This window comes from Caulobacter sp. GW822-FHT07D08, from assembly GCF_058798735.1.
In genome coordinates, this window is sequence record NZ_JBXAKU010000001.1 from 453831 (window position 1) to 508678 (window position 54848).

At 68.0% G+C, this 54848-nt stretch carries 58 protein-coding genes and 2 tRNA genes (2 of these 60 cut by a window edge); 28 read left to right on the forward strand and 32 right to left on the reverse strand.

Features of this window, described 5'->3' with window-relative positions:
* Positions 1-600, reverse strand: partial view of a translation elongation factor 4 gene (gene lepA, locus AC1RJ9_RS01975; protein ID WP_492835185.1) — the start only. 1209 nt of this gene lie to the left of the window's left edge; only the first 600 of its 1809 coding nucleotides appear in the window; the start codon lies at positions 598-600; the stop codon falls past the left edge of the window.
* 162 nt (positions 601-762) lie between these two features.
* On the opposite strand from lepA, the gene AC1RJ9_RS01980 reads away from it, so the two are divergent.
* Positions 763-1503 carry a DUF1134 domain-containing protein gene (locus AC1RJ9_RS01980; RefSeq protein WP_492835183.1) on the forward strand — a complete coding sequence of 247 codons (741 nt, stop codon included), beginning with the start codon at positions 763-765 and terminating at the stop codon, positions 1501-1503.
* Here the strand turns inward: AC1RJ9_RS01980 and AC1RJ9_RS01985 are convergent.
* The 13 genes from AC1RJ9_RS01985 to infC all read right to left on the reverse strand — a co-directional run bounded on the left by AC1RJ9_RS01985 (position 1500) and on the right by infC (position 14699).
* Positions 1500-3077: a DUF4139 domain-containing protein gene (locus AC1RJ9_RS01985; protein WP_492836075.1), complete on the reverse strand. Its 1578-nt coding sequence runs from the start codon at positions 3075-3077 to the stop codon at positions 1500-1502. The genes AC1RJ9_RS01980 and AC1RJ9_RS01985 overlap by 4 nt on opposite strands.
* Positions 3078-3079: 2 nt before the next feature.
* A complete protein-coding gene (locus AC1RJ9_RS01990; RefSeq protein ID WP_492835181.1) occupies positions 3080-4474 on the reverse strand; it encodes a DUF4139 domain-containing protein in 1395 nt (464 codons plus the stop codon).
* Between the two features lie 76 nt (positions 4475-4550).
* Positions 4551-5141 carry a peptide-methionine (S)-S-oxide reductase MsrA gene (gene msrA, locus AC1RJ9_RS01995; RefSeq protein ID WP_492835179.1) on the reverse strand — a complete coding sequence of 197 codons (591 nt, stop codon included), beginning with the start codon at positions 5139-5141 and terminating at the stop codon, positions 4551-4553.
* Between the two features lie 55 nt (positions 5142-5196).
* Positions 5197-5484 carry a hypothetical protein gene (locus AC1RJ9_RS02000; protein WP_492835177.1) on the reverse strand — a complete coding sequence of 96 codons (288 nt, stop codon included), beginning with the start codon at positions 5482-5484 and terminating at the stop codon, positions 5197-5199.
* On the reverse strand, positions 5469-5765 hold the full coding sequence (locus AC1RJ9_RS02005; RefSeq protein ID WP_125156234.1) for a hypothetical protein: 297 nt from the start codon (positions 5763-5765) through the stop codon (positions 5469-5471). Before AC1RJ9_RS02005 ends, AC1RJ9_RS02000 begins: the two co-directional genes overlap by 16 nt.
* A 123-nt stretch (positions 5766-5888) precedes the next feature.
* Positions 5889-6035 (reverse strand): hypothetical protein, encoded by a 147-nt coding sequence (locus AC1RJ9_RS02010; RefSeq protein ID WP_492836073.1) that lies wholly within the window; start codon positions 6033-6035, stop codon positions 5889-5891.
* A gap of 287 nt (positions 6036-6322) precedes the next feature.
* Entirely contained in the window at positions 6323-8761 is a 2439-nt protein-coding gene (gene pheT, locus AC1RJ9_RS02015; RefSeq protein WP_492835175.1) for a phenylalanine--tRNA ligase subunit beta, read from the reverse strand.
* Between the two features lie 123 nt (positions 8762-8884).
* Positions 8885-9958 (reverse strand): phenylalanine--tRNA ligase subunit alpha, encoded by a 1074-nt coding sequence (pheS, locus tag AC1RJ9_RS02020; RefSeq protein WP_492835173.1) that lies wholly within the window; start codon positions 9956-9958, stop codon positions 8885-8887.
* Positions 9959-10172: 214 nt separating this feature from the next.
* On the reverse strand, positions 10173-10532 hold the full coding sequence (rplT, locus tag AC1RJ9_RS02025; protein WP_099580311.1) for a 50S ribosomal protein L20: 360 nt from the start codon (positions 10530-10532) through the stop codon (positions 10173-10175).
* Between the two features lie 15 nt (positions 10533-10547).
* Entirely contained in the window at positions 10548-10748 is a 201-nt protein-coding gene (gene rpmI / locus AC1RJ9_RS02030; protein WP_018061454.1) for a 50S ribosomal protein L35, read from the reverse strand.
* Between the two features lie 130 nt (positions 10749-10878).
* The gene (locus tag AC1RJ9_RS02035) at positions 10879-12111 is read right to left on the reverse strand and encodes an MFS transporter (RefSeq protein ID WP_492836071.1); all 1233 of its coding nucleotides are present in this window, start codon (positions 12109-12111) and stop codon (positions 10879-10881) included.
* Positions 12108-14039 (reverse strand): alpha/beta hydrolase family protein, encoded by a 1932-nt coding sequence (locus tag AC1RJ9_RS02040; RefSeq protein ID WP_492835170.1) that lies wholly within the window; start codon positions 14037-14039, stop codon positions 12108-12110. Before AC1RJ9_RS02040 ends, AC1RJ9_RS02035 begins: the two co-directional genes overlap by 4 nt.
* 138 nt (positions 14040-14177) lie before the next feature.
* Positions 14178-14699: a translation initiation factor IF-3 gene (infC, locus tag AC1RJ9_RS02045; RefSeq protein ID WP_099580303.1), complete on the reverse strand. Its 522-nt coding sequence runs from the start codon at positions 14697-14699 to the stop codon at positions 14178-14180.
* Positions 14700-14952: 253 nt separating this feature from the next.
* Between infC and AC1RJ9_RS02050 the strand changes: the two genes are divergently transcribed.
* The gene (locus tag AC1RJ9_RS02050; protein ID WP_492835167.1) at positions 14953-15552 is read left to right on the forward strand and encodes a YitT family protein; all 600 of its coding nucleotides are present in this window, start codon (positions 14953-14955) and stop codon (positions 15550-15552) included.
* A gap of 8 nt (positions 15553-15560) precedes the next feature.
* On the opposite strand, the gene AC1RJ9_RS02055 is transcribed toward AC1RJ9_RS02050, so the two are convergent.
* Positions 15561-16532, reverse strand: coding sequence for a glycosyltransferase family 9 protein (locus AC1RJ9_RS02055; RefSeq protein ID WP_492835165.1), 972 nt, complete (start codon positions 16530-16532; stop codon positions 15561-15563).
* A complete protein-coding gene (locus AC1RJ9_RS02060) occupies positions 16529-17701 on the reverse strand; it encodes a glycosyltransferase family 4 protein (protein ID WP_492835163.1) in 1173 nt (390 codons plus the stop codon). The genes AC1RJ9_RS02055 and AC1RJ9_RS02060 overlap by 4 nt, the downstream gene beginning before the upstream one ends.
* A 55-nt stretch (positions 17702-17756) precedes the next feature.
* On the opposite strand from AC1RJ9_RS02060, the gene AC1RJ9_RS02065 reads away from it, so the two are divergent.
* From AC1RJ9_RS02065 to AC1RJ9_RS02075, 3 genes are read left to right on the forward strand one after another with little or no spacing between them, the layout of a single operon-like run.
* Positions 17757-18629 carry an alpha/beta fold hydrolase gene (locus AC1RJ9_RS02065; protein WP_492835161.1) on the forward strand — a complete coding sequence of 291 codons (873 nt, stop codon included), beginning with the start codon at positions 17757-17759 and terminating at the stop codon, positions 18627-18629.
* Positions 18630-18685: 56 nt separating this feature from the next.
* The gene (locus AC1RJ9_RS02070; RefSeq protein ID WP_492835159.1) at positions 18686-18988 is read left to right on the forward strand and encodes a CopG family ribbon-helix-helix protein; all 303 of its coding nucleotides are present in this window, start codon (positions 18686-18688) and stop codon (positions 18986-18988) included.
* Positions 18958-19242 (forward strand): type II toxin-antitoxin system RelE/ParE family toxin, encoded by a 285-nt coding sequence (locus AC1RJ9_RS02075; RefSeq protein ID WP_492835157.1) that lies wholly within the window; start codon positions 18958-18960, stop codon positions 19240-19242. Before AC1RJ9_RS02070 ends, AC1RJ9_RS02075 begins: the two co-directional genes overlap by 31 nt.
* Here the strand turns inward: AC1RJ9_RS02075 and AC1RJ9_RS02080 are convergent.
* Complete coding sequence (locus AC1RJ9_RS02080) at positions 19239-20099, reverse strand: SDR family oxidoreductase (RefSeq protein WP_492835155.1); 861 nt, start codon at positions 20097-20099, stop codon at positions 19239-19241. The genes AC1RJ9_RS02075 and AC1RJ9_RS02080 overlap by 4 nt on opposite strands.
* Before the next feature lie 161 nt (positions 20100-20260).
* Between AC1RJ9_RS02080 and AC1RJ9_RS02085 the strand changes: the two genes are divergently transcribed.
* The 7 genes from AC1RJ9_RS02085 to AC1RJ9_RS02115 all read left to right on the forward strand — a co-directional run bounded on the left by AC1RJ9_RS02085 (position 20261) and on the right by AC1RJ9_RS02115 (position 25465).
* A tRNA-Gly gene (locus tag AC1RJ9_RS02085) sits at positions 20261-20335 on the forward strand.
* Between the two features lie 50 nt (positions 20336-20385).
* Positions 20386-20460: transfer RNA gene (locus tag AC1RJ9_RS02090), tRNA-Gly, on the forward strand.
* Positions 20461-20571: 111 nt separating this feature from the next.
* Positions 20572-22356 (forward strand): DUF885 domain-containing protein, encoded by a 1785-nt coding sequence (locus tag AC1RJ9_RS02095; protein ID WP_492835153.1) that lies wholly within the window; start codon positions 20572-20574, stop codon positions 22354-22356.
* A gap of 2 nt (positions 22357-22358) precedes the next feature.
* A complete protein-coding gene (locus AC1RJ9_RS02100) occupies positions 22359-23291 on the forward strand; it encodes a sugar kinase (RefSeq protein WP_492835151.1) in 933 nt (310 codons plus the stop codon).
* A gap of 15 nt (positions 23292-23306) precedes the next feature.
* Complete coding sequence (locus AC1RJ9_RS02105) at positions 23307-24242, forward strand: hypothetical protein (protein ID WP_492835149.1); 936 nt, start codon at positions 23307-23309, stop codon at positions 24240-24242.
* 120 nt (positions 24243-24362) lie between these two features.
* Complete coding sequence (locus tag AC1RJ9_RS02110; RefSeq protein WP_395442938.1) at positions 24363-24734, forward strand: helix-turn-helix domain-containing protein; 372 nt, start codon at positions 24363-24365, stop codon at positions 24732-24734.
* A 62-nt stretch (positions 24735-24796) separates the two neighbouring features.
* A complete protein-coding gene (locus tag AC1RJ9_RS02115) occupies positions 24797-25465 on the forward strand; it encodes a DUF6456 domain-containing protein (RefSeq protein WP_492836069.1) in 669 nt (222 codons plus the stop codon).
* Between the two features lie 13 nt (positions 25466-25478).
* Here the strand turns inward: AC1RJ9_RS02115 and AC1RJ9_RS02120 are convergent, their stop codons facing one another.
* Positions 25479-26228: a glucose 1-dehydrogenase gene (locus tag AC1RJ9_RS02120; protein ID WP_492835146.1), complete on the reverse strand. Its 750-nt coding sequence runs from the start codon at positions 26226-26228 to the stop codon at positions 25479-25481.
* A gap of 270 nt (positions 26229-26498) precedes the next feature.
* On the opposite strand from AC1RJ9_RS02120, the gene AC1RJ9_RS02125 reads away from it, so the two are divergent.
* A complete protein-coding gene (locus AC1RJ9_RS02125) occupies positions 26499-26972 on the forward strand; it encodes a GatB/YqeY domain-containing protein (protein WP_492835144.1) in 474 nt (157 codons plus the stop codon).
* A 98-nt stretch (positions 26973-27070) separates the two neighbouring features.
* Here the strand turns inward: AC1RJ9_RS02125 and AC1RJ9_RS02130 are convergent, their stop codons facing one another.
* The 5 genes from AC1RJ9_RS02130 to AC1RJ9_RS02150 all read right to left on the reverse strand — a co-directional run bounded on the left by AC1RJ9_RS02130 (position 27071) and on the right by AC1RJ9_RS02150 (position 30185).
* Positions 27071-27364 (reverse strand): ArsR/SmtB family transcription factor, encoded by a 294-nt coding sequence (locus AC1RJ9_RS02130; protein ID WP_492835142.1) that lies wholly within the window; start codon positions 27362-27364, stop codon positions 27071-27073.
* A 94-nt stretch (positions 27365-27458) separates the two neighbouring features.
* A complete protein-coding gene (locus AC1RJ9_RS02135; protein ID WP_492835140.1) occupies positions 27459-27908 on the reverse strand; it encodes a PA2169 family four-helix-bundle protein in 450 nt (149 codons plus the stop codon).
* Positions 27909-27963: 55 nt separating this feature from the next.
* Positions 27964-28914, reverse strand: a complete 951-nt coding sequence (gene trhO / locus AC1RJ9_RS02140) for an oxygen-dependent tRNA uridine(34) hydroxylase TrhO (RefSeq protein WP_492835138.1) — start codon at positions 28912-28914, stop codon at positions 27964-27966.
* Positions 28907-29347: a SufE family protein gene (locus AC1RJ9_RS02145; RefSeq protein WP_492835136.1), complete on the reverse strand. Its 441-nt coding sequence runs from the start codon at positions 29345-29347 to the stop codon at positions 28907-28909. Before AC1RJ9_RS02145 ends, trhO begins: the two co-directional genes overlap by 8 nt.
* Before the next feature lie 43 nt (positions 29348-29390).
* Positions 29391-30185: a sensor histidine kinase gene (locus tag AC1RJ9_RS02150; RefSeq protein WP_492835134.1), complete on the reverse strand. Its 795-nt coding sequence runs from the start codon at positions 30183-30185 to the stop codon at positions 29391-29393.
* Between the two features lie 197 nt (positions 30186-30382).
* On the opposite strand from AC1RJ9_RS02150, the gene divJ reads away from it, so the two are divergent.
* Complete coding sequence (gene divJ / locus AC1RJ9_RS02155) at positions 30383-32134, forward strand: cell cycle sensor histidine kinase DivJ (protein WP_492835131.1); 1752 nt, start codon at positions 30383-30385, stop codon at positions 32132-32134.
* On the opposite strand, the gene AC1RJ9_RS02160 is transcribed toward divJ, so the two are convergent.
* Positions 32135-33058 carry a hypothetical protein gene (locus AC1RJ9_RS02160; RefSeq protein ID WP_492835129.1) on the reverse strand — a complete coding sequence of 308 codons (924 nt, stop codon included), beginning with the start codon at positions 33056-33058 and terminating at the stop codon, positions 32135-32137. It lies immediately after the preceding gene.
* Positions 33059-33181: 123 nt separating this feature from the next.
* On the opposite strand from AC1RJ9_RS02160, the gene AC1RJ9_RS02165 reads away from it, so the two are divergent.
* On the forward strand, positions 33182-33511 hold the full coding sequence (locus tag AC1RJ9_RS02165; protein ID WP_492101367.1) for a DUF1491 family protein: 330 nt from the start codon (positions 33182-33184) through the stop codon (positions 33509-33511).
* 147 nt (positions 33512-33658) lie between these two features.
* Positions 33659-34039: a hypothetical protein gene (locus AC1RJ9_RS02170; RefSeq protein WP_492836067.1), complete on the forward strand. Its 381-nt coding sequence runs from the start codon at positions 33659-33661 to the stop codon at positions 34037-34039.
* A gap of 4 nt (positions 34040-34043) precedes the next feature.
* Here the strand turns inward: AC1RJ9_RS02170 and AC1RJ9_RS02175 are convergent, their stop codons facing one another.
* Complete coding sequence (locus AC1RJ9_RS02175; protein WP_492835127.1) at positions 34044-34181, reverse strand: hypothetical protein; 138 nt, start codon at positions 34179-34181, stop codon at positions 34044-34046.
* Positions 34182-34420: 239 nt separating this feature from the next.
* On the opposite strand from AC1RJ9_RS02175, the gene AC1RJ9_RS02180 reads away from it, so the two are divergent.
* Together AC1RJ9_RS02180 and AC1RJ9_RS02185 are read left to right on the forward strand one after the other, a co-directional pair.
* Complete coding sequence (locus AC1RJ9_RS02180; protein ID WP_492835125.1) at positions 34421-36802, forward strand: TonB-dependent receptor; 2382 nt, start codon at positions 34421-34423, stop codon at positions 36800-36802.
* Between the two features lie 61 nt (positions 36803-36863).
* Positions 36864-38462 (forward strand): peptide chain release factor 3, encoded by a 1599-nt coding sequence (locus tag AC1RJ9_RS02185; protein ID WP_492835122.1) that lies wholly within the window; start codon positions 36864-36866, stop codon positions 38460-38462.
* A gap of 13 nt (positions 38463-38475) precedes the next feature.
* Here the strand turns inward: AC1RJ9_RS02185 and AC1RJ9_RS02190 are convergent, their stop codons facing one another.
* The gene (locus tag AC1RJ9_RS02190) at positions 38476-39708 is read right to left on the reverse strand and encodes a pyridoxal phosphate-dependent aminotransferase (RefSeq protein WP_492835120.1); all 1233 of its coding nucleotides are present in this window, start codon (positions 39706-39708) and stop codon (positions 38476-38478) included.
* A gap of 168 nt (positions 39709-39876) precedes the next feature.
* Here AC1RJ9_RS02190 and AC1RJ9_RS02195 point away from each other — a divergent pair, with 168 nt between their 5' ends.
* Positions 39877-40248 carry a methylglyoxal synthase gene (locus AC1RJ9_RS02195; protein WP_492835118.1) on the forward strand — a complete coding sequence of 124 codons (372 nt, stop codon included), beginning with the start codon at positions 39877-39879 and terminating at the stop codon, positions 40246-40248.
* Here AC1RJ9_RS02195 and AC1RJ9_RS02200 read toward each other — a convergent pair.
* Positions 40245-40724, reverse strand: coding sequence for a ribonuclease H family protein (locus AC1RJ9_RS02200; protein WP_492835116.1), 480 nt, complete (start codon positions 40722-40724; stop codon positions 40245-40247). The two genes, AC1RJ9_RS02195 and AC1RJ9_RS02200, sit on opposite strands and share 4 nt — an antisense overlap.
* Positions 40725-41105: 381 nt before the next feature.
* On the opposite strand from AC1RJ9_RS02200, the gene AC1RJ9_RS02205 reads away from it, so the two are divergent.
* The 7 genes from AC1RJ9_RS02205 (at position 41106) to cckA (ending at position 48701) form a co-directional block, all read left to right on the forward strand.
* A complete protein-coding gene (locus AC1RJ9_RS02205; protein WP_492835114.1) occupies positions 41106-42479 on the forward strand; it encodes a hypothetical protein in 1374 nt (457 codons plus the stop codon).
* A gap of 77 nt (positions 42480-42556) precedes the next feature.
* Positions 42557-42859 carry a hypothetical protein gene (locus tag AC1RJ9_RS02210; RefSeq protein WP_492835112.1) on the forward strand — a complete coding sequence of 101 codons (303 nt, stop codon included), beginning with the start codon at positions 42557-42559 and terminating at the stop codon, positions 42857-42859.
* A 105-nt stretch (positions 42860-42964) separates the two neighbouring features.
* Positions 42965-44221: a DUF418 domain-containing protein gene (locus tag AC1RJ9_RS02215; protein ID WP_492835110.1), complete on the forward strand. Its 1257-nt coding sequence runs from the start codon at positions 42965-42967 to the stop codon at positions 44219-44221.
* 142 nt (positions 44222-44363) lie between these two features.
* On the forward strand, positions 44364-44627 hold the full coding sequence (fliQ, locus tag AC1RJ9_RS02220) for a flagellar biosynthesis protein FliQ (protein WP_099580251.1): 264 nt from the start codon (positions 44364-44366) through the stop codon (positions 44625-44627).
* 21 nt (positions 44628-44648) lie between these two features.
* Positions 44649-45404 carry a flagellar biosynthetic protein FliR gene (gene fliR / locus AC1RJ9_RS02225; RefSeq protein WP_492835108.1) on the forward strand — a complete coding sequence of 252 codons (756 nt, stop codon included), beginning with the start codon at positions 44649-44651 and terminating at the stop codon, positions 45402-45404.
* A 9-nt stretch (positions 45405-45413) separates the two neighbouring features.
* Positions 45414-46523, forward strand: a complete 1110-nt coding sequence (gene flhB, locus AC1RJ9_RS02230) for a flagellar biosynthesis protein FlhB (protein ID WP_492835106.1) — start codon at positions 45414-45416, stop codon at positions 46521-46523.
* A 102-nt stretch (positions 46524-46625) separates the two neighbouring features.
* Positions 46626-48701 carry a cell cycle histidine kinase CckA gene (gene cckA, locus AC1RJ9_RS02235; RefSeq protein WP_492835104.1) on the forward strand — a complete coding sequence of 692 codons (2076 nt, stop codon included), beginning with the start codon at positions 46626-46628 and terminating at the stop codon, positions 48699-48701.
* 18 nt (positions 48702-48719) lie between these two features.
* Here the strand turns inward: cckA and AC1RJ9_RS02240 are convergent, their stop codons facing one another.
* From AC1RJ9_RS02240 to AC1RJ9_RS02260, 5 genes are all read right to left on the reverse strand, one after another.
* Positions 48720-49265 carry a DUF4199 domain-containing protein gene (locus AC1RJ9_RS02240; RefSeq protein WP_492835102.1) on the reverse strand — a complete coding sequence of 182 codons (546 nt, stop codon included), beginning with the start codon at positions 49263-49265 and terminating at the stop codon, positions 48720-48722.
* A 118-nt stretch (positions 49266-49383) separates the two neighbouring features.
* A complete protein-coding gene (locus tag AC1RJ9_RS02245; RefSeq protein WP_492835100.1) occupies positions 49384-49797 on the reverse strand; it encodes a response regulator transcription factor in 414 nt (137 codons plus the stop codon).
* 20 nt (positions 49798-49817) lie between these two features.
* On the reverse strand, positions 49818-50129 hold the full coding sequence (locus AC1RJ9_RS02250) for a hypothetical protein (protein WP_492835098.1): 312 nt from the start codon (positions 50127-50129) through the stop codon (positions 49818-49820).
* Positions 50130-50359: 230 nt separating this feature from the next.
* Positions 50360-51979 carry an autotransporter domain-containing protein gene (locus AC1RJ9_RS02255; protein ID WP_492835096.1) on the reverse strand — a complete coding sequence of 540 codons (1620 nt, stop codon included), beginning with the start codon at positions 51977-51979 and terminating at the stop codon, positions 50360-50362.
* 101 nt (positions 51980-52080) lie between these two features.
* The gene (locus AC1RJ9_RS02260) at positions 52081-52602 is read right to left on the reverse strand and encodes a GNAT family N-acetyltransferase (RefSeq protein WP_492835094.1); all 522 of its coding nucleotides are present in this window, start codon (positions 52600-52602) and stop codon (positions 52081-52083) included.
* Between the two features lie 63 nt (positions 52603-52665).
* Between AC1RJ9_RS02260 and AC1RJ9_RS02265 the strand changes: the two genes are divergently transcribed.
* Both AC1RJ9_RS02265 and AC1RJ9_RS02270 read left to right on the forward strand, forming a co-directional pair.
* Positions 52666-53043 carry a nuclear transport factor 2 family protein gene (locus AC1RJ9_RS02265; RefSeq protein ID WP_492835092.1) on the forward strand — a complete coding sequence of 126 codons (378 nt, stop codon included), beginning with the start codon at positions 52666-52668 and terminating at the stop codon, positions 53041-53043.
* Between the two features lie 103 nt (positions 53044-53146).
* Positions 53147-54848, forward strand: partial view of a DUF885 domain-containing protein gene (locus AC1RJ9_RS02270; protein WP_492835090.1) — the 5' portion only. 122 nt of this gene lie beyond the right edge of the window; only the first 1702 of its 1824 coding nucleotides appear in the window; its start codon is at positions 53147-53149; the stop codon falls past the right edge of the window.

Here is a 54848-nt window from a genome sequence, read left to right on the forward strand (position 1 = left end):
CAGCAGGGCCTTCAGCGGGGCGTCGCGCTCGCCCTTGGGAGGCGGCAGGCGCTTGACGATGGCTTCCAGCACGTCGTGGATGCCCAGGCCCGACTTGGCGCTGGCCAGCACGGCGTCGCTGGCGTCCAGGCCGATCAGGTCCTCGATCTGGGCGCGCACGCGCTCGGGCTCGGCGGCCGGCAGGTCGATCTTGTTGAGGACCGGGACGATCTCGTGATTGTTGTCGATGGCCGAATAGACGTTGGCCAGGGTCTGGGCTTCCACGCCCTGCGAGGCGTCGACGACCAGGATCGAGCCTTCGCAGGCGGCCAGGCTGCGGCTGACTTCATAGGCGAAGTCGACGTGGCCGGGGGTGTCCATCAGGTTGAGGATGTAGTCCTCGCCGTCGTCGGCGTGGTACTTCAGGCGCACGGTCTGCGCCTTGATGGTGATGCCGCGCTCCTTCTCGATGTCCATGTTGTCGAGAACCTGGGCGCTCATCTCGCGCGCGGTCAGGCCCCCGGTCTCCTGGATCAGACGGTCGGAGAGGGTGCTCTTCCCATGGTCGATGTGGGCGACGATTGAAAAGTTGCGGATCTTGTCGAGAGGCGTCGAAGTCATGGCCGTGCGCATATCACATTTGGCCCGCTTCGCGAGGGCCTGAACATGTCCCGTCCGCGGCGACGCTTTGGGCATGCTTAACCGCTCGTTAAGTTTGGAGCCGCAAACCGGTCTCAATGGCTTGCAACAGTGTTGCAATGAAACTGATCCAGAGGGCCTGACATGGACCGTCGCAAGCTGATCCTCTCGGGCGCCGCCGTCGGTCTGAGCACCGTGGCGACCGAGGCCCTGGCCCGCCAAAGCCGCTACAGCGAACAACTGCCGCCGCCGCAGCCGATCGGTCCGGCGAGCCCCGCTCCAGCCGACCCGTACGCGTCCTCGTCGTCGCGGCCCGTCGCGGGGGACGCCTATGCCTCCCCGCCGCCGTCTCCGGCGCCGGCCTCGAACGGCAATACGCCGGCCTACGACACCGGCCGCGCCCAGACCTATTCTGCCGACGAGATGATCCGCGCCACGTCCGACTTCCTCGGCGTGACGGCCGAGAGCGCCGGCGCGGCGATCGAGAAGGTCTTCAAGGAAAAGGGCCAGCCCACTGCCTATATCGCCGGCGAGGAGGGTTCGGGCGCCTTCGTGGCCGGTCTGCGCTACGGCCGCGGCCTGCTCTACATGAAGGGGCGTCCGACCCTTGAGACCTTCTGGCAGGGGCCGACGATCGGCTGGGACTGGGGCGGCAACGCCAGCCGGGTCTTCACCCTCTGCTATAATCTGCAGTACCCCGACGCCATCTTCCGCCGTTTCCCTGGCGTGGAGGGCAGCGCCTATCTGATCGGCGGCCTGGGCGTGAACTACCAGAAGGCCGACGACATCACCCTGGCCCCGATCCGCGCCGGCGTCGGCCTGCGCCTGGGGGCCAATGTCGGCTACCTCGGCTACAGCCGCAAACGCCGCTGGATGCCGCTCTAGGCGTCGTACTCGATCGCATAGCGGAAGCCGCGGGACTGGTTGGGGGCCAGCGTCACGCGCCAGGCGACCATGCCCTGGCGGATGTCGTGCTTCTGCGGCTCGGCGACGACCCTGAAGCTGGTCAGGTTCGGGTTCTGCCGCACCTCGATGGTCACCGGGATGGTCTTGGCGTTCGAGAGATCGACCTCGTAGGTCCGGCGCAGGCGACCCTTCCTCAGCGTCTCTTCGGCGACCAGGCGCGGGCGGGCCAGGATATCGACGGCTTGGCCGATGACCAGATCCAGCGGCTCGCCGACGGCGACGTCGCGCACGGCCTGCTCGCCGGCGAAGGTCGGGCGGCCATCAATCGTCTCCATGGCCGAGAGCGCGCCGGAGGGCAGGGGCTTGCCCAGGCCGCTTCGCACCGTGTTGTCCAGGCGCAGGGTCACGGCCGGCGCGCGGAAGCCTTCATCCTCACGACCGCTGTCCCACGGATTGATCGTCACGACATAGAGCCGCTGGAAGGCGACGTCCTTCTGGTCGAGGAAGGCCACCTGCTTGGTCTGGCGTGGGTTCAGGGTGACCGGCGCGGGCAGGGTATAGAGCTTGTAGTCGCCCAGGTTCGACTGCTCGGCCAGCTTGGCGCGCGCGCCGGTGACGGTCGGAACCGGCGGCGCGGCGGAGATGACCGGCGGAATGGGCAGGGGCGGCGGCCCAAAGTCCGCGCGCGCCTGGACCTGGGCGCCCGCGTCACTCTCGATCCGGTGCGTGGTGTCCATCGGCCAGCAGTTGCGGCTGATCGGCAGGGGCCGGCCCCTGTCGACGCGCACATACTGCCGCGACAACCGCCCGGCCACGGCCTGCGTTCTGGCGTTGGCGAACTGGCTGCCGCCGCTGTTGACCAGGGTCAGCCAGCCGGTCAGGTCCAGCCGCTTGCCGTCCGGATGGATGCGCGCGACGTAGTCGGCCTGCCAGTTCACCCCCAGCGCCAGGTAGGACAGCGTCAGCTTCGCGCGGGTCGGCGAGGGGACGTCGACGATGGTCGACAGGCTGGGCTTGTCGGTCAGGCCGTCGGGAACCGCCGACAGCACCAGGCGCTCGGGCCCGCCGGAGCAGCCCAGGGCCTCGACGCCTTCGGCTGTCTGGACCAGCAGGCCGTTGGGGCCCTGCAGCAGCGTGGCGTCGACCGTCCGTTGGCGGCCGGTCTTGCGGTTGGTGCGGACCACCTGGATCGGCTGGCCCAGTGACCGTTCGACCAGGGTTCCGGGGCTGAGCAGGGCGTAGTCGTAGTTGCGCTCGACAGCCTTGCCCGGCAGCCCCTCGACCGCCGCGCTCTGCGGAATCAGGCCCTCGGCCACGCCGTCGAAGCGGATCGTGTGACGGCCGGCGGGCAGGTCGACCGTGCGCGTCTCGGTGACCAGGATCAGGCCCTTTTCAGCGGCCTGGGCGCGCTGCCAGGCGTTCAGCGCCTGGAACGGTCCGTCGCCGTCGCGATAGAGCGTGACGGCCACCGTCTCGGGCGCGCGGGAGTCGATGGTGTCTGCATGGGCTGGGAGCGCGGCGGCGAAAGCGAGCGCGCCCGCCAGGGCGCGCATCCTCACCACCCCGTCTCCACCGTGAAGGTCAGGACCGTCTCTCCATTGGCCGGCACAGGGACGCTCCAGCCCAGGGTGCGGGCGTCGATGACGCGGCTCTTCAGGCTCTCGGCCTTGACCTCGCCGTCGCGCCACAGCCCCCCCTGGCGCAGCTCGACCACGACCGGCTGGTCCTTGGCGTTGCGCAGCAGGTATTTCATCTCGTAGCGGGTGCGGGTCTTGGAGACGCGCGTTTCGGCGACGAGGGTCTGCTGGCTGGAGACGTCGAACGCCTCGCCGGTCTTGATCGAAAGCTCCGAGCCGGCCGGCGTGTGGCCGATGGCGTTCTCGCCGACGAACTTCGGGTCACCGGCCGCGTCGCGCACGTAGACCCGCATGACCCCGGCCGGCAGCTGGCTGCCCAGGCCGCCCAGCCTGCCGTTGCTGAACTGGATGGCGACCACGGCCTTGACCGGCTCGGCCTGGGTGGAGAACCAGCCTTCGCGCACCTCGTAGACCTTCTTGGCCGCGACGCCCTGGGCCGACAGGAAGCCGACCTGCTTGTTCTGGTTGGAGGCGATCGTGGTGCGCTCGGGCAGGGGGTAGACATAGTAGTCCGCGATCCGCGCGCCGGTCCCGCTCTCCGCGCCAGCGCGCACCACGCCGGGAACGCCGCCGGGGGTGACTCGTCGGGGCTGGCGATAGGTGTTGGTCGAGGTCAGCTGGCTGACGTCGCCGGCGACCAACTGGGTCTTGGCGTTCTCGAACGGCGTGCCGGAGGTGTTGGACAGGGTGATCCAGCCTTGCAGGTCCAGCGCGCTCTTGGCCTCGTCGAACAGGGCGACATAGTCGGCCTTCCACGACAGGCCCGAGGTCAGGTAGCTCAGCTTGGCCTGGCGCGGGCCGGCGTTGGCGGCCTCGATGCTGACCGACAGGGTCGGGCGGGCGCGCAAGGTCTCGGGCACCTTGTCGAAGATCACCCGCGTGGGGACGCCGTCGTCACGCAGCACCTCGATGCGGTCGCCGATCTTCAGCACCACGCCCTGGTTGGCGGCCAGCACGGTGGCGACCTCGGTGGTCTCCTTGCCATCGCCCGGATTGGTGCGGACGATCTTCACCTGCTGGCCGACCGCCTTCTCCATCAGCTTGTCGGGGGTCAGCAGGTCGTAGTCGAAGTTCTGCTCCAGGATGCTGACGCCCGGGGCCGAAAGGCTGACGGTCTCGGGACGGATCTGGGCCGAGACGTCCTTGAACTCCAGCTTCTGGCGGCCGGCCTTCAGGTCCAGCGGGCGAGCGTCCTCGACCAGCGCCAGGTCGGAGTTGTAGATGGTGATCGAGACTTCTCGCGCCTGAGCGCGGGCCGCGTCGAGAGGAACCAGCAGCAGGCCAGCCGAAGCAAGCAGAGCGCGACGATGCATCGACGTCTTCCCGTGTGTTTACAAAAGTAAAACAACACGGGATTGCGGCGGAGTCTAGGCCAGGTTGAGCTTAAACCTAACCGCCCCACACCTGCTTTAGGCGCGCATCCCGCCCGCAGCCCGTGCGGTAGAGGTTGTAGTCCAGCGCGTGCCGCTTGGCGTAGTCGCGGTGATATTCCTCGGCGGGATAGAAGACCTGCAGCGGCAGGATCTGCGCCTTCATCGTGCCCGACTTCAGGCGCTTGGCGGCCTCGGCCTGCGACTTCTCGGCGATAGGACGCTGGGCGGGGGTGACGAAGACGGCGGGGCGGTAGGACGGGCCGCGATCGCAGAACTGGCCGCCGTCGTCGGTCGGGTCGACCAGCTTCCAGTAGCGATACAGCAGGAAGCCGTAGTCCAGCTTGGCCGGGTCATAGGTGACGCGCACCGACTCGTAGTGGCCGCTGCGTTCGCTGGTGACATCGCGATAGGTCGGGTTCTTGACGTGGCCGCCGGTATAGCCGCTCTCGACCTTCAAGACGCCGGGGATGCCGCCCATGTCGTGCTCCATGCACCAGAAGCAGCCGCCGGCGAACACGGCGGTCTCGGTCTTAAGCGTCGCGGCGGCGGACGCGCTGACGCCGGTGAGGGCGAAGAGGGTGGCGAGGAGGGTGAGGAGGCGGCGCATCGAAGTCTCTCCAGAAGCGGACTTGATCCTAGATACGCAGGGAAACGCCGAAAGGTTACGCCCGCCAGCCGAAACCGACGCCGCGCACGCTGGGACAGGCCGCCAGGCGCGAGGCCAGCACCTCGGCCCGGGCGTCGCCCTGGTCGTCGATCTCGAGGCGAATGGCCATGTGCTGACCTTCGGGAGCGGCGGACAGGGCGCGCAGACGGGTCTGCTGCACCGAGGCCACGCCCAGCACCCGCATCAGGGCGTCGGGCGTGTCGTCGGTGGTGACGAGGAAGAGGCGGCGTTTCTCTTCGTCCGGTTTGGGAGGGTCTACGAGGTCGCTCACGGTCGGAACCACTGGTGCTCTACCGAGGCCGAGTTGACGCCGGGCCAGGCGGCCAGGTCGCGGGCCAGCAGGCGGGCGGCCTGGTCGCCCAGATGGCGGACGCGCAGGCTGGCTTCGACGATCTGGCCAACCGGCTTCATCGTCAGGCCGCACAGCTCGGCGCCGCTGTCGCTCAGGCCCTGGCGCACGGCCTCGAGGGCGCTGGGCGCGTCCTGGGCGGCCAGCAGCAGTTGGTGGACGGTGACGCCTTCCTGGTCGCTATGGAAGGATGGTGGGGAGGGCAGGTAGCTCATTGGAGTTGGTCCTGTGCATGAGAGACTTGGAGGACCGAGGAACCGCGCAACAAAAAACCCCGCTCGTGGGAGCGGGGCTTTTGGAGATCTTGCGATCCTTCGGCTGTGTGGAGGGTAGGTTTCCTACCGCCTGCGCCGATTTTGCCCCGTTCGAATTCGCACGGTTTTAATCTGGTTGTTAATCATGCTCCACATCGCCACGCACGACATCGCACCCACGGCGGCGAGGCCGGTGGTCACGAAGGCGGCGAAGGCGAAGGTCGATTGCATGTGGAAGCTATGAGTCCAGTTAGCGCTTGTTACAGGTAGCGTGACGTTGGCCATCGCGCAAGGTCTTGCCTGTGAGATGGGCGATCGGTCGCGGGAGAGGCGCGTTTTGCCCTGATCGAGGCGACGTGCCCGGAAACTCAGCACAGGCCCCCACCTGACCTGCTGGCGCAGGTCTGTCCGCCCCCAAGCGGGGCGGAGAAGGGCAGGGCGCATCTCCTCCCCCCATTGGGGAGGGGGACCGCCGAACGGCGGTGGAGGGGGCCAGCGCCGAGCCGGCCCCCAAAGCACTACGACCGCAGCTTGCCGCCGGCCTTCTCGGCCGCCGTCACGATCTTGGCCGACAGGGCCTCGATCTCGACTTCGGTCAGGGTCGCTTCACGCGGTTGCACGACGACCTCGATCGCGATCGACTTGAAGCCCTCCGGTACGCCGGGGCCTTCATAGACGTCGAACACGCGCGCGGCGGTGATCAGCGCCTTGTCGGCGCCGGCCGCGGCCTTGACCAGATCGCCCGCCGCCTTGGTCTTCTCGACCAGGAAGGCGAAGTCGCGGGTCAGCGGCATCAGGGCCGAGGGCGAGAAGGCCGGGCGGGACTTGATCGACTTCTTCTTCGGTTCGGGGATCGCCTCCAGGGTGATCTCGAAGCCATAGACCGGGCCGGCGACGTCCAGGGCCTTCAGCACCGCCGGGTGGATCTCGCCGAACTCGGCCATCACCGCCTTGGGGCCCAGCTGCAGGCGCGCCGAGCGGCCCGGGTGCCACCAGGACGAGGCCGAGCCCTGCGCAGTCTGCAGCGAGGCCACCGGTGCGCCCAGCTCTTCCAGCAGGGCCAGCAGGTCGGCCTTCACCGTGAACACGCCGCCTTGCGCCGCCTTGTCCCAGCCGCGCGGAGCCTTGGGGACCAGGATGGCCGAGATCACGGTGCGCTGGTCGCTGGGACGCTCGCCGTGGAAGGTCGGGCCGATCTCGAACAGGGCCGCGTCGGGGAAGCCCTGGCGCGCGTTGCGGCCGGCCGCGTCGATCAGGTTGGGCAGCAGCGACGGACGCATGCAGTCCAGTTCCGAGGCGATCGGATTGGCCAGCAGCATCTCCGGCTGGCCGCCGCCGAACAGCCGCGCGGTCTCGTGACTGGTGAAGCTGAAGGTCACGGCTTCCGAATAGCCGGCCGCCGCCAGGGCGCGACGGGCGGTGCGGGCGCGGGCCTGCTTGGCGGTCAGGATGCCGCCGACGGCGCGCGGAACTTCCGGCAGCGGCGTCGAGGGCAGGGCGCCGTAGCCGGCGATGCGGGCGACCTCTTCCACCAGATCGGCCTTGCCTTCCACGTCGCGGCGGAAGGTCGGCGGGGTCACGCAGACCACGCTCTCGGCGTGCATCGCGAACTCGGTCGTCGAGACGTCCTTGGGCGCTTCGATCTTGAAACCGAGGTCGGCCAGGATCTTCAGGCTACGCTCGGGCTCGATCTCAAGGCCCGACAGCTGGCCGACATAGGCCGGGTCGAACAGGACGGGCTTGGGCGCGGCCGGGGCCTCGCCGACCAGCAGCACTTCCGACGGCTCGCCGCCGCACAGCTCCAGGATCAGCTTGGTGGCCAGCTCGACGCCGGGGACCAGCGAGCCGGTGTCTACGGTGCGAGCGAAGCGGTACTGGGCGTCGCTGGCGATGCCGGTGGCGCGGCCTGTCTGGGCCGTGCGGATCGGGTCGAACCAGGCGCTCTCGACGAAGACGTCCGTGGTCTCTTCCGAGCAGCCGGTGCTCTCGCCGCCCATCACGCCGCCCAGGCCGATCGGGCGCTCGCCGGACGCATCGGCGATCACCGCCATCTCGGGCGTCAGCTCGTAGGTCTTGCCGTCCAGGGCGATCAGATGCTCGTCGCCATGGACGCCGTGGCGGCCCAGGCGCGTCGAGATCTCGGTCCCCGACAGCTTGTGCGCGTCATAGACGTGCAGCGGGCGGGCGCGGTCGTAGGTGATCAGGTTGGTGACGTCCACGAGGGCGTTGATCGGGCGCAGGCCGATGGCGGTCAGGCGGTCGGCCAGCCACTTGGGCGAGGGGCCGTTCTTGACGCCGCGGATGTAGCGGCCGGCGAAGACCGGGCAGGCCTCGCCATCGACCTTGACGGTGATCGGCGAGGGATAGGTCCCGGCGATCGGCGCGATCGACACGTCCTTCAGCTTGCCCACGCCGGCGGCGGCCAGGTCGCGGGCGATGCCCACGACGCCCAGCCAGTCGGGCCGGTTGGGGGTCACTTCGAAGTCGATGACGGCTTCCAGGCCCAGGGCGTCGACGGCCGGCGTGCCGACCGGCAAGGCGTCGGGCAGCTCCATGATGCCGGCGCTCTCGGTGGCGTATTCCAGCTCGGCGGCCGAGCAGAGCATGCCGTTGGAGACGACCCCACGCACCGGCTTCTCGACCAGGGTCACGTCCAGGCCAGGCACATAGGCGCCGATCGGAGCGTAGATCGTGGTCAGACCCGCGCGGGCGTTCGGCGCGCCGCAGACGATCTCCTTGCGGCCGTCGACGGTGTCGACCTGGCAGACCTGCAGGCGGTCGGCGTTCGGGTGGCGGGCGGCCTCGACGATCTTGCAGACCGTGAAGGGCTTAAGCTTGGTCGCCGGATCAATGACGTGCTCGACCTCGAGCCCGGCCATGGTCATGGCCGCGACGATCTCGGGGACGGTGGCGGTGGTCTCAAGGTGATCCTTGAGCCAGGAGAGGGTGAATTTCATTTTCGGTCTCCAAGCCCCTCCCCCTTGCGGGGAGGGGTTGGGGTGGGGGTGCGTGCTCGGAGATGGCGGTGTTTCACCCCCACCCCCGGCCCCTCCCCGCAAGGGGGAGGGGAGGGTTCAGGTCTAGCTCAATCCCGACGCCGGGTTCGGCGCGGCGAACGCGCTAAAGCCGTAGTGCGACAGCCAGCGGACGTCCGACGACCACATGTCGCGCAGGTCCGGCATGCCGTACTTCAGCATCCCAAGACGGTCGACGCCCATGCCGAAGGCGAAGCCCTGGTACTCGTCCGGATCGATGCCGCAGGCGCGCAGCACGTTCGGGTGAACCATGCCGCAGCCCAGGATCTCGAGCCACGACGTGCCCTGGCCGATCTTGATCTCGCCGCCCGAGCGGTCGCACTGCACGTCCATCTCGGCCGACGGCTCGGTGAACGGGAAGTGGTGCGGCCGGAACTGGGTGGTGACCGCGTCGGTCTCGAAGAACCGGGCCAGGAAGGTCTCCAGGGTCCATTTCAGGTGGCCCATGTGGATGCCCTTGTCGATCACCAGGCCCTCGACCTGGTGGAACACCGGGGTGTGGGTGGCGTCGTTGTCCACGCGATAGGTGCGGCCCGGCGCGATGATGCGGATCGGAGGTTTCTGCGACACCATGGTCCGCACCTGCACCGGGCTGGTGTGGGTGCGCAGCAGCATGCGTTCGCCGTTCTCCTTCGTGTTGAAGAAGAAGGTGTCGTGCATCTCGCGGGCCGGGTGCTTCGGCGGGAAGTTCAGGGCCGTGAAGTTGTGGAAGTCGTCCTCGATGTCCGGACCTTCGGCCACCGCGAAGCCCATCTCGGCGAAGATGGCGATCATCTCGTCCATGGTCTGCATGGTCGGGTGGACGCTGCCCTTGCGGCGATAGGGGGCCGGCAGGGTGAGGTCCAGGGTCTCGCTGGCCAGGCGCGCGTCGAGTTCGGCGGCCTCGAGGGCGGCCTTCTTCTCGGCGATGGCGGCGGCGACGGCGTCGCGCAGGGCGTTGATCGCGGCGCCTTGCGTCTTGCGCTCCTCGGGGCTCATCGCCCCCAGGGTTTTCAGCAGGCCGGAGATCGAGCCGGTCTTGCCGAGGGCGGCGACGCGCACCGCATCGAGGGCGGCGAGGTCCGTCGCGCCGGCCACCTGGGCCAGGACGTCGGATTTGAGGGTGTTGAGATCGGTCATGACGGGCATCCGTCTAGGCGGTTAAACTTCTATTGTCATCCCGGACGGCCTGAAAGGCAGATCCGGGACCGCAGGAAACGCCGAGCCTTTGGCGGTCCCGGCTCTGCGCGCTTCGCGCTTGGCCGGGATGACAGCTTTCAAGGCAGCAAAAAGCCCTCCGGTTCGCACCGGAGGGCTTTTCTAGATCGCAATCGGGACGGACCCGAGAAAGACCTTAGGCGGCCAGGGCGGTGCGGACCTTGTCAGCAATGGCCTTGAACGCAGCCGGGTCGTTGCCCGCGATGTCGGCGAGGACCTTACGGTCGATCACCACCCCCGCCACGTCCAGGCCGTGGATAAATTGCGAGTAGGTGAAGCCCTCGATGCGAGCGCCGGCGTTGATGCGTTGGATCCACAGCGAGCGGAAGGCGCGCTTGCGCACCTTGCGGTCGCGGTACGCGTATTGACCGGCCTTATCGACGGCGGCCTTGGCGGTGCGGATGGTGTTCTTGCGGCGGCCGTAGAAGCCCTTCGCCTGTTCAAGAACCTTCTTGTGCTTGGCGTGGGCGGTGACGCCACGTTTGACGCGAGCCATGTGTCAGCGCTCCTCTTAAAGGCCGTAGGGCAGGTACGAACGGATGGTCTTGGCGTCAGCCTCGCTCATCACCTTCGTTCCGCGGTTTTGGCGGATGTACTTGCCGTTGTGGCCGATCAGACGGTGGCGCTTGCCGGCGACGCCGGCTTTCAGCTTACCCGTGGCCGTGATCTTGAAGCGCTTTTTGGCGCCCGACTTGGTCTTCAACTTAGGCATTTCGCGTCGGAGCTTTCGCCCCGTCCTCTGGGATAGCAAGACGAACCGCCATGGCATGCCAATTGGCCAGGCGGTTCCGGAAAGGGGGCGTTACTAAGGGAAAGACTCGCCGAAGGCAAGCACTTAGGCCTCAGGCCGCCGCTTTCGTGCGGTGGACGATCGTCACGGCGAAGAAGATGGCTGGAACCATCAGGGCCGCGCCGAACCAGTAGGGGCCGCCGATGGCGAGGCCAAACAGCGGACCGGCCAGCAGCGGACCGCCGATGCGGGCCAGCGAGCCGGCGGCCATGTTCAGACCCAGCATCTGGCCCTGGCGGTCCGCCGGGCTGGCGCGGGAGATCAGGGCCGCCACGCAGGGGAAGACCAGCGACTGGCCAAAAGCGGTGCAGCCGACGGCGACGATGGCCAGGACGGGATGGGTCACGAACGGCGAGACGAACAGGCTGGCGCAGATGATGACGAGGCCCACGGTCAGCACGCGGCCTTCGCCAAAGCGACGGGCCAGGCGTCCGGTCAGCAGGCCCTGGCCCAGCGAGGCGATGACGCCGATGACCGCGAAACACAGGCCGACCTCGCGCGGGCCCCAGTCGAAGCGGGCGTTGGCCCAGAGGCCAAAGATCGATTCCATGCCCGCGAAGGCGCCGGTCGAGACCAGGGTGACCAGCAGCACGCGCGACAGGATCGGGTGGGCCGAGGCCGCGCTCAAGGCCTCGCGCCGGCCGGGCTGCTTGACGCCCGGAGCGGAGGGCGCGCGGCTCTCGGCCACGAACAGCAGGACGCCGACCGTCGCCAGCGCCGCCATGCCGGCGGCCACGAACAGCGGGATCTGAAAGCCTAGCCTGCCGGCGCTGGGATGGGCCAGCAGGCCGCCCAGCGACGGGCCGATCACGAAGCCGGCCCCGAAGGCCGAGCCCAGCAGGCCCATGCGCCCGGCGCGCTTCTCGGGCGGCGTGACGTCGGCCATGTAGCCCTGGATGGTCGAGATGTTGCCGCTGCCAAAACCGCCGACCAGGCGGATGGCCATGGCGATCCAGATGTTCGGCGCGAAGGCCAGGGCCAGGTAGGCGATGGCGTTGGCGATGATGGTGACGATCAGCACCGGCCGCCGGCCGATGCGGTCGGACATCCGCCCCCAGAACGGCTCGCCGAAGAACTGGCCCAGGCTGTAGGCGGCGAACATGGTCGTCACCTGCCACGGGGCGGCGTGCATCGCCTTGGCGTAGAAGGGCAGCAGCGGAATGACCACGCCAAAGCCCACCAGGTTGATGAAGACAACCAGGAGCAGGACGGCCAGGGCGCGGGGACTGTTGGCGGGGTCGGACATCGGGACGCGCGGTTTACGCCTGAACCTCGGCCTTGTCAGTCGGGCGGGTTGTTCTTTTCGACGAAGGCGACGGCCTCGGTCAGCATCCTCAGGCGCGTGGCGCCGCGCGACAGCCAGTGGTCCTCGCCGTCCAGGGTGATGAAACTGACCGGCTTGCCGGCCTTCTTCAGGGCGGCGGCCATGGCCTGGCTCTGGTCGTAGCGCACCACGGTGTCGTCCTTGCCATGGATCAGCAGGACGGGGATGTCGACCTTGGCGGCCTGCTGGGCGGGAGAGATGGCGGCCAGGTCGGGATCCCTTATCCCGTCGGCCCCCATGAACCGTAGCCAGTAGCGCTGGGAGGGGCCGGTTTCACCGTTGTTGGCATCGCGAACGGACAGCAGCATCTTCCTCAGGTCCGACGGCCCGGCCACCGAGACAGCGCAGCGATAGACGCCGCGATCCAGCGTCGCCCCGGCCAGGGCCGCGTAGCCGCCGTAGCTGGCGCCGACGATGCAGACGCGTTTAGGATCCACGACGCCCTGTTTCGTCAGGTCGCGGACGCCATCGGACAGATCCGTCTGCATCTTCCTGCCCCACTCGCCGAAGCCCGCCTTGACGAAGTCCCAGCCAAAGCCTTCGGAGCCTCGGAAATTGGGCTGAAGCACGGCATAGCCACGCGAGGCCAAGGCCTGGCTCCACCAGTCGAAGCCGGGCGTGTCGCGGCCCTCCGGGCCGCCGTGCGGCAGCACGATCAGCGGCAGGTTCTTCGGATCGCGACCCTTGGGCAGGGTCAGATAGCCGGTAATCTCCAGGCCGTCGGCGGCCTTGTACTTGATCGCGCGGACCGGCGAGATCGCCGCGGGGGTAAGGCTCTCGTAGACGTCGCCCAGCCAGACGGCCCGCTTGGTGTTGAGATCGACCAGGGCATAAGCCTGCCCGGCCTCGGACGAGTCGACCAGCACCACCACGTGCTTGCGGTCCTTGGACCAGGAGGCGAGCGAGACGCGGTCGCCCTTGAAGGCCTTGATCACCGCGTTCCAAGCCTTCTGGCTGGTCTCGTCGAAGAAGGTGTAGGTCAGGTCATCGCCCTTGAGCGTGACGCCGCCCAGCAGGGCCAGGGTGGCTGGATCGTGGATCAGGCTGCTGAGGTCGAGGTCGTTGGGCAGGTCGACATGCTTGTCGCCGCCGTATTCGCGCAGGAAGTCCTTGTTCTTGTCGTCGGTCCGCCAGACCAGCACCGATTTGCCGTCGCGGCCGAAGCCGGCGATGCCGTACGAGCCCATCGGCGTGTCGGCCTCGTCGACCGTGCGCCAGGCGTTGTTCAGCTTCATGCGCAGCGACCAGTGGCCGCGCTTGCTGTCGTACAGGGTTTGGGCCACCGGCTCGCCCTGCGTGTCGACCAGCCAGCCGTCGGTGTCGATGCGCGCGCCTCGATCCAGCGCCCGTGTCACGTTTGTGCGCAGGTTGATGCGGTACAGCATGTCCACGCCCTGATTGTCGATGAACTGGATGCCCTCCAGGAAAACGAACGGCTCGTTGTCGATGATGCGCGGCATCGGCGGACCGATGATCACGTTCATGGCCGACGGCTGGCTGCGCAGCAGAGGTGTCTGCTTCTTGGTCTTCAGATTGAAGTCCGTGGCCATGTAGTACTCGCGCGCCGGACCCGAGAGACCCATCACGTCGGCGGTCTGGGAGGCCACCATCAGCAGATGGTCCTCACCGACCCAGGTGACCCCGCGCAACTTGGTGGGGCCGGCATTGATGCCGGCGAGGATACCGCCGCCGACCTGGCGGACGACCAGGGAGCGCTGCTCGCCATTGGTCAGGATAACCGCCAGCTTCGTACCGTCGGGCGAGATTTCGACCCCTTCGATGGTCGGTAGTTGGCCGTAGACAGCAAGACCGGGTTTGTCGGCGGCGCGCGCCGGACCCGACAGCAGAACGAAACAGGCCGCACCGGCGGCCAGGATGGACTTCAACACGCGACAACTCCCCCAACTGCGCCAAACTCTACCAGAGGGTGCGGGCGTGTCGAGGCGCGCGAAGAGCGACAAGCGCCCAAAACAAAACGCCCCGGCCGCAGGGGCCGGGGCGCTTCGATGTCTACCCGTGATCGGATCTTAGCGCGGGGCCAGGATCATGATCATCTGACGGCCTTCCATGCGCGGCTCGTACTCGACCTTGGCGACTTCGTCGAAGTCGGCCTTGACCTTGTGCAGCAGCTTCATGCCCAGCTCGGGGTGCGCCATTTCACGACCGCGGAAGCGCAGGGTGACCTTCACCTTGTCGCCTTCCTCGAAGAAGCGAGTCATGGCTTTCGCCTTCACCTCATAGTCGTGGATGTCGATGTTCGGCCGGAGCTTGATCTCCTTGAGCTCGACCACCTTCTGCCGCTTGCGCGCCTCGTTCTTCTTCTTCTGCTCCTGGAACTTGAACTTGCCGTAGTCCAGGATCTTGCAGACGGGCGGATTGGCGTTCGGAACGATTTCCACCAGGTCCAGGCCCGCTTCCTCGGCCGCTTCCATAGCGGACGCGGTCGGCATCTCGCCTTGCTTCTCGCCATTCTGGTCGATCAGCAGGACGCGGGGGACGCGGATGTCTTCGTTGATACGCGGTCCGTCTTTAACGGGCGGCGTTTGCATAGGACGGCGAATAGGGGCGGCTCCGGGACTGTTGATGTGAAGCGTGAGTAGTAAGGGTATAGCTGAACGCGCGCGCACCGCGCTGGGCGCGCCGCGAGAAAGTGATATATGACGCGCCGGCCGCGCTCTATCAAGCGAAGGCGGTCAAAGAGACGTCGGGCGGGTCCAGTTTTTTCTGATCCCAGCGTGCGCAGGGGTGGAAACGGCGAGACGGGGACGTGTTTTCCCTCTTCAAGACGCCCGCCCGAGCTCCATGAATCAGCATCGTCACACCGCCTTGGAGGACGTCCACGCCCTCCTGATCGGCTCCAGCTTCATCGCCGTGGGCCTGACCCTGCTCAAGGCCGCGGGCCTCGTGACGGGCGGCGTGGCCGGGGTGGCGCTGATCCTCTCGTACCTGGGCGGTTGGCCCGTGGGGACGGTGTTCTTCCTGCTGAACCTGCCGTTCTACGTCCTGGCTCAACGGACCATGGGCTGGGTCTTCACCTTCAAGACCTTGGCGACAAACCTGCTGCTGGCCGGCCTGGCTTTCGCCATGCCGCACTGGCTGAAGATCAGCCACGTCGATCCGATCTTCTCGGCCGTGTTCGGCGGCACGATCATCGGCATGGGCATCCTGGCCCTGGCCCGTCACCGCTCCAGCGTCGGCGGTGTGGGGGTGCTGGCGCTCTATCTGCACGAGCGCCGGGGCGTCAGCGCCGGCAAGGTCCAGATGGCCGCCGACTGCCTGGTCGTTCTGGCGGCCTTCTTCATCATTCCCTTCGACAAGCTGCTGTTGTCGATCGCCAGCGCCGTGGCGCTGAGCGCGGTGATCATCGCCAACCACAAGCCGGGCCGGTACGCGGGGTACTGACCCGCGAATCAGTGGGGCAGCAGCGCCATCGCCGCGCTGGCCACGGTGCTGACCGGCAGGGCCTTCAGGTCGGGCGAGCGGATCACCGCCACGTGGCCCCGCGGGCCGCACAGCTCGGGATCCGAGGCGTCGGAAAACAGGGCGATGGTCGGGGCGCCGGCCGCGGCCAGCAGGTGGGTCGGGCCCGTGTCGTTGCCGACGGCGAGGGCGGCCTTGGCTCCCAGCACGGCCAACTGAGCGAAGTCGGTGCGGCCGGTCAGATCGCGGGCCCCGCCGACGGCCTTCTGGATGTGGCGGGCCATGGCGCTTTCCTGCGGGCCACCGATGATGACGATGTCCAGGCCCCGCGCCTTCAGCAGCGAGCCCAGTTGGGCGTAGTTCTCGACCGGCCAGCGTTTCTCCGGCCGGTGGGCGGAGCCGCCCGGCACGAACAGGACGTAGGGGCGCGGCGCGGCGGCGCCGGCGACGGGGCGCGGCTCCTTTTGCTTGCGCAGGATCCACGACAGGTCCGGCGGCGGGGCGCTGCCCGGGGCGGTTGGGGCGTCGGGCCAGATGCCGGCGGCGCGAAGTTGGTCGGCCTGGCGCTCCAGGGTGTGCATGCGCAGCCGCGCCGCCCCCTTCTGCGGCAGCGACGCGCCGAAGGCGACGCCGTTCCATTGCGGCGGGAAGGGACGCAGCAGCTGGAAGTACCAGTTGGTGCGGCTGTTGGTCTGCAGGTCGTAGATCCGGTCGTAGCGCGCCTTGCGGATACGACCGATCATGGCCAGGGTCTCGCCCAGGTCGCTGGGCCGGCCATCGGTGTCGACGGTGTTGAAGTACGGGCTGAGCTTGGCCAGGGCTTCGTAAGGCGGCGTGGTCAGGAGCGTGATCTTGGCCTTGGGGTGGGCCTCGCGGATCTTCTTCATCGCCGCGAGCGACAGGACGAAGTCGCCCAGGGCTCCCAGCTTGATCACCAGAACCTTCTTGATCTCCTTGCTCAAGACGAACGCTCCGAACTCAATATGCGTGCATAGACCTTGAGGGTCGCTTCGCACATAGCGTCCACCGAATACAACCGCCGCGCACGAAGACGTGCGGCCTGGCCCAGGGTCTGTCGTCCGGCCGCGCCGATCTCGCAGGCTTCGAGCAGGGCGTCAGCCCAGGCCTCGGCGTCGCCGGGCGCGACGAGCCAGCCGGTCTCGCCGGGGATGATGGTCTCGCGCGTCGCTCCGTGGTCCGAGGCCATGGCCGGGCGGCCCATGACTTGCGGCTCGACCGCGGTGCGGCCGAAGGCCTCCGGCTCCAGCGACGGGGCGATGGCGATGTCGGCCAGCAGGTAGGCGGCCGGCATGTCGTCGCAGTGTCCGACCAGCTTGACCGCGGCCTGCAGTCCGGCGGCGGCGATGGCGGCCTCGAGCTCGGCGCGATAGCCCTTGCGGCCCTGGTCGTCGCCGGCCAGCAGCAGCAGCACCCGATCCTCGCCGCGCGCCTTCAGCAGGGTCATGGCCTCGATCATCAGGGCCTGGCCCTTCCAGCGGGTCAGGCGACCGGCCAGCAGCACCTTCAGCCGGCGCTCGCCATCGGCCAGGTCCCAGGCCTTGCGCAGGGCCGCGATGCGGTCAGCGCCGACCACGCCCGGCTCGAAGCGGGTGAGGTCGACGCCGCGCGGGATGGCCACGACCTTCTCGGGCGCGATGTTGTGTTCTCGAATGATGTGGTCGCGCGTGTACTCGGAATTGGCGATGACCAGGTCGCCCTTGGTCATGACCGCGTTGTACCAGCGTTTCAGATTGGACCTGGCGTTGTAGACGCCATGATAGGTGGCCACGAACGGGACCTTGGTCGCGTGGGCGGCCCATAGGGCGCTGAAGGCCGGAGCGCGCGAGCGGGCGTGGACCAGACTGACTTTCTCGCGCCGGATCAGGTCGATCAGCCGCGCGGCGTTGCCCAGCATGATCAGCGGGTTCTTCGACTGGGCGGGCATCTGGGCCAGACGGCCGCCATCGGCCTCCAGGCGTGAGGCCATGCGCCCGCCCTTCGTCGCGACCAAGGCCTTGCCGCCTTGCGCCACGACGGCGTGGGCGACATCAATCGTCGTCTGCTCGGCCCCGCCTGTTTCCAGCTCAGGCGTGACTTGCAGCAGGGTGAAGCCGGCGGGTAGGTCGGGCACGCGACTCTCGATGAAACGAACGCGTTTTAGTTAACGAAAGGATCAAGGCGACGCCATGACCGAATCCCCAGGCGCTGTGACGCGCGAAGACGGTTCGAAGATCGCTTTCCGCCGTATCGAGGGGGAAGGGCCCACGGTCGTCTGGCTGGGCGGCTTCCATAGTGACATGAGCGGGACCAAGGCCGAGGTCCTGGCCGAGCACGCCAAGGCGACGGGCGGGTCCTATATCCGCTTCGACTATTTCGGCCACGGCCAGTCCGACGGCGCGTTCAAGGACGGCACGATCAGCCGCTGGCGCGAGGACGCCCTGGCGGTGATCGACCAGCTGACCGACGGGCCGCTGGTGCTGGTCGGCTCGTCCATGGGCGGCTGGCTGTCGTGCCTGGCCGCCATCGCCCGGCCTGACCGGGTGAAGGCCATGGTGCTTATCGCGCCCGCGCCGGACTTCACCGAGAAGCTGATGGAGCCCGAGTTGTCGGCCGAGGCCAAGGCGGCCATCGCCCGCGACGGCTTCTGGATCCGGCCGTCGGAGTATGACGACGGCGGTTACGCCATCACCCGCGAACTTCTGGAAGATGGGGCGCGGTGGTCGATTCTGCCGGGACCGGTCCCGATCGACGTCCCGGTGCGGGTGCTGCAGGGCGGCGCCGACCCGGACGTGCCTTGGACCCACGCCCTGGAGCTGGCCAACGCCCTCAACAGCCAGGACGTCGTCTTCAGTCTGATCAAGGATGGCGATCACCGGCTCTCGCGTCCTCAGGATTTACAACGCCTCGTCGCCGCTGTCGCCGAAGCCAAGGGTTTGGCCGAACCGGAGGAGGGCGATCTCGTCTCTCGCCGCCTGGCGCGGGCCGCGCGGCTACGCAACGTGGCGGGTCTGGATGCGGTGGGGATCGCCCCGAGGCCGCCGGCTATCGACGACGAGTAGCTGGCATTTCTCCTCGGTCGGTGTATCTTGTTCGTGAATTGTTCTGGACTGAGCCAATGGCCAAGACCGCTTCTCTCAGCATAGAGCTCGACGGTGATTTGGATCGCCTGCTCTCTGAAGTCGCCGAAGTGATGGACCAACCCAAGGCGGCAGTGGTTGAGCAGGCGCTGCGAAATTTCCTCGAACTGCGCGATTGGCAGGACCGCGCCATCGATGAAGGTCTTCGAGCTGCCGAGGAGGGGCGTGTTTTCGAGCACGACGACGTCGCCAAGTGGGTGGAGTCGTGGGGGCAGCCGAACGAACTGCCCAGGCCCGGCCGCAATAGCCTGTGCGGGTTCGTTGGACCGATCCGGCGCTAGACGATCTTGAGTATGCTCAAGCGTGGATCGCGAATGATCGGCCGATGGCCGCGCTAGATCAGGTCAGTAAGATTCTACAGGCTTCGAAGGGGTTGCGGGACTTCCCCAATCTCGGTCGGCCGGGACGTCGCGGTGGAACTCGCGAGCTTGTCGTCCCTGGGGGGCCCTTCATCGTCGCTTACAAGGTGCGTGGAGAGGTGATCGAAATCCTTCGCGTGTTCCACGGCTCGCGGCGCTGGCCAGACAGCCTCTAACCGCCCGCTTTCAAAATCGCCGCGAGCCCCTCGCGGTAGGTCGGATAGGCCGGCCGCCAGCCCAGCTCCGCCTTGGCCAGCGCGTTCGAGACGCGCTTGTTCTCGGCGTAGAAGCGGCGGGTGGCGGGGGACATGCCCAGTGCGTTGAACGGCAGGTCCGGCGGGACCGGGACGCCCAACAGCTTGGCGGCGTGCTCCATGACGTCCTGCGGCGGGGCTGGCGCGTCGTCGACCAGGTTGTAGACGCCGCCCGCCCTAGGTCGGTCGAGCGAGGCCAGCAGGCCCGAGACGATGTCGTCGAGATGGATGCGGCTGAACACCTGGCCCGGCTTGACGATGCGACGGCCTTCGCCGGCGCGCAGGCGATCCAGGGCGCTTCTGCCCGGGCCATAGATGCCGGGCAGGCGGAAGGCGGTGACGGTCAGGCCCATGCCGCGTCCGACCTGGCGCCAGTCGCGTTCGGCCCCGACCCGGCGAGCGCCCTCGACCGACTGGGCCTTCAGCGGCGTGGTCTCGAACACCCAGCGGCCATCGTAGTCGCCATAGACGCCGGTCGTTGACAGATAGCCGATCCAGTCGGGGAAGGCCTGAGCCTGGGCGAGCGCGGGAACCAGCGATTCAAGGGCCGGACAGCCGTCGGGGCCGGGCGGGGCGGTGACGAGCACGGCGCTCACCCCCAGGAGCGCGGCGGCGATGGCCTCGCGGTCGTCCGGATGGACGGGCGTGATCGCCTGGGCGCGCAGCCTGTCGGCCTGGTCCGCGTCCCGCGCCGTGGCGGCGATCTCCCACCCTCGGGCTCGCAAGGCGCGCGAAAAGGCCGCGCCGACATAGCCCATACCGAACACAAACAGACGCAACGCCTAGAACTCCGCCCCTGGAAAAACCCAGCCTAAACCCGTCCGGATCAAGCCTCCGAAAAAAGGCTGTCGGCAACCCCTCAAAGGGCGCTTGCCAAGCGCGAAGGCCTCTGCCATAAGCCGCCTCCTCGTCGCGGGGCGCTCTTTTGAGCCTCGCCGATGCGGGCGTAGCTCAGTGGTAGAGCACAACCTTGCCAAGGTTGGGGTCGAGAGTTCGAATCTCTTCGCCCGCTCCATTCTTTCGGAACTACCGGGAGAATGGAGCGACTATATATCTCGCGAATGGGCGGGCGTAGCTCAGTGGTAGAGCACAACCTTGCCAAGGTTGGGGTCGAGAGTTCGAATCTCTTCGCCCGCTCCATTCTCGATCATCTTCTGAAAATTCAGACGCCTCTGATCAGTCCTCGCCAAGGGACTGCCGTGAGCGATTCGCGTGTCGCCGGGCGATCCGCGTTCGCCTAAGCTGCGCCTCATGACTCGCATCGCACCCTGGCGCGCCGCCCTGGCCGGCGTCTGTCTCGCCGCCCTGGTCGTTTCGGCCGTGTCAGCCGCGCCCTCCGACACCCTGACCAGTCTGGTCGCCCGTTACGAGGCGCTCGGCGCCGCCGACGAGGATCCCGATTCCGGCGGTTCGAATGAAAGCCGCTGGCGGCTGCCCGATGTCTCGCCGGCCGCGGACGCCGAGCGCTTGGCCAAGCTGAGCGCGATCTCGAGCGCCCTGTCGTCGATGGGCACCAAGGGTCTCTCCGACGAGGAGACGTTGACCCGCGACCTGCTGGCGTGGACCGTCAAGGATCGCATCGAGGCCGCCGGCTACGACGAGTCGCGGATGCCGTTCAGCAGCGATGGCGGCTTCGACGTCATGATGCTGTACCGCGCCAGCGGCATGAAGCTGAAGAGCGAGGCCGAGGCCAAGCGCTGGATCGGCCTGCTGAACAGCATGCCCGGTTGGTACGCGGCCAATATCGATAATGCCCGTCGCGGCGTGAAGACCGGCTTCGTCCAGGCCATTCCGACCGCCCAGGCGGTGCAAGAGCGCGCCCATCGCGCCGTCGCCACGCCGCTGGCCGACGATCCGCTGATGACGCCGCTGCGCGGCCTGCCGGCCACTATCCCGGAGGCGACGCGCGCTGCGCTGGTGGCCGAGGGCGAGAAGGCGATGACCGACAAGGTCGCCCCGGCCCGCGCCACCTTCCTCAAGTTCATGGACGACGAGTACGTCCCGCACGCGGCCAAGAGCCTGGCGGCCTCGGACCTGCCAGACGGCAAGCGCTACTACGCCTTCCTGGCCCGCCGGCACACCACCACCACCCTGACGCCGGACCAGATCCACGACATCGGCCAGTCCGAGGTGGCCCGCATCCGCGCCCGCATGCAGGAGACCATGAAGGCCGCCGGCTTCCAGGGCGACTTGCCGGCCTTCCTGGCCATGCTGCGCAAGGATCCGCGCTTCTACGCCACCAGCCGCCAGCAGTTGCTGGAGAAATCCAGCGAGATCGCCAAGCGCGCCGACGATCAGCTGCCAGCCCACTTCGGGATTCTGCCGCGCCTGACCTACGGCGTGCGGCCGGTGCCGGCCAGCATCGAGAAGGGCTACACCACCGGCCGCTATTTCGGCGGCGACGCCAAGGTCGGCCGCGCCGGCGGGCTGATGATCAACACCTCGGAGCTGGACCAGCGACCGCTGTACGAACTGCCGGCCCTGGTGCTGCATGAGGGCGCGCCCGGCCACCATATCCAGATCTCTCTGGCCGCCGAGCAGATCAATGTTCCGGAGTTCCGCCGCAACCTCTACTTCACCGCGTTCGGCGAGGGCTGGGGCCTCTATTCGGAATGGCTGGGCGAGGAGATGGGGATTTATCGCGACCCCTATGAGGTGTTCGGCCGCCTGTCCTACGAGATGTGGCGCGCCTGCCGCCTGGTGGCCGACACCGGCATGCACTGGAAGGGCTGGACCCTGGAACAGGCCCGCGCCTGCTTCACCGACAATACGGCCCTGTCGCCGACCAATATCGAGGTCGAACTCAAGCGCTATGTCTCCTGGCCCGGCCAGGCCCTGGCTTACAAGATCGGCGAGCTGAGGCTTCTGGACCTGCGCAAGCGGGCCGAGGCCAGGCTGGGCGACAGGTTCGACGAACGCGGCTTCCACGATGCGGTGCTGCTGCACGGCTCGCTGCCGCTGGCGGTGCTGGAGACCCGGGTCGACGCCTGGATCGACCAGCAATCCCAGGCCCAACCGGCCAAGAAGAAGGACTGAGCGTGGCCAGGATCACAGTGCTGGGCGAGTGCATGGTCGAGCTCTCGCCAGAATCTTCACCGGGGAATGGGAGCGCCGACAGCCTCTATCGGATGGGTTTCGCCGGCGACACCTTCAACACGGCCATCTACATGGCGCGGCTGGGCGACGAGGTCGCCTACTGCACGGCGCTCGGGCAGGGCGATCCGTTCAGCGAGGGCGTGCTGTCGGCCATGCGCCGCGAGGGGATCGATACGCGGCTGGTCCGCCAGGTCGAGAACCGTCTGCCGGGCCTCTACGCCATCGTTCTGGACGAGCACGGCGAGCGGAAGTTCCACTACTGGCGCGAGCGGGCCCCGATCCGCGACCTGTTCTCGGCCCACACCGCCGACCAGCTGATCGAGGCGGCCAAGGCCAGCGGCCTCGTCTACCTGTCGGGCGTGACCCTGGCGGTGGTCGGTGACATCGGCCGGGCGCGGCTGAAGGACATTCTCGCCTATGTCCACTCGTTGGGCGTCGCCGTGGCCCTGGACTTCAACTACCGCCCGGCCCTGTGGCCCAGCCCCGAGGCCGCGCGCGCCGCCTTGGACGGCGTCGTGCCGTCGTGCCGCTACATCTCGCTGAGCAGCGAGGACAGCCGTCCGCTGTACGGCCGCGAGGCCGAGGACCTGGCCGCCGAATGGGCCGCCGCCGGCGCCGAGGTGGTGGCCCGTGACGAGAGCCACGCCGTCAATGTCCACCAGCCGGAAGGCCGCACGGCCACGCCGCCGCCGGGCCGGGTGAAGGCCGTCGACACCACGGGCGCCGGCGACAGCTTCAACGCCGCCTACCTGTCGTCGCGGCTGGAGGGGCTACCCATTCCGGAAGCGGTGGGACGCGCGCACGCGCTGGCTGCGCTGGTGGTCTCGCACCGAGGTGCTATCCTGCCATATGGTGTCGCCCTCGAAGGCGTCTAGTTATCCAGAAGTCCCATGCGTGAGTTCGATCTCAACGCCGACCGCCTGCAGTCGGCGCTGACCAAGCGCTTCCTGATCCCGGCGCTTCCCGCCCTTGAGGCGACGTTCCTGGCCCTGCGCGGCGAGACCGACCAGGCCTTGGCGGTTGAAGCGTGCGGACGCTACGGCAAGCCCTACCCCTATGGGATGTGCCTGGAGATCACGATCGATGTCCTGTCGCGGCTGAACGCACGGCCCGCCAAGCCCCGATCGGCGGGTGAGCGGGCGCTGAAGGCGTTCTTCGACAACGGCGGCCAAGGGCGGATGGTCTGGGGCGCTCTGCGCGATCGGTATTTCCAGAACGCGATCCAGTTGGGCGCGCTGTATGTCGATGTGTCGAACGACACCGTCGACGTGCGGAAGGCCAAGGTCGAAATCCTGCCGATGAAGGAGTCGGGACTGGCCCTGGTGCGGGACGCCGCGCACTTCGTTCGGATCGCCAGCGGCTACTGGGATATGGCCTTCTACGCCAACACGGCCTTGCCGTCGCTGGCCCCGGCGTTTCCGATGATCGCGGTCGACCGGAAGGGCGGGATCCAGATCCAAGCCAAGACTAGCTACATGATGCGCCTGTTCGGCGCTGACGGCTTTCACCTGGCGGAACAGTGGTTGCGGGAGGGGCCGCCCGCGCCGTTCACGGTGACCCAGGCGGTGCGAGACGCTTGTTCGCCGGACCTTTTGGCCGCCAACCCCATAGTCGGGGCCGACGAGGCCATTCGCGCTTGCGAACGCCTGCGCCTTGCCGGGACGGTCGTGGACGACGCCTGGGTCGCGGGCATGCAGGCGCTGTTCGACCAGGCGCCCGCGACGCGAATCGCCCTTCCGACACCCGTCGCCGAACGGGGTGTGATCGCGGACGAACGACGTACGAATGCTCGCCCGATTGTGAGTGTAGAGTCTATTGCGGCGTAGGGAAATCAAAGCCTTAGGCACGTAAAGCTTGAGCGAAATAGGAATATCTTCCTCTCTCTGTGAAAATATACCTATAGTGGTCCTCGCCCGCCGCGCTCGCGGCAGGGAGGAGAGGACGCCATGTTGGTTGAAGCCCTTGAGGACATCTGGGCGATTACGCCCGATCCCCGCCGCGACCGCCTGACGGTCGGCTTTGTCACCCATCTCGTTTCCCTGGCCACCGGGGTGCCGGCGGTCGAGATCAGCGCCCCCCGGCGCGCCACCCACGCCGCCGTCCGCGCGCGGCAACTGGCCATCTACCTGACCCATATCACCTTCCACTGGTCGCTGGCGCGGGTGGCCTTCGCGTTCGGCCGCGACCGCACCACCTGCGGCCACGCCTGCCGCAAGATCGAGGACATGCGCGAGGACGTGACCTTCGATCGCCGGCTCTCGGACCTGGAAGCCTGCCTGCGGCAGGCGCCGGCCCATGCCGAGGAGATCCCGGCGTGAGCGCCGCCCCCGACGAGGTCTTCGATGCGGAGCTGGAAGCCCGTCGTCTGGCCGAACGCGCCATGCGGCTGTTGTCTCGTCCCGGCGCGGTGGTGGAGGCCCGGGCGCTCGGCTATGGCGTGCGCCTGGGCGCCAGCCGCCGGCGCTGCGTGATGCTGACCCTGGACGAGGCGGCGTTCCAGGCGTTGGCCCGCGAGGCCACGCTAAGGCCGCGCGCCCAGGGCGGCTGGACGATGGCGGCGCGGCCGGAGCCTGTCGCGTCGCCGCCACCCGGACGGCCGGGCGTGATCGAGGCGGAGGTCGCCGGCCCCGGCGGCCCGGTGCGGCGCAATCTCGGCGAGTCGCCGATCGCCTGGCTGGCGCGCCGTCGCGACGGAGATGGGCAGCCTTGGCTGACGCCGATCGAGGCCGCCGCCGGCGAGCGGCTGCGCGAGGAATTCGAAAGCCTGGGGACCCAGGGCCGGATGACCATGCGCTGGGACGCGACGCCTCGCGTCGACGGCGGCCGCCCCGGCCTGGCGCCGGCTGAACGCGACATCGCGACCCGCGAGCGGGTCGCCAAGGCGCTGGCGGCGGTGGGCCCGGGGCTGCGAGAAATCCTTGAGCGGGTCTGCTTGCTCGGCTCGGCGCTGGAGACGGCCGAGCGGTCGCTGAAGCTGCCGCGCCGGGCGGGCAAGACGGTCCTGAAACTCGCCCTGCAGCGCCTGGCGCGGCATTATCGGATGGCGTGAAAGCCGTTGGTCGTTAGCGGTTGCCGCCGGCGACGGCGATGATCTCACCGGTGATCCAGAAGCTTTCCGGCGAGGCCAGGAAGGTCGCCACCGGCGCGATGTCTGACGGCTGGCCCAGGCGGCCGAGCGGGGTCTGGGCGATCATCTGGGTCTCCAGATCGCTGCCGATGATGCCCACGGTGTGGGTGCCTTCGGTCTCGACCGCGCCGGGCGAGATGGCGTTGACGCGGATCTTGCGCGGGCCCAGCTCCTTGGCCAGCACGCGGGTGATGGAGTCCACCGAGGCCTTGGTGGCCGTGTAGACCGAGGCCGTCGGGATATCGACGGTGGTCGCCGCCGAGCTGATGTTGATCACGCTGCCGCCATCGGCGCCGAAGCGCTTGGCCGCCTCCTGGGTGGCCAGCAGCAGGCCCAGGACGTTGATGTTGAACTGGCGGTGGAAGTGTTCCTCGGTGACCTCTTCCAGGGCGGCGAATTCATAGACGCCGGCGTTGTTCACCAGGATGTCGACGCCGCCGAACGCCTTGTGGGTCTCGTCGAACAGCCGAGTGACATCGGCGCTCTTGGCGACGTCGCCGTGGACCGCGATGGCCTTGCCGCCCGCGGCAATGATCTCGGCCGCGACTTTGTCGGCGCCCTCGCGGCTGGAGGCGTAGTTGACGGCGACGGCCGCGCCTTCGGCGGCCAGGGCCTTGGCGATGGCCGCGCCGATGCCCTTCGAGGCGCCCGTGACGACGGCGGTCTTGCCAGCAAGCTTGCTCATGATCTCTCTCACTCTTCGGCGCCCTAACGGCGCATGCTTCGACATTTAGATAATCATCGAAGTGATTCAATGAGCGAGACCCGTGAAATTTCTCGAAGGCTGTCGGTACAGGCTAGAAGTGTCCCGGAGACACGTTAGGGCTGAGCGCTAACGGGGCGGGGATCGAACCCGGAAACGCCTGGCGACTTACGCCTAGCCCGTGCTTTTAGGGAGCCGCGGTCACCATCCACTACGGCGCTATCGAATAGAACGAACTGAAAGGACGACGACATGGCTTTGCTCGACGAACTCAAGGCTGACCAACTCGCGGCGCGCAAGCTGAACGACCGCCTGAAGGCTGACGTTCTCACCACCTTGATCGGCGAGGCGACACAGATCACGACCGAGGAATTCAAGCGCGGCTTGACGGAAGTCACGGATGAAAAGGTTGTCGCGACCGTCGCGAAGTTCTTGAAGAACACGAAGCTGACGCTGGAAAACCTCGCGACCGAACGCGCGCGTCTGATCGAAGCCGGTGGCGATGCGTCGAAGGTGGACGCGCGGACCAAGGCGGCTGAAACCGAACTGGCGATCCTATCCTCGTATGGCCCAAAGCAGATGACGGAATCAGAATTGCGCGAGGCGATCGACGACTTCCGGGCCAAGAACCCCGGCGCCAACGTCGGGATGATCATGGCCCACCTGAAGACCAGCTTCGGCGGTCAGTATGACGGCAAGGCGGCCAGCGCGTTGGCCAAGGCTTAAGCTGAGGGCAAGGGTTCAAGCCAAGGCAGGTGAGCGCAACTTGGGCCGCCTAGGTTCCGGAAGGCCTAGCCTGTCTCAGCTTTCGTATCGCGCCGTCTTCAGATCTCCGCCAGCTGGGCGAGGTAGGCGTTCAGGACGTCGCGCTGCAGGATCAGGAATGCAAACTTGCCCTGGCGGCAAATGCGGATCAGGCCGGCGGTCTCGAGCTCCTTCATGTGATGCGAGAAGGTGGCGGCGCTGACCGCCACGTGCTGGGCCAGCGCCCCGCAGGCCGTTGGTTCGCTGTTGGCGCCGACCTCCTTGAGAATCTGGCGGCGACGCGGCTCGGCCAGGGCCTTGGCGATCAGATTGACCTGGCGTTCATCGAGAACGGGGCGCGGCGCGTCTTCCATGACCTTCATATGCGATCGGTCGGGCGCGGAGGCAAATCCCCATGCGAAAGGGCGGGACCGTTCGATCCCGCCCTTTGCCGTCCAGGCGCTGAACCTAGTGCTTCAGCGACAGCTTGAGATCGCGCATCTGGTCGTGGCCGGACTTCACCGAGGTCCAGGCCTTTTCGATGACCGTGCGGGTCTGGGCGTCGACGTCGGTGTCCTGCAGGGCCTTTTCGTACTTGGCCTTGATGTGGTCCTCGCCGGCCTCGACTTCGTTGACCACGGCCTCGTCGCCCTTGGTGATCGAGTCCTTTAGGTTCAGGAAGACGCGGTGGGCGGCCGCCAGGATGGTGCCGTCGTCCTTGGCCTCGCCGCCCAGGCGGCGAACCTCGTCCTGCAGTTCCGAGGCGACAGAGCGGCGTTCCTGGGCGCGGCGCTCGAACAGATCCTTGTAGCGCGAGGCGTCGGCGTCCTTGGCGGCTTCGGCATAGCCGTCGGCGCTGTCGATGGTGGTTTCGACCAGGCCATTGACGAGTTTGATGTGGTCTTCGTTCGTATGCATGGGGGCGGCTCCTAGAGAAGGGGAGCCGGGTCAACGCGGGGCGACGGCGAAGCGTTCAGCTTGGCCTTGAAGGAAAAGTGGCGCCGACGTGATCGATGCCCAGGGCCTCGCAATGCCGGGCCTGGCGATGGCGCTCGGCGGCGCGGGCCTTCTGTTCCTCGCTGCGCTGGTCGTGGCAGGCCGGACAGGCGACGCCTTCGACATACAGCGGTGAGGTCTGGGCCTCGACGCTGACCGGCATCCGGCAACCGCGGCACAGGACGTGAGTGCCTTGCGACAGGCCGTGACCGACCGCGACCCGCTCGTCGAACACGAAGCATTCGCCGCGCCACAGGCTTTCGGGTTCGGGCACCTGCTCCAGATAGTCGAGAATGCCGCCCTTGAGGTGGAACACTTGCTCGACCCCCTCGGCCTTCAGGAAGGCGGTCGACTTCTCGCAGCGGATGCCGCCGGTGCAGTACATGGCCACCTTCAGCGGCGCGGCGTCCGGGCCGCGTTCGGCCTCAAGGCCCGCGCGATAGTCGCGGAACCAGGCGGGAAATTCCGAGAAGCTGGCCGTCTTGGGATCGACCGCGCGCGCGAACGACCCGACGGCGACCTCGTAGTCGTTGCGGGTGTCGATCACCACCACGTCGGGATCGGCGATCAGGGCGTTCCAGTCGGCGGGCTCGACATAGGTCCCGGCGTCGGTCGGATCCAGGTCCGGCTCGCCCAGGGTGACGATCTCTTTCTTGAGGCGGACCTTCATCCGGTAGAACGGCATGCGCTCGGCCCAGGCGGTCTTGGGCGTCAGATCGGCGCAGCCGGGCAGGGCGCGGATGTGCTCCAGCACCGCCTCGATGGCGGCGTCCTCGCCGGCGATCGTGCCGTTGAGACCCTCGCGGGCCAGCAGCAGGGTGCCCTTGACGCCGAGGCTACAGCACAAGGCCGCCAGGGGGCCCTGGATCGCCGCCGGATCCGCGAACCGCGTGAAGCGATAGAGCGCCGCGACGCGATACTCAGCCAAGGCGGGGCGTCCCAAGGGCTTCCTGGGCGTCGCGCCGGATGCGGGCGACCATCGACTTCAGGCCGTTCGAGCGTTGCGACGACAGGGCTTCGGACAGGCCCAGCTTGTCCATCGCGCCCTTGGCGTCGAAGGCGACGATATCGGCGGGCGTGCGGCCGGAATAGAGGCGCAGCATGATGGCGACCAAGCCGCTGACAATATGGGCGTCGCTGTCGCCCTTGAACGCCAGGGTCCCGTCGGCCTGGGGTAGGGTGACCAGCCACACCTGGCTGGCGCAGCCGCGCACCTTGTTGTCTTCCGAGCGCTCGGCGTCGGTCAGCGGCGCGAGTTCCTTGCCCAGCTCGATCACGTAACGATAGCGCTCTTCCCAGTCGCCCAGGAGCTCGAACTCGTCGGCGAGGTCGTTGAGGGCGGCGTCGATCGGACTGGTCATGGCGGCCAATTAGGGGGCGCGCCGGTTCAAGGCAAGCTCGCGCCTACGCGACGGGAAGGATGAGCCGCGCCAGGAACCCCGCGCCCAGGCTGGACGACAGCTTCAGTTGCCCGCCCATGGCTCGCGACAGAAGGTCGACGATCGGCAGGCCCAGGCCGACGCCTTCGTTGGAACGGGTCAGGGCCGAGCCGCCCTGTTCGAACGGTTGCAGCAGGCGCGGCAACTCGGCGCTCTCCACGCCGGGGCCCTGGTCGCGGATGGTGATCTCGATCTCGCCGCCGATCTTGCCGGCGGCGACATGCACGACTCCCCCGGCGGGCGAGTGCGTAACGGCGTTCTGCAAGAGGTTGGTGAGCATGGTCCGCAGGCCGCGACTATCGGCGATGACCGCCGGCAGGGCGCCTTGATTGACCACGTGGACGATGACGTCGCGGCGTCGGATCTCGGCCTTCAGGCCGTCGATAACGTCATCCAGCGCTTCGTCCAGAGGCTCGGGCGTCATCTCGATGTCGGTGACGTGACCCTCCAGGCGAGCGATCTCGACGATCTGGTTGACCAGCTTCAGGAGCTTCATGCCGCTTTCGTGCACGATACCCGCATATTCCTTGTACTGCGGGTTCCCGAGCGGTCCGTAGAGTTCGTGCGAGAGGATCTCGGAGAAACCGATCACGGCGTTGAGCGGGGTGCGCAGTTCGTGGCTGACCATGCGCAGGAACGACCGCTTGCGATCGTCGAGGGCCAGGCGGCGGCGCTCGTTCGCGGCCGCCCGGCGATCGGCCGAGTCGGGGTCCGCGAAGGTGCGGTCGGACAGCGTGTCCAGGGACACCGGTTCTGGCATGACGGACTCCCGGACCTTCTGTCCGTAGTGACTTCAGACCCGGAGGATGCCGGCTCGCGCTTACGATTCCGTTTCCGTCCACAGCGCTTCCACGAGGAAAGATCGCTTAACGATTGTGCGGCCTTGGAGGGAAGGGCTCCCTCGCGTTAAGGTTTGACGACGGCGCCTCCCCGCCGCGCTTGCAAGTCGACCGGCCCTTGGAATTCGAAACGCTTCCAGACCCGATCCGACGCCCCGCCCCCCAGGCGGGGTTGGACCCCGCGCATGCATGGCGTCTGGGCTGGCTGGCGGCCATCTGCCTGGCCGCGGCCGCGACGTTGTTCGCCAACAGCGCCGGCGGCTGGCCCGTCTGGGCGGCCCTGGGCGCCGGCGCGGTCCCGGCCCTTGTGGCCTTGGTCTTCTCGCGCGACGACGAGCGCACCCAGTCGGTGCTGCTGGTGTTGTGGGCCGTGGGCGGCTCACTGGCGGCGGTGCTGACGGGCGGAGTCTCCGGCGCCATGGCGGCCTGGTGCCTGGCGCCCGTCGCGGCGGCCTCGACCCTGGACCAGCCCAAGCGTCTGGCCGAGGGCGCGGCCCTGGCCCTGATCGGCGGCTGCGTCGCCGCCCTGACCCAGCTTTCGGGCCTGGCCCCGCCGGCCCCGACGGGCCCGGTGGCCTTCGTGCTGGGCTTTCTGGCCCTGGTCACCACCGGCCTCGGCCTTGCCGCGGGTCTCTTGATCGGCCGTCGCCGGCAGGGCGCGCGCGACGACCGCTATGCTTCCGAGATCATCGGGCTTGAGAGCCTGCTGGACGGCCTGCCGCAGCTGGCGATCGCGATCCGCGGGCAAGGCCAGGTGACCGCCGTGCGCGGCGCGCCGCCGCGCGGCGTCACGACTGTCGACCTCGTCAATCGCGGCCTGACAGGCGCGGCCGCCCCGGGTGATCGCCAGCGGCTGACCGCCGCCATCGCCGCCGCCCACCGCGAGGGCGTGGCCAGCCTGACCTTCAACCCGGCCCTGGGCGTCGAGCGCACTGTCGCCCTGGATCTGGCCCGCATCGCGCCCAACCAACTGGTGGGCTTGCTGCGCGACGTCACCGTCGAGCGAAACCGCGAGACCGCTCTGGATCAGGCCCGCGTCGACGCCGAGGCCCTGGCCGCCGGCCGCGCTCGCTTCCTGGCCAACATGTCCCACGAGCTGCGCACGCCGCTGAACGCCATCATGGGCTTCTCGGACATCATGCGCGCCAGGATGTTCGGCCCCCTGAGCGACCGCTACGCCGAATATGCCGAGTTGATCCACGAGAGCGGCGGACATCTGCTGGACCTGATCAACGACGTGCTGGACATGTCGAAGATCGAGGCCGAGCGCTTCGAGTTGCAGCGCGGCGTGTTCGACGCTCGCGAGGCGGTGCAGGCGGCTATGCGCCTTTTGCGCGTCCAGGCCGACGGCGCCGGCGTCCAGTTGCGCGGCGTGCTGCCGCCGGGCGAGCTGGAGGTCGACGCCGACCGCCGCGCCCTGAAGCAGATCGTGCTGAACCTCGTCTCCAACGCCCTGAAGTTCACCCCGCGCGGCGGCCAGGTGACGGTCACGGCCCACGGCTATGACGGCGTGCTGGAGATCATCGTCGCCGACACCGGCGTCGGCATCAGCCCCGAGGACCTGGAACGTCTGGGTCGTCCCTATGAGCAGGCCGGCGGCGTTGAACAGCGCGCCAAGGGCACGGGCCTGGGTCTGTCCCTGGTCCGCGCCTTCGCCAAGCTGCACGGCGGCGAGATGACGATCGAGAGCCGCCTGGGCGCGGGCACCAGCGTGGCGGTGCGCCTGCCGGTGCTGCTGGCGCCTCTGAAATCGGTGACGCTGGAAACCCTGACCGAGCCCGCGCCGCCGGCCGAAACCCCGATCGAGGGCGAGCCCAAGCCCGCGCCGACCGCCCTGGGCGACAACGTCATCGCCTTCGCGCCGCGCTGATCAGCGCAGGAACGCGCAGCCCGCCGCGAAATCGCCCACCTCGATATAGGCCTTGCGGGTGATCTCGTCGCCGCCGCGGCCCTGGAACACGAACTCCACCGTGACCGCCTCGCGCGGATCCAGCTTCAACATGGCGTCGATCGCCGCCGGCGGGAAACGGAAGGCCAGGCCGGTCTTGGCGCTGGTCGGCAGCAGGGTGAGGGGCGATTCCACGCGGGTCTGGGCGGCGAACACCAGGCTGGCGTTACGCGGCGCGACCCTGGCCGCCAGATTCCGGCCCGCGTTGGAGGCGATGTAGGGTCCCAGGGTCCGGCTCGTGTCCCGCATGATGATCCGCGCCGCATAGGGGCGTTGGCCGTTGTCGAAGGTCGCCACCGCCGTCAGCGCCAGGTTGCGGCCCACCAGGCCGAACATCAGACGGTCGCCGCCGAAGGTCGCTGGCTGCGACAGCCGCCAGACGGGGATGGTCGCCGACACCGAGCGCTCGGCCTTCCAGGACGCGACATCGCCCGGATAGGTCATGGCCAGCATCTGGGTATAGCCTTCGAAGGCCTTTTTCACCCGCGAGGCGGCCAGGATCAGGTCCTTGGAATCGCAGGCCGCGCCAGCGGCCTTGGCGCGGGCGCGCTGCTCCAGGGCGGTGACCTGCAGTTCGCTGGCGCCGGAGCGCAGGGTCGCACCGCGCGCCTGGGCGCGCGAGGCGTCGAGGGCGACCGAGACGGTAGGCGTGAACAGCCTGCAGCGACCGTCGGCCGCGGTCATCAGCGTGCGTTCGTAGAGCTGGTCGGCGGCGTTAGCGTACAGCGCTGTCGGAACGGCCACGACCGTCAAGCCGATCAACACCCCGATCCATCGCGCCCAGCGACCTTTCTGGGGCGTCCCGAAGCGCGATAGCCGAAAGTGGAAGCCGGTTTCGGCGGCCATCGCGCGTCAACTCCTGGAAATTCCGCTCGCTCATTTAAGGGAGCGGAGGGGCGAGGTTTTCTCGTATGCTTCGAGACTTAGAGGGCGACCTATGCGCCCCGTGGGGTTGCGGTTCGGTTAGCGATGCTTCTTTCGACGGATATCTGGGTCGGCGCGTTGATCCGCCGCGCCGAACTGGGCGGCGCCTTCGCCATGGTCGCCCGCAAGGGCGACGCGCGGGCCGGGGCGGTGCTGGTCAAGATCGTCGACCGCCGGGCCGGAACCGCGCGGCTCTACAGCGAAGCCACGCGCGGTGACGGCGAGCGCTTCTGGATGCAGCCGGTCCGTTCCGAGTTCGAGCCCGACCTCGACGCCTATGCGGAGCGCGCCGCCCGAATCGACCCGGACGTATGGGTGGTGGAGATCGAGGACCGTGACGGCCGTCACTTCCTGACCGAGCCGGTGGAGGCTTAGGCGCTTTCAATATCGGTGGAAGGATCGGGGAGAACTCGACTCTAGGGAGCCGTTAACCCTGCTCCTAAACCGGACCTAAAGCTCATTTTGGGCATGCTGCGCGAGCTTTCGAACCCCCTCCCCAGAGTTCAGCAGCCAGTATCCGCCATGCTTTTTCTCATGAACGACGTCATTCTAAGCTTTGACGCGGCCGATCTCGCGCCGCCGATGGCGCGCGACCGTTTCGCCGCGCTGTCGCTCAACTATGTCGGCGAACTGGGCAAGGAACTGTTCGCGGAAGAGCCGCTGCTGCATCACAAGGACCGTGAGCGAGCCGAGCGCCTGGCGGCGCTGATCGTGGCCAAGGCGCCGGACGTCAATGCCGCGTTGTTCATCGCGCCGGGCCGCGGCTGCCGCAAGGAAGACGTTCAGGTTCGCTATGCGCAGCTGAGCATCGAAATCATGGCCGCGCTGCTGCAGCGCCAGAATTCCGGCGCGCTCACCAACCTGGAAGCCGATCGTCAGGTCTGGCGGCGCCTGGCCGCCTAGGGCCTCAGAATCGAACCAGGGTCATCAACCAGCCAAGCGTAACGGCCAGGACGACCAGTCCGGCCAGGGTGACGCCGAAGCAGAGCGCGCTGTTGGCCGGATGCTGTCGGCCGGGCGCGCGGTGATGGTCAAGCAGGGCCATAGTTCGATTTCCTCCATTCGCCCGACGATCTGACGCCGCCGGTGCCGAATAAGGAAAGCATGACTCCAAACCCATTCTTCGAATAGGGGCATTTTGACCCATTTCCGGGCGAATTGCGGCTTTCAGAAGAACGCGGGTGTGCGAGGCTTCATCAAACCGACGTCTTACCGTCGCCGACTCGACAAGACCCGCCGCTACGCCGCGCTGAAACTCTCCAGTGCAGGTTGACGATGAAGCTTATGTCCACGGTCGCTTGGGGCGCGCTCGCCCTGGCCCTTTCCAGCCAAGCCCACGCCCAGCAGGCGGCTCAGCAGGCGACCGCCACCGAGGTCGACACCGTCGTCGTCACCGGCACCCGCCGCGTCGATCGCACGGCCTTCGAGTCGGTCGCCCCCGTGGACGTCGTCAGCCAGGAAGCGCTGAAGAACACCGTCTCTGACGAGATCATGGACAAGCTGGCGGCGACGACGCCGTCGTTCAACGTCCAGCGTCTGCCGGCCGCCGACGGCCAGGCCTTCGTGCGCCCGGCCACCCTGCGCGGCCTTTCGCCCGACCAGACCCTGGTGCTGGTCAATGGCAAGCGCCGCCACCGCTCGGCGGTGCTGGGCGGACGCGGCCAGCAGGGCGTCGACCTGGCGTCCCTCGGGACCAGCGGCATCGAGCGCATCGAGGTGCTGCGCGACGGCGCCTCGGCCCAGTACGGCTCTGACGCCATCGCCGGGGTGATCAATATCATCCTCAGCGACAAGACCGGCTTCGACGGCTATGGCCAGTTCGGTCGCTACTACGCCGGCGACGGCGACAAGACCGAGATCGGCGCGCGCTACGGCCTGGCGATCGGCAAGGGCGGCAGCCTGGTCGGCGCGATCGACTACACCAACGCCGAGGCCACCTCGCGCACTCGCCAGCGTCCAGACGCCATCGCCTTCCAGGCCGCCAATCCCAGCATCAAGGTGCCGAACCCCGTACAGCGCTGGGGCCAGCCGGACCGCGAGGTGTGGCGCGGCTCGCTGAACCTGGTCCTGCCGATCAGCGACGCGGTCGAGGCCTACGGCTTCGCCACCTACAGCGACCTGCACGGCGTCACCGACTTCAACTGGCGCAACCCGTCGACCGACACCTCGTACAGGACCAGCCCCGTTTTCCCCGGCTGGTCGCTGAGCCAGATCTATCCGGCCGGCTTCTCGCCGAAGTTCGGCCAGGACGAGACCAACGCCTCGGTCAATGGCGGCCTGCGCGGCGACGCCATGGGCTGGTCGTGGGATCTGTCGGCCGGCTGGGGCAAGGACAAGGTCGACTACTTCCTGAACAACAGCATCAACGCCTCGTTCGGTCCGCAGTCGCCGACCAGCTTCGACGCCGGTGCGCTGATCCAGGAAGAGAAGACGCTGAACTTCGACGCCTCGCGCCCCCTGGACTGGTCGGTCCTGGCCAAGCCGGCCAACCTGGCCCTGGGGTTGGAAGCCCGCAAGGAGACCTACAAGATCCAGGCGGGCGACCGCTATTCATGGGACGTCGGCCCTGGCGCGCCGGCCGGCCTGCCCAGCGGCTCGAACGGCTTCCCGGGCTACGCGCCCAGCCAGGCGGGAGCGTGGGACCAGACCAGCTACGCGGCCTATGTCGACCTTGACCTGCCGATCACCGACAAGCTCGACGCCGACATCGCCGTGCGCCACGAGGACTTCTCGGAGTTCGGCCAGACCACCGACGGCAAGATCGCCGCGCGCTATGAGTTCACGCCGAACTTCGCCCTTCGCGGCGCGGTCTCGACCGGCTTCCGCGCTCCGACGGCCGGTCAGATCAACAACACCCGCACCTCGCAGGGCCTGAACACCACGACCCTGCTGCTCTTCACCTCGGGCCGCCTGTCGCCGATCAACCCGATCTCCGTGGCCCTGGGCGGCAAGCCGCTGGAGCCCGAGGAATCGAAGAACCTGTCGTTCGGCGCGGTCTTCCGCCAGGGCGGCTTCACCGCCTCGGTCGACTACTACCGCATCGAGGTCGACAACCGCTTCGCCGTGTCGCCGAACTTCACCGTGACCCCGGCGCTGCGGGCCCAGTTGGTCGCGGCCGGCGTCCCGGGCGCCGACAGCCTGACGACGGTCAGCTACTTCACCAACTCGTTCGACACCCGCACCCAGGGCGTGGACGTCGTTGGCTCCTGGCGCGGCCAGGTCTGGGGCGGCCGCGCCGGCGTCACCGCCGCCTGGAACTGGAACGACACCAAGGTCACCCGCTCCAAGCTGACCGAGGTTTCGAACCTGGCCCGCGTCAACCTGGAAGACGGCCTGCCGCAGAACGCCGCCAACGTGTCGTTCGACTATGCGCGCGGCATCTTCAGCGGCATGGTCCGCGCTCGCTGGTCGGGCGAGTGGACCGACGCCCAGGCCAATGGTGCGACGGACCTGATCCAGAAGTTCGCGGGCAAGACCCTGGTGGACTTGTCGGTCAGCGCCCAGGTCACCGACGCGATCAAGCTGACGGTGGGCGCCGAGAACCTGTTCGACACCTATCCGGACGAGGCGACGTTCCAGGCCTCGCGCGGCCTGATCTATTCGCGCAACGCGCCTTACGACACCGACGGCGGCCTCTGGTACGCCCGCGTGTCGGCGAAGTTCTAATCTACGAGGCCAAGCGGCGAGGGAAGGTGACAAAAAGGGCTGATGGGGCTAGTCCCCGCGCATGAGCTCTTCCCCCGCCGCTGAAGCCGCCCGTCGGCGCACCTTCGCCATCATCAGCCACCCCGACGCCGGCAAGACGACCCTGACGGAAAACCTGCTGCTGGCCGGCGGGGCGATCCGAGCCGCGGGCGCCGTGCGGGCGCGCGGCCAGACCCGCCGCACCCAGTCGGACTGGATGAAGATCGAGCGCGAGCGCGGCATCTCGGTCTCGGCGTCGGTGATGACGTTCGACCACGACGGCCTGATGTTCAACCTGCTGGACACGCCTGGCCACGAAGACTTCTCGGAAGACACCTACCGCACCCTGACGGCCGCCGACGCGGCGATCATGGTGCTGGACGCGGCCAAGGGCATCGAGCCCCAGACCCTGAAGCTGTTCGAGGTCTGCCGCCTGCGCGACATCCCGATCATCACCTTCATCAACAAGATGGACCGTGAGGCGCAGGACCCGTTCGAGCTGCTGGACGAGGTCTCGTCCAAGCTGGCCCTGGACCCGGCGCCGCTCTACTGGCCGGCCGGCTCGGGGGGGCGCTTCAAGGGCATGATGGACCTGCGCGGCAAGAAGTTCGTGCCCTATGCCAAGAAGAGCTCGACCGACGAGGAGGGCCACCCCGACCCCGTCGCCTTCAACTCCAACGCGGTGGTCCAGTACCTGACGCCCGAGGAGCAGGCCGAGGTCGAGGAGGGCGCCATGCTGGTGTCCGAGGCCAGCAAGCCGTTCGACGTGCAGTCGTTCCTGGAAGGCCACATGACGCCGGTGTTCTTCGGCTCGGCCCTGCGCCACTTCGGCGTCTCGGAACTGCTGGCCGGCATCGGCGCCTATGCTCCCGCGCCCAAGCCCGCCGCCGCCACGCGCAACGGCGTGGAGACCCACGTCGCCCCGGGCGACAGCGAGGTGTCGGGCTTCGTGTTCAAGGTCCAGGCGAACATGGACCCCAACCACCGCGACCGGATCGCCTTCCTGCGCCTGACCAGCGGCCGCTTCACGCGCGGCATGAAGCTGAAGGCCCAGAACACCGGCAAGGCCATGAGCGTCAACGCGCCGATCATGTTCTTCGCGTCGGACCGTGAACTGGCCGAGGACGCCTTCGCCGGCGACGTGATCGGCATTCCCAACCACGGCGTCCTGCGGGTGGGCGACAGCCTGTCCGAGAGCGGGACCCTGCGCTTCGCCGGCCTGCCCAACTTCGCTCCGGAAATCCTGCGTCGCGTGCGGGTCAAGGATCCGCTGAAGGCCAAGCACCTGAAGAAGGCGCTGGAAGGTCTGGCCGAGGAGGGCGTCACCCAGCTGTTCCGTCCGATGATCGGCAGCGATTTCATCGTCGGCGCCGTGGGCCAGCTGCAGTTCGAGGTCATGGCCGACCGCCTGGCCAACGAATACCAGCTGGAGTGCATCTTCGAAGCCAGCCCCTATGCCGAGGCCCGCTGGCTGGGCGGCGACCGCGCCGACGTCGAGGACTTCGTCAGCAAGCACAAGTCGGCCATGGGCCAGGACATCGACGAGCAGCCGGTCTTCCTGGGCAAGTCGTCCTGGGAAATCGGCTACGTCGCCGAGCGCTATCCGAAGGTGCGCTTCGAGCGGACGAAGGAACGGGCGTAACCGCTACGCCGCCCTAAAGGGTGGCGTAGTAGTCCAGTTCCGCGAGCTGGGCGTGGTCGCCCAACGCCATCGGCTTGGCGTCCATGACCTCCTTGAAGGCCGCCTTGAACTCGGCCATCTCCTCGGGCGTGCCGACCGAGACGCGGACGGCGTTGGGCCAGATGGGCCAGGTGCGGCCGATCAGGACGTTCCTGGCCTTCATCGCCGCGAACACCGCCTTGCCGTTGCGGCCGGTGTCGATCATGAAGCAGTTGGTCTGCGGATCGCCGATGACCTTGTAGTTGTTGGCCTTTAGCCAGGCGATCGTGTCGCGGCGGGTGTCGCCAATGATCTTGCGGCGGGCCGGGACCAGGTCCGAGTCTTCCAGCGAGGCCCGCGCGGCCGCCGAGCCGGTGATCGGCATGGCGTTCTGGCCGAACGGGGTCAGCTTGGCCAGCAGGTCGGGCCGGGCGACGGCGAAGCCGCAGCGGATGCCCGCCATGCCGTAGATTTTCGAGAAGGTCCGCAGGACGATCAGATCCTTGCCGGCGGCCACCAGGTCCAGGGTGTCCTGGGCGTCGGTCAGGTGGATATAGGCCTCGTCGACCAGCAGGATCGAACCGGCCGGCTTGTTCTCCAGCGCCCAGACGATGTCCTGCTTGGTGGTCAGCGTGCCGGTCGGGTTGTTGGGATTGCAGATATAGATGACGCCGGCCTGGGCGTCGGCCTTGACCATGGCCTTGACGTCGTGGGCGCAGTCGGCGGTCAGGGGAACCTTCACCACCTTGGCCTGGCTGGTCTTGGCCGCGTACATGCCCGCCTCGTAAGACGGATCGGCGGTGACGAAGCTCCTCGTGGGCGAGGTGAAGGCCAGCACGCTGTAGTGCAGGGGCTCGGACGAGCCGGCATAGACGGCGACGTTCTCGAGCTTGAGGCCGTTCTGGGCGGCGAAGGTTCGCGCCAGCAGGTCGGTCTCGCCGTTCAGGTCGTAGCGCCCGCCCAAGGGGGCGACCCGGGCGATCGCGTCGCACGCCGCCTTGCTGGGACCCAGCGGGTTTTCGTTGGCGTTGATCAGCGTCATGCTCGGCGGCGGCGCATTGGGACTCTGGCCGTGCAGAGTCATGCCGGATGGCGGCGCGCTGGTCTGGGCGGCGGCCATGGCCAACTGAGCCTCGGTCAGGATTGGCGCCGCGGCCGCCAGGAAGGCCGCGCTCCGCAGAAAGGATCGGCGCCCCAGCGCCGGCTCGCCAGTCATCCGCTTGGTCATGATCGTTCTCCCCATCGCCCGACAGGCTCAGGACGAACCTCTCCGGCGGCGGGCGCAAGAGGCGGCCGGCGCAAAAGCGCGCCGTGCTCAAGCCGCGAGCACAGCGATGCTTGCCATCGGCGCCGGGGCGCGAAATGAGTGCGGCCCTAGCCGTTCCGGAATCGCGCCATGCCCGCTCCCTTCGCCATCGGTCTCGTGGCCCACGACGACAAGAAGGCCGCGCTGGTCGCGTGGGCCGGGGCGCACGAAGGCTACCTTAAGGACAAGGCGCTGTTCGCCACCGGCACGACCGGCGGCCGGATCCTGGAGGCGCTGCCGCATCTTGATCTGGTGCGGCTGAAGAGCGGTCCCTTGGGCGGCGACCAGCAGCTCGGGGCGATGATCGCCGAGGGGCGGCTGGACGTGCTGATCTTCTTCGTCGACCCGCTGTCGCCGCAACCGCACGACGTCGACGTCAAGGCGTTGATCCGCATGGCGACCCTGGCGAACATCCCGTTCGCCTGCAATCCGGCGACGGCGGACCTGATCGTGGGCGCCTAGCCTGGGAACTTGAGCAGGTTCGGTCTCGGGATCGCGGCCTTGAAGCTGCCGCGCGACTTGGCCGTGTCCAGCCCGAAATCGGCCCAGGCGTTCAGGAAGCCGTTCGCCGGGGCGGAGGACGGCGTGGGGACCAGTTCCAGAACGGGACGGCCCGCGAGCGCGGCGCGCGCGGCGGCCCAGGCTTCCGGCTCGGCCTTAGCGTAGGCCCCGTCGGACGCCACTAGTTCCGCGGCCAGATCAGGATCGGCGAAGCGCAGGATCACCGGCGTGTCCTTGGGCAGGTCCGAGAGGCAGTCCAGCGCCTCGGCAAGGGCCGTCAGGCTCATCTTCGCGGCGCTGGTGCGCCGCTCGCCGCCGGCCGCGCCCTTGATCGCCGCCGCGCCGGTCTCGCCGTCCAGCCGCCGCACATAGGACCAGCCGCCATAGCCCGGATCGGGACGGCAGAAGCTGGCGATCCACAGGGTGACGGCGGCCATGGGTGGGCTCCGGAAAAGGCGTTCCTGGCCTCGTTCTAGCCTGCTTCGCCACGAGAAGGGGAGGCTGTCCGTGAACGAAAGGTAAACCAAGGTTTAAATCTTATGGTTAACGTCATTTTCAGTTCAATGAACGAAGTTCTAATAGCGCGCGTCAATCCACGGCTCCGCTTGTATTCGGCAAAGCAAGAAGTGTGCCAATTCACTACATGATCAACCAAATTGGCTGAAATTTGAAACAAGGTGTAAAAATATGGAAAATATTTATGGTTAACGCGCTGTAAACACCTGTTAACCACTTGTTAAAGCCGCTGGCTCCGGTTTTGCTGATTGTGCGTTGAACCTCCGTCGGGCTGTCCCGACGTGGGACGATCCGTAGGCGGAGTGCGCAAGGCGATGTTCGAGTTCGGACGGGATCTAAAGCGGTTGTTTGGTGTGGACGCCGACTCCAAGGGAGCCTGGCGTGAAGGTTTGACCGGCGGGGACACCTCGCTGCTCGAACTGCTCGACCTGCGCCTGCTGAACAATGAGGCCCGCTCGGCCGACGTGGTCGCCGGCCGGATCGGCGCCAAGGATCGCGGCGCGCGTCTGCTGGAGGCCGCCGTCGTCTGGCGCGAGCTGGCCCGCCGAGGCGGCGACGCCGCCGCGCTGCGCAAGGGCGCGGCCCAGGCCGAGGCCGGCGTGAAGATCCTCGAGGCCGAGCGCCGCCACGACGCGCTGGCCGGCGCGCGCTGCGAGCAGGCCATTCTCGCCATTCTGGGCGCGGACCTGTTCGGCGACGAGGGCCTGATCGCCGCGGCGTCCGCCACCCTGGCCCGCACGCCGGTCAGCCAGCGCACGCCGCTTTGCAACGCCTTGGCCGCCGGCCTCGAAGGCCGAGCCGCCCTCTCCGAGAACAATGTCGACCGCGCCCTGGCCGCGGTGCAGGCCTATGAGGCGCCGCTGCGCGCTCTGGCGGCCGTCAAGCGGGTGAAGGGCGGTCCGGCCCGCCTGTTGCTGGCCGACCAGCGCGCCGCCCGTATCGAACTGATCCTGGCCTGCGCCGAGCGCCTGAAGGATCGCGCCCTGGCCGAACTGGCCGCGGTCGAAGCCAAGACGGCCGCCAGCGCGCTCGACTCCGACTTCGAACCCCTGGGCTGGGCCCGCCTGGAAGGCCTGCGTGGTCAGGCCCTGGTCCTGCTGGGCGAGCTGGACGGCGAGTTGACCCACATCACCAACGGCGTCGAGGCTCACTTCGCCGCCGTCGACGTGCTGGCGATCGAGCACAGCCCGATGGACTGGGCCCGCGCCGGCGCGTCGCTGGGCGCGGGACTGCAGGCCCTGGGTGAAGCCTCGACCAGCGAGCGCGCCTTCGAGCAGGCCGTCTCGGCCTATGACCGCGCAACCCAGGTGCTGAAGGCCCAGCCGGCCCTGGCCCTGCGCGCCGTGGTCGCCAACAACCGCGCCCTGTGTCTCGCGCGTTGCGCCGAGCTGACCGCCGATCTCGCGGTGCTGGACGCCGCCGAGATGGCCTTCAAGGCCGAGCTGGCCGCCGCGCCCGGCGGTCGCGATCCGGCCAGCTGGGCCGTGGCCCAGATGAACCTGGCCCGCCTCTACGAGGCCCGGGTCGAGATCACCGGCCGCGACGATGGTCGCCTGGCGCGCGCCGGCGCGGCCCTGGCCAGCGCGTTCGACGTCTTTTCCGAGCTGGGTTTGCGCTCGCTCACGGACTTGGCGGCACAGGGCCTGCAACGCCTGAAGCAGGCTCAGGCCGCCTGATCCGAAACGGAACACTCCCAAAGCGGGAGAAGGGGCGGCGGAAGGCCGGCCAACAAAGATAAGTAAGGGATGAACTCGTGATCGCTTCGCTCGCTCTCGCCGCCGCCGTCGTCGCCACCCCGGCTCAAGCCAAGGCTCCGTCGGACCTGCTGACCCCCGTGTCCGAGCCGCGCGTCGCTGTCGCCCTGCTGAACTGCATGGTCAAGCAGGACGGTCGCCTGACCGCCTGCACCGTGCAGGAAGAGAGCCCGAACGACCTCGGCGTCGGCCAGGCCGCCCTGTCGATGATCTCACAGACCCAGGTCGACCTGCTGGGTCCGGACGGCAAGAGCCGCGCCGGCTCCTACATCCAGGTCCCGGTGCGGATTCGCATCCGCTAGGCGCGCAGGCGGGGCGTCCCGGCGCCTTCGTCCTTCATGACGCGGAATAGACGCGACAGCCTGCCCCGAGCCCGGTCAGATTAGGCCGTGGCTTGGAGGGCGGCGATGGCGGCGGTTGATGCGAACCCGGGAACGACGGTCCCGTCGATCAAAGCCAAGGCGCGGATCCAGGCGCTGGACCTGATCCGGGGCCTGGCCATTCTGGGCATCCTGGCGGTCAACGCCGACGGTTTCGCCGCGCCGATGCTGGCGTCGCTGAATCCGGCGACCTGGCCGTTCCCGCACGAGGGCTGGACGGCGATCGCGTTCTGGATCGTCCAGGCCTTCTTCCACGAGAAGTTCGTCACCCTGTTCTCGATGCTGTTTGGCGTCTCGCTGTTCCTGGTGGGCGGCGAGCTGTCGGACAGGACGCGCGGCAAGTTCCTGGCGCGGCGCCTGGTGGTGCTGCTGGTCCTGGGCATGATCCATGGCTTTGGCATCTGGTGGGGCGACATCCTCACGCTCTACGCCTCGGCCGGCGCGATCATGTTCTTTTGCCGCTCGCTGTCGGCGCGGACGCTGATGATCGTCGGCGTGCTGCTCTACGGCGTCATGACGCTGCAGCACCTGCCGCTAGGCGCCTTGCCGCTTGCGCCGCCCGAGGCGCGGGCCAGGGCCGAAGCCCAGCTGACGCCGCCCCCCGCCGCCATCGCCAAGCGCAAGGCGAGGGCCGAGGCTGATCTGGCCGAGGCCAAGGGCTCCTGGGCCGGCGCCTATCGCGTCAACACCAAGGAATACCAGCGGCTGCTGTCGGGCTATCCGCGCCTGCTGCCCTCGACCCTGGGCCTGATGATGATCGGCCTGTCGCTGTTCAAGTCCGGCTTCCTGGCCGGCCGGTCCAGCACGCGGCGCTATGGGGCGATCGCCGCTGTCGGCGCCGTTGGGCTGGCGATCGTGTCGTGGCTGGCCTGGCGCGGCGTCATGGTCGGCGCGCCGGTCCTGGGCGGGGAGGTTCTAGGCCGACTGCTGACGCCGTTCATCTCGCTGGCCTATGCCAGCGTGCTCATCCTGCTGCTGAAGGCCGGCGCGACGGCGGTGCTGTCGCCCCTGGCGGCGGCCGGGCGGATGGCCTTCACCAACTACCTGACCCAATCGCTGATCATGACCGGCATCTTCTACGGCGGTCGTGGCGCGCTGATGGGGCAGGTCGACCGGCCGGCGCTATGGGGCATCGTCCTGGCGATCTGGGCGCTGCAGCTGACCTGGTCGCCGCTGTGGCTCAAGCGGTTCGAAATGGGACCTTTCGAGTGGATCTGGCGCTGCCTGACCATGGGCCGCCTGCTGCCGATCCGGAAAAGCGCGGCGGGCGGGGCGACGGCCTGAGCGCCACGCCCGCGACCCACCGTCGCGCCCTGGGCTTCCTACCGCTCAGGCGATAACCCCTAACGCCCTGTTAACCATATTTCGCCCATCTTCGGGCCTCGAAACAACGCGGCCAGTACGGCCGATTCCCACGAGGCTTCGCATGACGGGCGCAGAGGTTCTTGATGTCGGCCGGGACGCGATCTGGCTGACGCTTCAGCTGTGCGCCCCGTGCCTGATCGTCGGCCTGGTGATCGGCGTCGCCATCGGCCTGTTCCAGGCCCTGACCCAGATCCAGGAACAGACCCTGGTCTACGCCCCCAAGATCGTCGCCATCTTCGTATCGCTGCTGATCTTCCTGCCGATGATGGGCGCGCTGATGAGCGGCTTCATGCGCCAGATCGCCGCCCGCATCGCCGGCATGTAGCGCAAGGGCAGGGGCCTTCAGGTGAACTCCTTCGCCACGGCGTTCCAGGTCTATGTCGCCGGCCTCGTCTTCGCGCGGGTCGGGGCCATGGTCATGACCATGCCGGGCATCGGCGAGCAGTCGGTGCCGCCGCGCGTTCGCCTGGCCTTCGCCCTCTTGATGGCCCTGCTGCTGGGGCCGCTGGTGCAGAACACCGCGCCGCCGATCCCGACCACCCTGGGCGGCCTGGTCGGCGGGGTGATCCACGAGATCCTGATCGGCCTGATGATCGGCTCGGTGCTGCGCCTGTTCATGAGCTCGCTGACCACGGCCGGTGAAATCATCTCGATGCAGACCACCCTGTCCTTCGCCCAGAGCGTGAACCCCTCGATGCAGGGCTCGAGCACGGCGGTGGCCACCTTCCTGTCGATGATGGGCCTGACCCTGGTGATGGCCACGGGCCTGCATCACCTGTTCATCGGCGCGATCGTCAAGTCGTACACGATCTTCCCGTTCACCCGCGCCGTACCGATCAACGACGCCGTCACCCTGGCGGTGCGGACGGTGGCGCAGTCGTTCTCGCTGGGCATCCAGCTGGCCGCGCCGGTGATCGTGTTCTCGCTGGTCTTCAACCTCGCCACGGGGCTGGTCGGCCGGGTCATGCCCGCCTTCCAGATCTTCTTCGTGACCTCGCCGCTCAGCGTGATCCTGGGCCTGTCCTTGCTGGCGCTGTCGCTGGGCGGCATCGCCATGGTCTGGACCGATCGCTACCGCGAACTCCTGGCCGTGTTCAACTAGGGGCGCGGCATGGCGGAAGATTCAGATCCCGAGTCGAAAACAGAAGAGCCGTCAGCCAAGAAGCTGTCGGACGCTCGGGCCAAGGGCGACGTCGTCAAGTCGGCGGACATCCCGCAGCTGGCCTCGCTGACCGGCGCGGTCTCGGTGATCCTGCTGGCCGGCGGCTGGTTGACGCGCGACCTGATGAGCGCGCTCTATCCGTTCATCGCCCACGCCGGCACGATCGAGATCTCCAGCGGCGGCGCCGTGCTGATCATGAAGCAGGCGGTGATGGCCGCCCTGCCGCCGCTGCTGCTGGTGATGATCGTCACCGCCACCCTGGGCGTGATCGCCAACGTTTCGCAGACCGGCTTCATGCTGACGCCGGACAAGCTGAAGCCCGATTTCAGCAAGCTGAACGTGCTGAAGGGTCTCACCCGCATCTTCGGCATGGACGGGCTGGTGCAGTTCGCCAAGTCGGTCCTGAAGATCGGCGTCACGGCCTTCATCGCCTGGATGGTGCTGAAGCCCAATGTCGGCGAGGTGCGCAACCTGGTCGGCATGGACGTGTCGCTGCTGATCCCCGAGGCGCTCAAGCTGTCCAAGAAGCTGCTGATCATGGTGATCATCTTCCTGGTCGCCACCGCCGCCTTCGACTACTTCTGGCAGCGGATCCGGTTCATGAACCGCATGCGCATGACCCTCCAGGAGGTCAAGGACGAGTACAAGCAGTCGGACGGCGACCCGCACATCAAGGGCAAGCGCCGCCAGATCCAGATGCAGCGCTCGCGCCAGCGGATGATGCAGGCCGTGCCCAAGGCGACCGTCGTCGTCATGAACCCCACCCACTATGCCGTCGCGCTGAAGTACGAGGCTGGCGAGACCCCCGCGCCGATGTGCGTGGCCAAGGGCGTCGACGAGCTGGCCTTAAAGATCCGCGCCCTGGCCGAGGAGCACGGCGTGCCGGTGCTGGAAGATCCGCCCCTGGCCCGCGCCCTCTACGCCAGCGTCGAGGTCGACCAGGAGATCCCCGTCGAGCACTTCGAGGCTGTCGCTAAGGTCATCAGCTTCATCATGAACGGAAAGAAGCCCCAATCGCGGCCCGAAGGGCGCGCCGGGCAGCGCGCGCGTCCTCTATAAGACTCAATTTCCGGAAAACTGACCTAGCTGTCGGGAAAGGCTATTCTTTTCCGATTACAGGTGAGTCGCGGCTTCGCCGTAACAAAGGTAACAATCCCGCCCATGGCCGATTTCCAGCTCCAGGACAAAGCTACGACCGGCGCGCCCCGCCGGCGCTTCGATCCGTGGCTGGCGGGCGCGGCGGTATTCTTCGTGGCCGCGGCGGCGTTCGCCGTGGCGCCGGCGCTGAAGGCCGGGCCGGTGACCCTGGCCGGCCTGCTGTTGCTGCTCGGCGTGGCTGGCGTGGCGATCCTGGGCCTTGTGGCCATCCGGGGCTCGGCGGTGACGGGCGCCGACGTCGACCAGGCCGAGGGCTTCATCGACGCCCTCAGCGAGCCGGCGGCCCTGGCCGCGCCGGACGGTCGTTTGCTGGCCGCCAACCTGTCCTGGCGCGAGGTGATGGGCGACCAGCGCCGCCTGCCCAAGGGCGTGGCCGGCTCCAGCCTGTTCGCCGCCCTGGTCCAGGCCCGCAAGGGCGAGATGGCGCAAGGCGTACTGCGGGCCAGTGGCGTCGACCATACGGCCAATGTCTCGCGCCTGGCGGGCGGTCGCCTGCTGATCCGTCTGACGCCGATCGTCGAGCTTGAACGCGTGGTCGAGACGCTGGCGGCCGCGCCGGTCGCCGAGCGCGTCGCCCCGCCGCCGACCACCCTGGACGCCTTCGCCGGCGCCTCGCCGTTCGGTGCGGCTCTGCTTGAGGGGCTGGACCCCTTCAAGTCGAGGGTGCTGGAGGTCAATCCGGCCCTGACGACCATGACCGGCGGCAAGGCCGGCATGGTGTTCGGAGACCTGATCGATCCGGCCTCGCGCGCCGAGGCCGAGACCCGCCTGAACGAGGGCAAGGCCGGCCCGTTCGAGGTGCGTCTGGCCCGCGATCAGACCCGCATCGCCCATCTCTATCTCTACCGCGCCGAGGGCCGTGTCGTGGCCTACATGATCGACGTGTCCGAGCAGAAGCAGATGGAGCTTCAGCTGGCCCAGTCGCAGAAGATGCAGGCCATCGGCCAGCTGGCCGGCGGCGTCGCCCACGACTTCAACAACCTGCTGACCGCCATCCAGCTGCGCCTGGACGAACTGCTGCACCGTCACCCAGTCGGCGACCCGTCGTACGAGGGCTTGAACGAAATCCGCCAGACGGGGGTGCGCGCCGCCGACCTGGTCCGCAAGCTGCTGGCCTTCTCGCGCAAGCAGACCGTCCAACGCGAAGTGCTGGACCTGGGCGAGCTGATCTCCGAGTTCGAGGTCCTGCTGCGCCGCCTGCTGCGCGAGGACGTCAAGCTGATCACCGACTACGGCCGCGACCTGCCCAAGGTGCGAGCCGACAAGAGCCAGCTCGAGACGGCGGTCATGAACCTGGCCGTCAACGCCCGCGACGCCGTTCGCGCGGCCAAGGGCGGCGGCATCGTGCGCATCCGCACGGCGCGCCTGACCCGCGACGAAGCCATCGGTCTGGGCTTCCCGGCCGCCGAGAGCGACGTCGCCTTCATCGAGGTGTCGGACGACGGTCCGGGTATCCCGCCCGACGTGATGGGCAAGATCTTCGACCCGTTCTTCACCACCAAGCCGGTGGGCGAGGGCACCGGCCTGGGCCTGGCCACGGTCTATGGCATCGTCAAGCAGAGCGATGGCTGGATCCACGTCCACAGCCGTCCGGGCGAGGGCGCGGCCTTCCGCATCTTCCTGCCCATCTACGACGCCCCGGCGGGGGCCGCCGCCGTCCAGGTCGCCGCCGAGCCGGTGAAGCCGCGCGCCGCCCGCGACCTGTCGGGCGCCGGCCGCATCCTGTTCGTCGAGGACGAGGACGCCGTCCGCAGCGTAGCCGCCCGCCTGCTGCGCGCGCGCGGCTACGAGGTGCTGGAGGCCGCCGACGGCGAGGAGGCCCTGCTGATCGCCGAGGAGCACGCTGGCACGATCGACCTGCTGATCTCCGACGTGATCATGCCCGGCATCGACGGCCCGACCCTGCTGAAGAAGGCCCGCGGCTATCTGGGCAATGCGCCGGTGATGTTCATCTCCGGCTATGCCGAGGCCGAGTTCAGCGATCTGCTGGAAGGCGAGACCGGCGTGACCTTCCTGCCCAAGCCGATCGACATCAAGACCCTGGCCGAGCGGGTCAAGCAGCAGCTGCAGGCCGCGTGAGGCTCCTCGGTCGCTCACCTATCGCGGAGCGACCGAGGCCTTGGCCGGCAGGAACTTGGAATTGCGCACCAGGGCCGCGCTGACCAGGGCGACCAGCAGGCCGACGGGGAAGATCTCGGCCATGGTCATAGGTATGCGGAATAGCGGGTTGGCGTAGCTCGCCTTCATCTGCTCCATCTGGGCGACGGCCTTCGCATAGTCCGCGCCGCTGATCCCGGCTGCCTTCTTTCGGGCCAGCATGCTGGCCGTGTACTCGTCCATGAAGCGGTAGTGGGTGATCGCCAGATAGACCTCCCAGACGGCGGCGTAGGCGATGGTCGCCACGACCGCGACGCCGAGGCCGATCAGGAAGGCCGGCCAGAACCTGATGACCCCGCCCAACGCCTTGTCGCGGTGCGACTTCACGGCCAGCAGGATCGCCGACAGGCCGATCAGCATGATCAGGTAACCTAGCCAGACGCTGCCGTGCGAATGGCCGCCGGGGTTGAAGACGATCGTCGCCAGGACCCCCAGCAGGATGATGACGCCCGAGATCAGGCCGTAGGTCAGGATGGTGCGTGTCATGGGATTCCTCCTCCGCGCCGCCCCTGCGACGCGTCCCGAAGCTGCCGTCGTCGCGCCCGCGACGGTATCGCCCGAAAGGGTGAGATCGACAGTTTCGCCCTACAGGGCGGCGGTCAAGCTAGGGGATCAGCGCCAGATCCCGGGCCTTGCCGATCGCCTGGGTGCGACGGCTGACCTCCAGCTTGGCGTAGAGGTTGGCGACGTGAGTCTTGACCGTGTTGGGCGAGAGGCCGAGGTCGCGGGCGATCTCCTTGTTGGAGCGACCGGCCGCCAGGCGCTCCAGCACCTTCATTTCCTGGCCGGTCAAGCCCAGGGCGGCGATGGCGGCGCCGTTACGCTGGAAGCTCTCGGGCCGCGCCCGCGCCGCCAGCTTCCAGCCGACCCAGACACCGCCGGCCGCGAAAGCCGCGCCGATCAGGCCGACATAGATTTGCCAGGAGAAGGCGCGGGCCACGAACCGGTACTCCAGCCACTGCAGCGCGAACGCGCCCAGCGCCAGGACCAGCGCCCACAGGAGGATCGTGCGGATCATCTCCCCCCGCATGATCCGGTTCAGCCTAGACGCGCCTTGGCCTCGGGCGGGGCGACCTGGTCGAACAGGATCTTCAGATGCTGGTCCTTGGCGTGGTCGTTGTGCAGCTCCCACGCCAGCGAGACCGGCAGGCGCAGGCGGCCGCCGTCGGGCAGACGGGCGATCAGCACGCGCCAGGAGAAGCCCTCGCCAGGATCGCCCAGTGGGTCCTGGAACTCGACCAGGGCTGGATCGCGCAGGCGGAAGCGCCGTTCGGGATGAGCCTCGAACCAGGCGCGGTCGGCCTCCGCGGTCGGATCCTTGATGACTTTGGCGGTGACTTTGCGAACCATGGACGCGTCCTAGCACCGGATGCGGAAACTTCCCAATGGGCGGTGGTCTCACGCGGAAGGGGAACCGGCCTTCGGAGAACGCGCTCCAGAAGGCCGGTCTGTCCTACGAACGCGACGCCGTCTTTCACGGCGCCGCCCGCAGTGTGTTCAGGCGAGCCCTGGCCTAGTGTCCCGATTCCGAAGTTCGCAAGCGTTCGTGGCAAGCTCCGACGAACTTCAAATCCAGCACACTAGAAGCCGAAGCGCGCCCCGATCCGCAGGCCGCCGCCCTGTCGACCGCCGCCGTAGTCGCCGCCGGCCTCCGCGAAGGTGATCATGCCGCCAGCGGACCGGTAGCTGACGCCGACGGTGACCTGGCCAAAGGTGCGGCCGCCGTCCTTCGACAGGTGCTCGCTCTCACCGCCGCTGACCAGGGTGAGGCCGTTCTTGACCGTGAAGTCGTGGACCACGAACGCCGCGCCATAGGTGGTCAGGGCGCCGCCCAGCAAGTCGTTCCGCGCCGCGCCGCGCAGGCCGGCCCTGGCGGTGAAGCCAGTGGCGTGATCGAAGTCCAGGCGCTGGCCCAGGGTCTCCATGTCGTCGAGGCGCGTGCTGACATAGTTGACGCCCAGCAGCGTCTCGTAGGCCAGATCGCCGTCGCCGAACCGATGGCCGGTCTCGACCTGGGCGCCGTAGGCGGTGCCGTCGAACTTGGCGTCGATGCCGTCGACATCGTTGCGCGCCTTGATCGACTGGCGGTCGGCCTTGGCCAGGGCGTTGAGGAAGAAGCCGCCCTGGGTCAGGGCGACATAGCCGCCGAAATTGACAACCCTAAGCTTGACCTCCTGGCCCGCGACGCCGCTGAACCGCATCTTCGCGTCGGCGTAGCCACCGGTCAGGCCCAAGGCGATGCGTCCGTCGTCCAGGCCGGCGTTGAGCAGGTCCAGACCCATCTGGCCGCCGTAGGTGGTCTGCTCGTAGTCGACGGCGACCTCGCGCTGGGCCGACGCGGCGACATCGTCATCGCGGTCCTGCCGTCCGCCATAGGTCTGCCCCCACAGGCCCGCGCCGTTGGCGGCGGAGCTGGCGTCGCGCAGGCTGGCCACATGCGCGCTCCAGGCGTCGGCCGACTGGCGCCAGACGGACCCGGCGCCCTCGGAGATCTTCAGCGCTTCATAGGTCCGCTGACCCGCCACGCCCTTCAGGCGGTAGGTGGCGGTCTTCGCGTCGAAGAGCAGGCCGTAGCGGATCAGGCCGATCTCGTAGTTCTCGATGCGGAAGGCGTCCGCCTTCGAGTCCGCGCCGGCCTGGATCAGGATGGGGCCCTTGTCGCCGGTGAGGACGGCGGTCTTCGCCGAAACGCCGCCCAGGAGAATCTGCGTGCTGCCGTTGGCGACATCGCCGACGACAAGCATGTCGGCGCCGTTCGGCCCGACATCGAGTCCCAGGCGCGCCTTGCCGGTGGCCCCGTTATAGTCGCCTGAAAGCGTCAGGACGTCGCCGACATGGCCGTTGCGCAGGTCGATCAGGCCCTGGTTCTTGAGGGCGTCGAGCGACAGCAGGGACACTTTCACGGGGGCCGTCGCGCCGGCGCCGACCGTGATGACGTCGTTGTTCACCAGCGTGTCGGAGCCGGCGAGGAAATCGACGTCCGCGGTAAGGTCGACGGGACCGTTGTTGGTGACCTCGTCGTCACCGTCCGTGAGCGGCTTGTCGCCGAAGATCGGGCTGGCCTTGGAAGGATCGTCGGCATGGGCGGCGACGGGCGACAGCAGCAGCATCGGGGCGAGGATGGCCGAGAGCGCGGTCGACGCGCGGAATCGGCCCGTGGCCGGCGTGAGCGCGCCAGCCCGGTGAGCAGAACTCAACACTTACTTGGACTCCGTAAGCGATCGCGCCCCCGCGACGCCGCGGAACCTATGGGGCGCGACGGCCCGGATCAAGCTGAAGTTTCGTAAAAACTGTACAAGCGTTACCGGCGCCGCTCCAGCACCACGATCGGCGAGCCCCTGAACGTCGTGTGGGTCTTCAGCGTGAAGCCGACCTTGGCGGCAAGGGCCAGGGAGGCGGCGTTTTCGGGGTCGATGATGCAAGGCACGACCGGCGGGGCAAGGGTCTCGTCGATCCAGGCCAGGCCCGCGCGGACCGCCTCCGCACCGAAGCCCTGACCGTGCGACCAGGCCGACAGCACCCAGCCCATCTCCGGCAGGCCGTACAGGCTGGGCTGGATATCGCGGCGCAGGTCGGCGAAGCCGACCTCGCCGACATAGCGGCCGGTCGAGGTCTCGCGCACCGCCCAGTAGCCGAAGCCCAGCACCTCCCACAGGCCCCGGGCCCGCATCAGCCGCGTCCAGGTCTCCTCGTCGGTGAACGGACGCGCGCCGACGTGGCGGACCACCACCGGATCGGCCCACATGTCGCGGCTGTCCTCGAAGTCGCTGAGTGTCGGGGGCGCCAGGGTCAGGCGGGCGGTGGTCAGGGTCGGTGCGGGCATCGCGGCTCTGAGTTTGCGTCGAACAATGAGCAAGCTACACCGGCGCGCAGAGTAGGGAAGACCATGACCACGCCGGAAGACGCCATCGCCGCCCGCCGCAAGCTGACCAACAAGCTGATCGCCGCCAAGGACGCCGCGCGCCTGCGGCCGTTCTTCGATCCGCGCGTCACCCTGATCGCGGGCGACGGCTCGCTGCTGCTGGGGGCCGAGGACGTGCTGGCCGCCTTCGCCAGCCAGTTCGCCGAGAAGGGCTTCGGGGCCTACGTCCGCACGACGGAAGAGATCAGCCTGAACGCCGAGGGGACCCGCGCCGCCGAGCGCGGTCGCTGGGTCGGCCAATGGAAGGACGCTCCCGAGCAGTCGGGGACCTACCTGGCCACCTGGAAGAAGGTCACCGGCCAGTGGGTGATCGAGAACGAACTGTTCGTGACGCTGGTGTGAGCTTGGTGATTGTAATCGCCCGCATGACGCGGAATTAATTTCGCCAAAGCCGGGCGGGGGCTTACGCCTTCGCCCTCAATTAGGGGCCCGGGGAGGAAAAGCCTTGCTCAACCGTCGTCAAATGATGTTCGCCACCGCAGCGGCCGGCTTCGCCGCCACCGGCGGCGCGCCGTCCATGGCCTTCGCGCGCGAAGGCGAGGTCGCCAAGCTTAACGCCCTGTTCGACGAGATCATGGCCAAGCAGCTGCGCCAGTCGCCCGAGACGGCGACCGGCCTGGGCCTGGACAGCGGTGACCTGGCCTGGACCAAGGGGCTGCTCAGCGACCGCTCGTTCGCCGCCATCAAGTCGGGCGCGGCCCAGACCTCCCAGCAACTGGCCGCCCTGCGCGGCATCGACCGCCGCGCTCTGAAGGGCATGGACGCCGCCAACTACGACACCGTCGAGTTCGTGCTGGCGGTGCAGGACGAGGGCAACAAGAAGTTCACCTACGGCGGCGGCGGTTCGGGCGCGCCCTACGTGCTCAGCCAACTGACCGGCAGCTACCAGCAGATGCCGGACTTCCTCGACACCCAGCACAGCATCGAGACCAAGGCCGACGCCGACGCCTATCTGTCGCGCATGGAGGGCTTCGCCCGCCTGATGGATCAGGAAAGCGCGATCGCGAAGCAGGACTTCGCCGACGGCGTGATCCCGCCGGACTTCATCATCGACAAGACCCTGGTCCAGATGAAGGCCTTCGCCGACACCCCGACGGCCGACGCGCCGCTGGTCAAGTCGATCGCGCGCCGGACGAAAGACAAGAAGATCGCGGGCGACTGGGCCGCCGAGGCCTCGCGGATCTACGAAGGCTCGGTCCTGCCGGCCCTGAAGCGTCAGATCGCCCTGCTGGAGAGCGTCCGTGGCAAGGCCACCCACGACGCCGGCGTGTGGCGCCTGAAGGACGGCGGCGACTACTACGCCGTGTCGCTGAAGAACTACACGACCTCGGACCTGAAGCCGGACGAGATCCACCAGCTGGGCCTGGACCTGGTGAAGTCGATCAACGTCGAGGCCGACAAGCTCTTCAAGAGCATCGGCATGACCAAGGGCACGGTCGGCGAGCGCCTGGCCAAGCTGGGCGAGGACATCTATCCGAACACCGACGCGGCCAAGGAACAGCTGATCAAGGACCTGAACGAAAAGGCCGCCTGGATCCAGAAGCAGCTGCCAGCCTATTTCGGCGCCCTGCCCAAGGCGCCGCTGGAGATCCGCCGCGTGCCCAAGGCCATCGAGGCCGGCGCGCCGGGCGGCTACTACAACTCGCCCTCGCTCGACGGCAAGCGTCCAGGCATCTACTGGATCAACCTGCGCGACACCAAGGAACAGGCCAAGTACACCCTGACCACCCTGACGGTGCACGAGGGCGTCCCGGGCCACCACCTGCAGCTGTCGATCTCGAACGAGGCCAAGGGCCTGCCCATGATCCGCAAGATCATCGGCTTCTCGGGCTACACCGAGGGCTGGGCGCTCTATTCCGAGCAGTTGGCCGTCGAGATGGGCATCTACAAAACCGATCCGCGCGGTCACATCGGCATGCTGCACGACGCCCTGTTCCGCGCCGTCCGCCTCGTGGTCGACACCGGCATGCACTACAAGAAGTGGAGCCGCGAGCAGGCCGTGAAGTACATGGCCGAGACCATGGGCGACGAGGAGAGCGGCGCGATCACCGAGATCGAACGCTACGTCGTGTGGCCGGGTCAGGCCTGCAGCTACATGATCGGCAAGATCGTCTGGCTGCGGGCCCGGGCCAAGGCCCAGAAGGCGC

Coding starts and splice junctions, on each gene's coding strand:
- AC1RJ9_RS01980 (WP_492835183.1), top strand. CDS start 763: ATGGACCGTCGCAAGCTGATCCTCTCGGGCGCCGCCGTCGGTCTGAGC.
- AC1RJ9_RS01985 (WP_492836075.1), bottom strand. CDS start 3,077: ATGCGCGCCCTGGCGGGCGCGCTCGCTTTCGCCGCCGCGCTCCCAGCC.
- AC1RJ9_RS01990 (WP_492835181.1), bottom strand. CDS start 4,474: ATGCATCGTCGCGCTCTGCTTGCTTCGGCTGGCCTGCTGCTGGTTCCT.
- msrA (WP_492835179.1), bottom strand. CDS start 5,141: ATGCGCCGCCTCCTCACCCTCCTCGCCACCCTCTTCGCCCTCACCGGC.
- AC1RJ9_RS02005 (WP_125156234.1), bottom strand. CDS start 5,765: ATGAGCTACCTGCCCTCCCCACCATCCTTCCATAGCGACCAGGAAGGC.
- AC1RJ9_RS02010 (WP_492836073.1), bottom strand. CDS start 6,035: ATGCAATCGACCTTCGCCTTCGCCGCCTTCGTGACCACCGGCCTCGCC.
- pheT (WP_492835175.1), bottom strand. CDS start 8,761: ATGAAATTCACCCTCTCCTGGCTCAAGGATCACCTTGAGACCACCGCC.
- pheS (WP_492835173.1), bottom strand. CDS start 9,958: ATGACCGATCTCAACACCCTCAAATCCGACGTCCTGGCCCAGGTGGCC.
- rplT (WP_099580311.1), bottom strand. CDS start 10,532: ATGGCTCGCGTCAAACGTGGCGTCACCGCCCACGCCAAGCACAAGAAG.
- rpmI (WP_018061454.1), bottom strand. CDS start 10,748: ATGCCTAAGTTGAAGACCAAGTCGGGCGCCAAAAAGCGCTTCAAGATC.
- infC (WP_099580303.1), bottom strand. CDS start 14,699: ATGCAAACGCCGCCCGTTAAAGACGGACCGCGTATCAACGAAGACATC.
- AC1RJ9_RS02050 (WP_492835167.1), top strand. CDS start 14,953: ATGAATCAGCATCGTCACACCGCCTTGGAGGACGTCCACGCCCTCCTG.
- AC1RJ9_RS02065 (WP_492835161.1), top strand. CDS start 17,757: ATGACCGAATCCCCAGGCGCTGTGACGCGCGAAGACGGTTCGAAGATC.
- AC1RJ9_RS02070 (WP_492835159.1), top strand. CDS start 18,686: ATGGCCAAGACCGCTTCTCTCAGCATAGAGCTCGACGGTGATTTGGAT.
- AC1RJ9_RS02095 (WP_492835153.1), top strand. CDS start 20,572: ATGACTCGCATCGCACCCTGGCGCGCCGCCCTGGCCGGCGTCTGTCTC.
- AC1RJ9_RS02105 (WP_492835149.1), top strand. CDS start 23,307: ATGCGTGAGTTCGATCTCAACGCCGACCGCCTGCAGTCGGCGCTGACC.
- AC1RJ9_RS02110 (WP_395442938.1), top strand. CDS start 24,363: ATGTTGGTTGAAGCCCTTGAGGACATCTGGGCGATTACGCCCGATCCC.
- AC1RJ9_RS02115 (WP_492836069.1), top strand. CDS start 24,797: ATGCGGCTGTTGTCTCGTCCCGGCGCGGTGGTGGAGGCCCGGGCGCTC.
- AC1RJ9_RS02120 (WP_492835146.1), bottom strand. CDS start 26,228: ATGAGCAAGCTTGCTGGCAAGACCGCCGTCGTCACGGGCGCCTCGAAG.
- AC1RJ9_RS02125 (WP_492835144.1), top strand. CDS start 26,499: ATGGCTTTGCTCGACGAACTCAAGGCTGACCAACTCGCGGCGCGCAAG.
- AC1RJ9_RS02130 (WP_492835142.1), bottom strand. CDS start 27,364: ATGGAAGACGCGCCGCGCCCCGTTCTCGATGAACGCCAGGTCAATCTG.
- AC1RJ9_RS02135 (WP_492835140.1), bottom strand. CDS start 27,908: ATGCATACGAACGAAGACCACATCAAACTCGTCAATGGCCTGGTCGAA.
- AC1RJ9_RS02145 (WP_492835136.1), bottom strand. CDS start 29,347: ATGACCAGTCCGATCGACGCCGCCCTCAACGACCTCGCCGACGAGTTC.
- AC1RJ9_RS02150 (WP_492835134.1), bottom strand. CDS start 30,185: ATGCCAGAACCGGTGTCCCTGGACACGCTGTCCGACCGCACCTTCGCG.
- AC1RJ9_RS02160 (WP_492835129.1), bottom strand. CDS start 33,058: ATGGCCGCCGAAACCGGCTTCCACTTTCGGCTATCGCGCTTCGGGACG.
- AC1RJ9_RS02165 (WP_492101367.1), top strand. CDS start 33,182: ATGCTTCTTTCGACGGATATCTGGGTCGGCGCGTTGATCCGCCGCGCC.
- AC1RJ9_RS02170 (WP_492836067.1), top strand. CDS start 33,659: ATGCTTTTTCTCATGAACGACGTCATTCTAAGCTTTGACGCGGCCGAT.
- AC1RJ9_RS02175 (WP_492835127.1), bottom strand. CDS start 34,181: ATGGCCCTGCTTGACCATCACCGCGCGCCCGGCCGACAGCATCCGGCC.
- AC1RJ9_RS02180 (WP_492835125.1), top strand. CDS start 34,421: ATGTCCACGGTCGCTTGGGGCGCGCTCGCCCTGGCCCTTTCCAGCCAA.
- AC1RJ9_RS02185 (WP_492835122.1), top strand. CDS start 36,864: ATGAGCTCTTCCCCCGCCGCTGAAGCCGCCCGTCGGCGCACCTTCGCC.
- AC1RJ9_RS02190 (WP_492835120.1), bottom strand. CDS start 39,708: ATGACCAAGCGGATGACTGGCGAGCCGGCGCTGGGGCGCCGATCCTTT.
- AC1RJ9_RS02195 (WP_492835118.1), top strand. CDS start 39,877: ATGCCCGCTCCCTTCGCCATCGGTCTCGTGGCCCACGACGACAAGAAG.
- AC1RJ9_RS02200 (WP_492835116.1), bottom strand. CDS start 40,724: ATGGCCGCCGTCACCCTGTGGATCGCCAGCTTCTGCCGTCCCGATCCG.
- AC1RJ9_RS02215 (WP_492835110.1), top strand. CDS start 42,965: ATGGCGGCGGTTGATGCGAACCCGGGAACGACGGTCCCGTCGATCAAA.
- fliQ (WP_099580251.1), top strand. CDS start 44,364: ATGACGGGCGCAGAGGTTCTTGATGTCGGCCGGGACGCGATCTGGCTG.
- flhB (WP_492835106.1), top strand. CDS start 45,414: ATGGCGGAAGATTCAGATCCCGAGTCGAAAACAGAAGAGCCGTCAGCC.
- cckA (WP_492835104.1), top strand. CDS start 46,626: ATGGCCGATTTCCAGCTCCAGGACAAAGCTACGACCGGCGCGCCCCGC.
- AC1RJ9_RS02240 (WP_492835102.1), bottom strand. CDS start 49,265: ATGACACGCACCATCCTGACCTACGGCCTGATCTCGGGCGTCATCATC.
- AC1RJ9_RS02245 (WP_492835100.1), bottom strand. CDS start 49,797: ATGATCCGCACGATCCTCCTGTGGGCGCTGGTCCTGGCGCTGGGCGCG.
- AC1RJ9_RS02250 (WP_492835098.1), bottom strand. CDS start 50,129: ATGGTTCGCAAAGTCACCGCCAAAGTCATCAAGGATCCGACCGCGGAG.
- AC1RJ9_RS02260 (WP_492835094.1), bottom strand. CDS start 52,602: ATGCCCGCACCGACCCTGACCACCGCCCGCCTGACCCTGGCGCCCCCG.
- AC1RJ9_RS02265 (WP_492835092.1), top strand. CDS start 52,666: ATGACCACGCCGGAAGACGCCATCGCCGCCCGCCGCAAGCTGACCAAC.